The following is a 53,848-nucleotide window of genomic DNA, read 5'->3' as shown; positions in this document are numbered from 1 at the left end:
TATAAGGAGAAACAATATTAATATTACAGCAACAATATGCAATTAATTTTAAATGTCACAAAAAGCTTGCACTATCAGGAATTTACTAAAACCAGTAGGTACCTCATTAACTAGAAGTTCACCTCTATAGTTCATTCCCCAATAAACCTTTTCATCTTTCCAAACCCTTTCTTCACCAACAAAATTTTTGCTTCCTAAAAAGCTATCTTGGTAATAGTAGTTATATTTCTTATAAGAATAGTCTGTAGAGTTTGGTCTTAGTGGTTTATCCTTTTTAGCATTAGAAGCATAAGTGTTTCTTTTAGCCTCAACAATGAAATCAATAAAATTAATTAAGTCTCCCATAATAATCCCCCCATAAAGTACAGTACAATAATTATAAAGGAAAAATATGGAATATTCAATAAGCGTTATAGAAATACAATTAATTTTAAAGTGAGTTACTATAGATTATGGAAATTTATAAATGTATAATATAGTTATAATTTAACATAGGGGGCAAAATATATGAATAACTTAAAAAATCTTAGAGAAGTTATGAAAAAAGAAAATATAGATTATTATATTATTCCAAGTAGTGATTCTCATCAAAGTGAATATGTTGCAGAATATTTTAAAGGAAGAGAATTTATATCTGGATTTACAGGATCAGCAGGAACTCTTTTAGTTGGACTAGATAAAGCATATCTTTGGACTGATGGAAGATATTTTATTCAAGCTGAGAATGAATTGAAAAATAGTGGAATATCTCTTATGAAAATAAATACACCAGGATATCCAACTATGGAAGAATGGATAAGAGATAATTTAAAAGAAAATGATGTTCTAGGCTTTGATGGAAGACTATTTTCAGTAAATCAATATGAAAGCTATTTAAATATAGCTAATGAAAAGAAATTTAGCATTAACATGGAAAAAGATTTGTTAGAAGACATATGGAATAAAAGAAGTGAATTACCTAAAAATAAGATTTTTTTACATGATGAAAAGTATGCAGGAAAATCAGCTGGTGAAAAGCTAAATGAAGTTAGAAATAATATGGATAAAAAATGTGCTGATAGCTTTATATTATCTTCTTTAGATGATATAGCTTGGTTATGTAATATAAGAGGTAATGATGTTAAGTTTAATCCTGTTGCTCTTTCTTATGTAATAGTAGGAAAAGATTATGCAACTCTTTATATAGATAAAGATAAGGTTGATAATGAAACTAAGGATAAACTAAAATCTGAAGGATTTGAAATCAAGGGCTATGATGATATTGAAGCTGATGTAAAACTTTTATCTGGAACAGTAGTACTTGATCCAAATAAATTAAATGCTAAAATCTTTACTGCTTTAAATAGAGAAATAAAAGTAATAAGAGAAGTTAATGTAACAACTAATTTAAAAGCTATAAAAAATGAAACTGAAATAGCTAACTGGGAATTATCTCAAGTAAGAGATGGAGTAGCTATGGTTAAATTTATAAAATGGCTTAAAGAAAATATAGGTAAAGAAAAGATTAGTGAAATATCAGCTAGTGAAAAATTAACTGGGTTTAGAGCAATGGGGGAAAATTACAAAGGGGATAGTTTTGGAACTATAGCCGGTTATAAGGATCATGCAGCTATGATGCACTATTCCGCTACAGAAGCTAGTGAATATGAATTAAAAGCAGAAGGTATGTTTTTAGTAGATTCAGGAGCTCAATATTTAGATGGAACTACTGATATTACAAGAACATTTATATTAGGACCTATAACAGAAGAAGAAAAAATAGATTATACGTTAGTCTTAAAAGGACATATAGGATTAGCATCTGCTAAATTCTTAAGAGGAAGTACAGGAGTTAATTTAGATATTCTTGCAAGAAGACCTCTTTGGAATTATGGAATAGACTATAAATGTGGAACAGGTCATGGAGTAGGATTTTTCTTAAATGTTCATGAAGGGCCACAAGGAATAAGACCAAGTGGAAATAATGTAGTTTTAGAGCCAGGAATGATATTAACTAATGAACCAGGTGTTTATAAAGAAGGAAAACACGGAATAAGAACAGAAAATACTTTAATAGTAGAAAAAGATTTTGTGTCAGAGGAGTTTGGGGAATTCTATAAATTTAGAACTATATCATATTGTCCAATAGATTTAGATGGAGTTAACGTAGAAATGCTTTCTTCTGAAGAAAAAGAGTGGTTAAACAACTATCACGAAATGGTATTTGGAAAACTAAGCCCATACTTAAGCGAAGAAGAAAAAGAATTCTTAAAACGCGAAACTAGAACTATATAGAATGAATAATTAAGAATGTATAATGTAAAAATAATGTAAAATGAAGGTTGAAATTCAGCCTAAGCTGAATTTCTTCCACAATTTTTAATTCTTAATTCTACATTTTACATTTAAACAAGGCTTAGGCCTTTTTTTGTTTTGGTGGTGCTATAAATCTATTAATTAATAGAGCTATAAATATCCCAAAAAGAGTTTCTATAGTTCTATTAAGTGCATAGTAAATTGGATCAGTAAATGCATGAACGGTAGTCACTCCAAGAAATGCAATACAAGATACATTTATAGCACCAGGCTTATTTATTAAATTACATGAATAAATAACAACTATGATTCCTATTGAAATAGTTAAATATACTAAAAGCTTTCTAATAAAGTAAGGTTCAATATTATAGGTTAAAAATCTACATATTATTAGAAATAAAAGTCCTGTTGTAGCACCTAAAACTGTTCCTAAGCCTCTATTTATTGCCATCTTAATAGAATTGGATACAGTATCTTGAACACAAAAGACAACAGTTAGGCAAGCGAAAAAAGGTTCGCTTGGAAAAAGTAATAGACATAAAAATACTGCAAGTGCAGTTTTTATTGTTCTTAAACCAATTTTAGGAAAGTTTAAATTCATATAATGACTCCTTATTTTTTGTTAGTTTCATCGATAGTATTATTCTCTTTAGGTGGATGTATATACTTATTTATTAAAATTGCAACAATTACCCCAAAAGCTGTTTCAATTGTTCTTTGCAAAGAATAGCTTAGTGGATTATTATAGCTTTGAGATACTAGTATGCTCATTAATGTAATAGATGAAATAGAACAAGCGTGAGGTTTTTTTATTATATTACAGATATATATAATTAATGAAACGCCAAAGGCTACTACTAATGGTAAAACTTTGTGCAAATTAAGTCCATTAGCTATATATAGAAATATAACTCCTAATAAACCACCAAGAAGTGTTCCAATCAATCTGTTCACACCTAGGTTAACAGAATTTTCTACAGTGTCTTGAACACAGATTACAGCTGCAATTGCTGCAAAAAGAGAATTTGGCCAAAGTATAAGACATACTAAAACAGATAAAGCTGTTTTAATATTTCTGGATCCTATATGAGGCAATTCGAAAGTTTTCACAGTATCAACCCCAATCGTTTTAATATAATTATAGCATATAAGGTGTAAAAAAATTAGTACCAAAATATTTGTTAATAATACAAAAGAATGTAAATATTATTGCGAAAGTATAAATAGTTATTATAGAATTATAATTGATAATACTTAGAGAATATTCTAGAAAGAAGGTTAGTATGAATTTTTGGTTTTATTTATTAATTATTGAAATTATACCAATAGGTTTATTTATATTTGGGGGATTATATGAGTCTAACTCAACAAAATTTGATGAAAATAAGTTTGGATATAAAAATCAATATGCAATTAAGAATAAGTTAGCTTGGGAATACTCAAATAAAGTAGCTGCTAAAATTTTTGGCTCTATAGGGACTTTATTATTTATAGTAAATACTTTACTATTGTTTATGTTTGGTGAAGGTGTATTAACCTTTATTCTATTATTCAGTTTATTTATGGTTGTTTTCTCAAGAATGATGATAGATAGGCTTATTAAAAAGAAATTTAATAAATAACTATAAATTAAAAGTAATTGACAGTAATTTTAATATAGCATATCATAAGAGTAATAATAAAATAAATGCTATGAAAAGAAGAGTAGTAAAGAGAGAATGTCTAAAGAGAACTAGGGTAGGTGAAAGCTAGTGGCATAAAACTTTATGAAGATGGCCTTGGAGCATGTTTTCTGAGCTTAATTGCTAGGGAAATACGGGAGCAACCGTTATATTGCAAGGTGATAATGGTCACCTGTTGAGGTATTTATTGCGAAATAAATATGAATTAGAGTGGTAACACGTATAATGCGTCTCTATGTAGGTTTTAATAATCTATGTAGAGACTTTTTTATTATTTATGAGTATTTTTTATTAAATTAAGTAATTATTGTTAGGAGGAAAATGGTATGTGTAAAAAGACATATTATATTACTACACCAATTTATTATCCATCAACTAAACTTCATATTGGAAATACTTATACTACAGTAGCAGCAGATGCTCTTGCTAGATATAAGAGATTAACTGGATATGATGTAATGTTCTTAACAGGAACAGATGAGCATGGACAAAAGATTCAAAGAATAGCAGAAGAAAAAGGTATAACACCTAAGGAGCATGTAGATGAAATAGTAGCAGGAATTAAGGATTTATGGCAGTTAATGAATATTAGCTATGATAAATTTATAAGAACTACTGATGATTATCACATAAAAGCTGTTCAAGATATATTTAAGAAATTATATGATAATGGAGATATATATAAGTCATCATATGAAGGATTATATTGTACACCATGTGAATCCTTCTGGACTGAAACTCAACTAGTTAATGGAAACTGTCCTGATTGTGGAAGACCAGTAGAAAAATCAAAAGAAGAAGCTTATTTCTTTAAGATGAGTAAATATGCTGATAAATTAATGGATTATATAGAAGCTCATCCAGATTTTATTCAACCAGAATCAAGAAAGAATGAAATGGTTAATAACTTCTTAAAACCAGGATTACAAGATCTTTGCGTTTCAAGAACAAGCTTTAATTGGGGAGTTCCAGTTACTTTTGATGAAGGACACGTTGTTTATGTTTGGATAGATGCTCTTTCAAACTATATAACAGCTTTAGGATATGGAAGTGACAATAAAGAGCTTTATGAAAAATTCTGGCCAGCAGATGTTCACCTAATTGGTAAAGATATATTAAGATTCCATACTATTTATTGGCCAATTATGTTAATGGCTTTAGATTTACCATTACCAAAGCAAGTATTCGGACATGGATGGTTACTTGTTGATGGAGGAAAGATGTCTAAATCTAAGGGAAATGTAGTTGACCCAGTTGCTTTAGTTGAAAACTTTGGAGTAGATGCTGTTAGATACTACTTATTAAGAGAAATTCCATTTGGAGCAGATGGATTATTTAATAATGAAATATTTATAAAGAAAATAAATTCAGATCTTTGCAATGACTTAGGAAACTTATTATCTAGAACTGTAGCTATGATAGAAAAATATTTTGATGGAGTAATTCCAAACAATAATGTTAAAGAAGCTATAGATGATGAATTAATAAACTTAGCTTTAGAAACTCCTAAGAAGGTAAATGCAGCAATAGATAAGCTTAGAATACCAGAAGCTTTAGAATATATATTTGATTTAATTGGAAGAGCAAATAAGTATATAGATGAAACTACACCTTGGATATTAGCTAAGGATGAAGAAAAGAAAGAAAGACTAGGAACAGTTTTATATAACTTAGTTGAAAGCTTAAGATTCTCTTCAGTATTATTATCAGCATTCTTACCAGATACAAGCAAGAAGATAAATGAACAAATAAATGCAAGAAATATTACATTTGAATCATTAAATAGCTTTGATGGAACAGTAGTTGGAACTAAGGTTCAAAAGGGAGAAGCTCTATTCCCAAGAATAGATGTAGATAAAAAGTTAGCAGAATTAGAAGCTTTAAGAGAAGCACAATTAGCAGCTAATAAAAAGGATGAAAAGAGAGAAATAACTCCAATAAAAGAAGAAATTACTATAGAAGACTTCGAAAAAATAGACTTAAGAGTAGTAAAAGTATTAGCTTGTGAACCAATAAAGAAAGCTAAAAAGTTACTAAAGCTAAAAGTAGATTTAAATGGAGAAGAAAGACAAGTGGTTTCAGGAATAGCTCAATACTATAAACCAGAAGAATTAGTTGGTAAATACGTAGTATTAGTAGCAAACTTAAAACCAGTAACACTAAGAGGGGAATTATCACAAGGAATGATACTAGCAGCAGCTACAGATGATGATAGCTTATTAAAACTAGTAAATCCAGGAGAGCTACCAACAGGAAGCAGTGTAAGATAAATTAAAAATTAAGAATGAAGAATGTAAAATTGAGGGAATAATTTAGCGCCAGCTAAATTATAAAAATACAAAACTCAGCTTAAGCTGAGTTTTCTCCTTAATTCTACATTTTTAATTTTACATTCTTAATTCAAACAAGGGGGTTTTTTATGAATATTATAGTTGGAAATGCATGGCCTTATGCAAATGGTCCATTGCATTTAGGAAGAATAGCTGTTTGGCTACCAGGGGATATAATTGCGAGGTATCATAGGCTTATGGGGGATGATGTTATATTTTTATCTGGTACTGACTGTCATGGTACTCCTGTAACTATGAAGGCTAAGGAGGAGGGAATAACTCCTTTAGAGGCAGCTAATAAATATCATGATGAATTTAAAAAGTGTTTTAGTAGTCTTGGATTTTCCTTTGATGTATTTGAGAAAACACATTCTGATTATCATGAGAATAAGGTAAAGGAATTTATTCTTGATTTATATAATAAGGGATATATTTACGAAAAGGAAATAGAGCAAACCTATTGCGAAGCTTGTAATGAGTTTTTATCGGATAGATATGTAGAGGGGAAATGTCCTCATTGTGGAGAAATAGTTTTAGAGGAGCAATGTGAAAATTGTTCTGAAATAGTAGAGTATGAGGATCTTTTAGATAAGAGATGTAAGCTTTGTGGCAATGAAACCATAGTAAAACAAACAAAGCATTTATTTTTCTCTCTTTCTAAATTTGAAAAAGATGTTAGAAGGCTTTTAATTAGACAAAAGGGTTGGAGAGAAAATGCTCAAAAGATAGTTAAAAGATATTTAGATGAAGGATTAAGAGATAAAGCTGTTACTAGAGATTTTAATTGGGGTGTAGATGTTCCTTTGGATGGATATGAAGATAAAAAAATATATGTTTGGATAGAAGCTGTTATGGGATATTTAACAGCAAGTATGAAGGTTTTAGAAGGAACAGATATAGATTGGAGAGAGTATTGGCAAGGGGAAGATTCTAGAGTTTACTTTGTTCATGGAAAAGACAATATTCCTTTCCATACTGTAATATTCCCTGCAATCTTAGCAGGACTTGGAATAAAAAATCCTAATTTAAGAGTTATATCAAGTGAATATTTAAAGTTAGAAGGAAAAAACTTTTCATCAGTTAAGAACTGGGCAATATGGGCTGATTATATAGTTGAAAATTATAATGTAGATGAATTTAGATACTATTTATCTATAAATTCTCCAGAAAATAAAGATACAGACTTTACTTGGAGAGATTTTATAAACGTAATTAATAGAGATCTAGCTAGTAATATTGGCGATTTTATAAATAAAGTTATAGGAGATATAAATAATAAGAGTAATTCTATAGTTCCAAATGGAACAATATCAAAAGAATTTAAAAACCAAATATTTGATTTATACTTTGATGTTGGGGATTATATAGAAGAAGGAAAATTCAAAAGTGCCCTTTTAAGTATTTTAGATTTTGTTAGACAAGCTAATAAGGACTATGAAAATGGAGATATAAGTCTTTATGAGGCATTACAACTAGTTGTAAATATATCAAATTTATTAGAACCTTTTATGCCGAAGACATGTGAGAAAATACGTATTTCACTAGATATAAAAGAACCAATATGGAGTTATACAGAAAAAAACTCTGGTACGATTTCAGATATAGATGTTCTATTTGATAGAATTGATAGAAAGAAAGCTATTGATGAAGTGAAAAGATTAAAAGAAGAAAAGAATTAGATGTAAAAAGGAAAAACCCTAGATTAAACATTTTGGGGAAAATTTAATCTAGGGACCATTAGATGGTTTTAGGGGTAAATAATAATGCTTTAACTACTTTACAGTTATCATGATAACTTAGCAATATGACAGAATTGTGTCAAAAAAATAAATAAAATATTAAGATTAGGAAATCCATTTAAATAATTGCAAAAAAATAATATTTACAATTCATGTTAATAGTTGTATATTAAATTTGTTAACTAAATGTTAATTAAAATTTAATAAAAAGTATTAAATTAAAAGGAGAAATATTTAATGGATAGTTTTTCTATTTTAAGCGGTCTAATAGGTGGACTAGGTATGTTTTTATACGGCATGAAGCTAATGGGTGATGGATTAGAAAATGCCGCAGGAGAAGGATTAAAAACAATACTTGAAAAATTAACTAGTAACAAATACATAGCAGTTTTAGTAGGTGCAGCGGTTACAGCTATAATTCAAAGCTCTAGTGCTACAACAGTAATGGTAGTTAGTTTTGTAAATGCTGGATTAATGTCATTAATACAAGCTGCAGGAGTAATAATGGGGGCTAATATTGGGACAACCATAACTGCCCAAATGGTATCATTTAATTTAGATGCTATTGCTCCAATATTTATAGGGGTAGGAGCTATAATATTACTTGTAGCAAAGAAAAAGAAAGTTAGAGATATAGCAAGTATTGCATTAGGCTTTGGGATTTTATTTTTAGGAATGAGTGCAATGTCAACAGCTATGAAACCTATAGCAGAAGCAAGTTGGTTTAAGGAGTTTGTTATTATAGTAGCAGACAATAGTATATTAGGTTTACTAGCGGGTCTTGGAATGACTGCTGTTGTACAAAGTTCATCAGCAACAACTGGTATATTAGTAGCTTTAGCAACAACAGGTTCAATAGATATGTACTTAGCATTCCCAGTAATATTAGGATGTAATATTGGAACGTGTGTTACAGCTATATTAGCATCTTTAGGAGCTAATAGAACTGCTAAAAAGGCAGCTTTAATACATTTATTCTTTAATACAATTGGAGCGATAATTTTCTTCCCATTTATAACTCCATTTATAAAATTAGTGCAGTCTACAGATCCAAGTGTAGCAAGACAAGTAGCAAATGCACATACTATATTTAATTTAACTGTAACTATTATACTATTACCATTATCAGGCTATTTGGTTAAGTTAGTAAATTTAATACTTCCAGGAGATTCTGAAATAGAAAAAGAAGGCGCTATATATTTAGATAAGAATTTATTAGAAACTCCAGTAGTAGCTAATGGACAAGTATTAAAGGAAACATTAAGAATGGCAGAAAAGGCTAAGAAGAACTTAATTCTAGCAATGGAAGCATTTAATGACAATAATGGTGAAGCAGTAGAAAAAGTATATAAAAATGAGAAGATTATAAATGCGTTAGAAAAAGATATAACGGATTATTTAGTTGAATTATCTCAATTAGAATTACCAGAAGCTGATATTAAATTATTTAGTTCTACATATCATGTAATAAATGATATTGAAAGAATAGGAGATCATGCTGAAAATATTGCTGACCTAGCAGTTGAAAAAATGAATAAAGGTGTTCATCTTGGAGATAGTGCTAAGGAAGAGTTAAAAATGATGTATGAAAAAACCATTAAGGCAATGGAAGTTTCAATTGATAATTATAGCAAGAAAAGTGGAGTAATTCCTAAGGAAATAGAAGTAATAGAAGAAGAAATAGATAATTTAGAAAAGACTTTTAGAGAAAATAATATAAAAAGATTAAATGAAAAGAAGTGTTCAGCAGCATCAAGTGTTATATTCTTAGATTTAATAAGTAATCTAGAAAGAATAGGAGATCATGCTAACAACATTGGACGAGCTGGGAAAAAAGATTAGAGTTTAGTGAAATGTAGGTAGAAATTTATTGAAGTGAATTTACTTTGGAGATTTCCACCTATTTTACTGCTTTTATATAATACAAATACATTTTTAGTTAGGTTATAATTATGCTATAATCTATGAAAGTGCAATAATATTGAAGGGAGGGATTAGGATAGCTACAATAAGAGATGTAAGTAAGTTAGCTGGAGTTTCAGTTGCAACTGTGTCTAGAGTAATTAATAAAAAGGGATATGTAAGTAAGGAAACGGAAGAAGCTATTCTTAATGCAATGAAGATGTTAAATTATACTCCTAATGATGTTGCTAGAAGATTAGCTGGTAAAAAGTCTAACACAATAGGACTTATTATACCCAATATTTTAAATCCGTTCTTTCCGGAAATTGCTAGAGCGGCAGAAGATACAGCTAATAAACTTGGTTTTAATTTAATTCTTTGCAATTCTGATAATAATAGAGAAAAAGAAAATCAATACTATGAAATGCTTATAAGTAAGCAAGTAGATGGAATAATCATTGCTTCATATACTGCAAAGCCTGAAGATTTAATAGCAATTATGGAAAAAAATATACCTGTAGTGGTACTAGATAGAAAGTACGACAAATTTAATATTCCTTCAATAAAGGTAGATGATGTATTTGGAGGAGAGCTTGCAGCTAAACATTTAATAGAATGTGGATGTAAGAAAATTGCTCATATAACAGGCTCTATGTATATTGAATCATTTCAAGAAAGACTGGAAGGTTTTGAAAAAGTATTGAAGGAAAATGATATATATAATCCACAACTAATAAAAACTACTGATGTATCATTAAAGGGTGGATATGAAGCAACTAAAAAATTATTTGAAGAAAAAAGAGAAATAGATGGGATATTTGCAGGAAATGATATTTTAGCTATTGGTTGTTATAAAGCATTAAATGATTTAGGATACAATATTTATAGTGATGTAAAACTTATAGGCTATGATGGGCTTGAATCTAATATAAATTATTTAGAAATATCTTCAATAGCACAACCTATGTATAACTTAGGAAAGTATGCCGTAGAGTTATTAGTAAAAAAAATAAAGAATGAAGAAGATATATTTAAAGAAAAAATTAAGTTAGATTTAGAAGTTGTAAAGAGAAAATCAACAATTGGAAAATAAACTAATTTTAAAATAACCATTTTAAAAGGTGGTTATTTTTTTTATATTAATTTAGGGGATTAAGTCTAAGAAATATTTTACAAATAATGAAATTAATATAAAAGTTTTCGTGTTTAAATTTAATTATTCATTAAATTCAGAAAAATATAAATAAAATATGAAAACATTTTCTAAAACTGTTGACATAAATAAAATATAGTGATAATTTTAATATATAACCGGTTACATATTTTAAGAATTTATAATTTATAAATTAGTTAAAGTATTGCAAATAAAGGCTTTATAGAAGATTAATTAATAGTGGAAGCGGTTAAAGTGGAGGTAGTTATGAAAAAAGTAGTAGTAGTTGGTAGCCTTAATATGGATTTAGTTATAGAAGTTGATAGAATTCCTAAAATTGGTGAAACCATTAAGGGCGATGAAATGAGTTATCTAATAGGAGGAAAAGGATCAAATCAAGCAGTTTCAGCTTGTAGGCTTGGAAATGATGTTAGTATGATTGGTTGTGTTGGTAATGATACATTTGGAGATAAAATTTTAAAGCACTTAAAAGAAGAAGGCGTAAATATAGATGGAATAAAATGTGATGAAGCTACTTTTACTGGAATAGCAACTATATTTAAAACAAAGGAAGATAATTCTATAGTAGTAATTCCAGGAGCAAATGATTTTTGTAATACAGATTTAATAGATGAAAACATAGAAACGATAAAATCGGCAGATATATTAATTGTTCAATTAGAAATTCCAATGGAAACTGTTGAATATGCATTAAAAATAGCTAAGGAAAATGGAGTTAAGACAATATTGAATCCAGCACCAGCAAGAAAGCTTAGCAAAGAAATATTAAAAAATGCAGACTTTATTACACCTAATGAAACAGAATTTGAAATAATAGCAAATAAGAATTTTAAAGATGAAAATGAGCTTGAAGAATCTATGATAGCTTGGCAAGCAGAAAATCCATTAACTAGATTAGTAGTTACTAGAGGCAAAGATGGTTCTTCATATGTAGAAGGTGATGAAGTTGAAACTATAAAAACTATAAAAGTAGACGTATTGGATACAACAGGAGCAGGGGATACCTTTAATGGATCTTTAGCTCATGGAGTAAGCCATAATTTATTAATTAGCGAAGCAGTAGCTTTTGCTGGAACAGCAGCATCGTTATCAGTAACTAAGTTTGGGGCCCAAACAGGAATGCCAAAACTTGAGGAAGTTAATAAAATTTATAACAAGAAAAAATGATTAATAAGAGATAAATCTTATATTCATTAGTAAAGAGAATATTTTAAAGTTTATTATTATTTAAAAGTTAAATATCAATTGGTAATTACAAAATAAAAAGTTGAAGGGACTGATTTTCTTGAATTTTACAAAAAAAATATCATTATTATCAATTTCATTTGTTCTAACTACAGCCTATGCGATTTCACCGGGTATTCCACTTATGATGAGAGATTTTCCAAATCAATCAGAAATGTCAATTCAAATGTTAACTACTATACCAGCTCTTTCTGTTATGATTATGGTTCTAATTAGTAGTTTAATTTCAAAGCATATAGGAAGCAAAACAACTGTTATTATAGGTCTTATTTTTATTTCTATATTTGGACCATTACCGGTTATTTTAAATAGTTTTCCAGTGATTCTGTTATGTAGATTGCTTTTGGGTGTAGGATTTGGTTTAGTAAATCCACTTGCTGTTAGTTTAATTAGTAAGTTTTTCAATGGTGATGAAAAAGCTACATTGCTAGGGTTTAGAGGAGCTGTTGAGAGTCTTGGACAATCAGCATTAACTTTAGTTGCTGGATACCTATTAACATTTGGATGGAGGTATTCATTTCTTGTATATTTAGTTGCAATTCCTATACTAATATTCTTTATGATTTTCATTCCAGATATAAGTAAAGAAGAAAAAGAAGTAAAACAAAAAGCCGAGATAAAAAATGAAAATGGTGTTAGAAAAAATACACTTAATTTAAACGTTTTAATGTTTGCGAGTGTTTTATTCTTTATAATTCTTACATATGTTGGCGTTAAGGTTAAATTATCTACATTAATTGTGAATAAAGGGTATGGAACTGTCGTAGATGCTGGACAAATTTTAAGTTTATTGACATTTATTGGAATGTTCGCTGCTATGTGTTTTGGTAAGTTTTATAAAATCCTTAAAAATAATTTATTAACTTTAGCTATAATAGTTATAGGTTTAGGGCAAATAATTGTAGGTTATTCAAATAGTCTAATAATGACATATATAGGATCGATATTAATAGGATTTTTCTATCCTCTAGTAGTTGCATTTATATTTAATATTTGTTCTACAATATCTAATGAGAATCAAGTTACTTTAACTACTTCAATTATGTTAGTTGGATGTAACACAGGAGCATTTTTAGCACCATATGGATTAAAATTGGTAAATTTAATAATTAGACAAGATAATCCAACATTAGTATTTACTATATATGGTTGTGTACTATTTGTAATAGCTATAGTTATTTATTATGTATTAAAAAATGTGCAAAAGAAGTACAAAGGTAGCATGGAGTAAAAAATAAATTTATTAATAGCATTTAATATAATTAAAATATTTTAAATAAGAAAGGATTGATTAAGTATGAAGAGGAAAGAAAAAATAATTATTGATACAGATCCTGGAATTGATGATGCAGCAGCTATTATTATTGCGTTAAATCATCCAGAATTAGATGTTAGATTAATTACAACGGTTATGGGTAATGTAAATGTTGATTATACAACAAATAATGCTTTAAAACTTGTTGAGTTTTGTGGAAAAGATGTTCCGATAGCACGTGGTGCTGATTCACCACTTATTAGGGAGTATGAAGATGCTAGCTATGCTCATGGTGAAACAGGAATGGATGGGTATAATTTTCCAGAGCCCAAAAAGAATATATTAAATGTACATGCTGTTGAAGCATTAAGAAATACAATAGAAATAGAAAAAGATCCAATAACTTTGGTAGCAATAGGAGCTTATACAAACATAGCTCTTCTAATAAAGCTATATCCTGAGGTCGCAAAGAAAGTTAAGAGAATAGTAATTATGGGAGGATCACTTTCTATTGGTAATACAACAAGTAGTGCAGAATTTAATGTTTATGCAGATCCACATGCAGCAGAAATAATGTTTAAATCTGGAATTCCAATAGTGATGGTTGGTTTAGATGTTACAACAAAGGCATTATTGTCATTTGATTCAGTAGTTAGCATAAAAGATTCTGGTCGTACTGGAGCCATGTTGCATGATATTTTTAAACATTATCGCTCAGCAACAATGACAAACGGATTAAGAATGCATGATGCTTGTGCTATATTATATTTAGTTCATCCTGAATTATTTGAAACAAAAGAAATGTTTATAGAGATATGTACAGAAGGACCAGCTATGGGAGCGACTGTTGGTGATATTCGAAATGCATACCATGATGGAAAAACAAATACAACTGTATGTACAGATCTTGATATTGATAGTTTTAATAATTGGTTTGTTGATTTCATTAAAAATATAGATAACTAAAAACAATATAAGGATGCAATAAGCGTAATTGTTAGTAATCTTACATCTCTTTATTCTTAGAAAGTTTATAATATATTTGAAAGTATAGAAAATCAGGAATAGGAGTATGTATTACTTCAATATCTTCAGTTGATAGTAGATAATCTTATAGAAAATACTTAACTGATATATATATTTCGTAGAAGATTAGAAAAATATCAATAAATAATAAACTAGGCTGTTGTCAATGAAGACTACAGTCTAGTTTATTATTTAGGGGAGAGAGTATATTAATATAAAAGTAAAAAATATGGTTAGTATCTATATTTTTGTACTATAATGATAAATATAAATAAAAAGTTAGTTTGGAGGTATAAAAAATGGAAAATAAGTATATAATATTTGATACACACGCCCATTATGATGATAACTCATTTGATGAAGATAGAGAGGCAGTTTTAAGCCAAATTAAAGAAAATGGTGTTGTAGGAATACTAAATTGCGCATCAAGTTATGAAAGTATAGAAAAAACATATAAATTAACTATAGAGAATGATTTTATTTTTGGAGCACTAGGTATACATCCAGAAAATGCAGATGAATTTAATAATGCTGTAGAGAAAGAAATTATAGAGTTAATAAATGAAAATAAAAAGATACTTGCTATAGGTGAAATAGGACTTGATTACTATTGGGAAGAAAATCCTCCTAAGGAAGTTCAAAAAGATGTTTTTAGAAAACAAATGAAACTAGCAGAAAAGTTAAATCTTCCAGTTATAATACATGATAGAGATGCTCATCAAGATACCTTAGAAATAATGAAAGAATTTCCTAATGTTAAAGGAATTGTTCATTGTTTTTCAGGAAGTGTAGAATTTGCTTTAGAATGTATAAAGCTTGGTTATTATATAGGAATTGGAGGAGTAGTAACTTTTAAAAATGCTAAAAAGGTAGTTGAAGTAGTTAAAAAAATACCATTAGATAAAATATTAGTAGAAACAGATGCTCCTTATATGGCACCTACGCCAAATAGAGGAAAAAGAAATAAGTCTGATTATATAGCATATATAATAGAACAAATTGCTCAAATAAAAGATTTAGAGCCTAAAGAGGTAAATATAGCTGTAAATGACAATTTTAAAAGGTTGATAGAAAGAGAGATATAAAGTAAAATTAAACAGTATATTAGAAAATTTTAACATATTTATTCACCGATGATAAAGTTACAAATAACATCTACTTTCAATTAAGAACTGTAAATTGCTATTATATTTATAATTTATATTTTAAGTATGCACAGTGCTGCATTTTGTACACAGTTTTATATTGCAAGAGGTCAAGTTTGACAAAAATGCTTATTTCAATTATAATGCAAAAGACGCTCTTGCCCAGGGGAGGAAGTAGAGATGGTAGAAAATTTTAAGAAATACCTGAAAAATAACTTTTCTAACGGTCCGAAGGCAAAAATACTGATAGGTGTAATAACAATTGCTATTTTATTATCAGTGACGTTGGTAAATATGAGAAAAACTATAACTATGAAGATAGACGGAAAAGAAGAGACATTTGTCACATATAAGAGGACTGTTAAAGATGTGTTGGATACTAAAGGGATTATAATTAATCTCAAGGATAAAGTTCAACCAGCTTTAAATAGTAATGTATCTGAAGGTGATACAATATCTATTAAAAGAGCTGTTTCAGTAGAGTTAACTATAGGAGATAAAAAAGTAAATATAGAAACTGCTGAAAACACTATAGAAGAAATGCTAAATGTAGAAAAAGAAGAACTTAAAAATCAAGGAATTGAATACAATTATGGAGTTGATGAAGTAACTCCAGCATTAAGTACTAAGATTGAATCTAATCTACAAATCAACTTAGTTAAAGTTGAAATTAAAAATGAATTAGCAAAAGAAGCTATTGATTATGATGTTATCGTAGAAGAGGATTCAGATCTTGATAGCGGTCTAGAAGAAATTAGACAAGAAGGAACAGCAGGAGAAAAAGAAGTTCTTTACGAAGTAGTTTATAAAAATGGTAAAGAAGTTTCTAAAGCTGTAAAAAGTTCAAAAGTAGTAGCTGAACCAGTAAATAAAATTGTTGCGCAAGGAACAAGAAGAGTCTTTGCAAGTAGAGATGGGCAACTATTAAATTATAAGAGCGTGCTTTACTGTGAATCTACTGCTTATAGTGGTGGCGGGGTAACAGCAACAGGAACTGTACCTGTAAGAAATCCAAATGGTATAAGTACTATAGCGGTGGATCCAAGAGTTATCCCTCTAGGATCACTAGTATATGTTGAGGGATATGGAAAAGCAGTAGCTGCAGACACTGGTGGAGCTATACAAGGAAATATCGTTGATGTATATATGAATTCTCAAGAAGAAGCATATAGTAGTTGGGGAAGAAAATATAATGTTCCTGTATATATTATAGCTTACCCAGGCGAATGGTAAAATAAGAGGATGCTCTAAAAGAGCATCCTTTTGTTTTAGTTATAATTGACATAATAAATATATAGAGATAAATTATTCTTAGGCGCATTTAGAAAGGAAGTTAATATTTTGATAAAAGAAGTTATTGTAGTTGAAGGAAGAGATGATATTACAGCTGTTAAACAAGCTGTAGATGCTGAAGTTATAGCAGTAGGTGGATTTGGAATAAATGCTAGAGTTATAGAAAGAATAAAAGAAGCACAAAAAAGAAAAGGTGTAATAGTATTAACAGATCCAGATTTTGCAGGAGAAAAAATAAGAAGTATAATTTCAAAAAGAGTAAAAGGCATAAAACATGCTTACATTGCTCAGGAAGATGGAATTAAAGGCGATGATATTGGTGTTGAAAATGCCACTCCAGAAGTTATTATAGAAGCTTTAAATAGAGCTAAGGTATCAGAAGAAGTAATTGAAGAAATATTCACATCTGAAGATATGTTTTATTTTAAACTTACAGGAGATATAAGTTCTAAAAAAAGAAGAATAATGTTAGGTAAAGAATTAGGAATAGGCTACGGAAATGCTAATCAAATGTTAATTAGACTAAATAAATATTCCATAAGTAAAGAAGAATTTATCAAGGCAATAGAAAAAATAGAAAAGAATATAGGAGGTATAGATAGTGGAAATTAAGGATGTTAAAACTGCTGAGTTAGTTAAAAAATATAATTTTAAGTTTTCAAAAAGTTTAGGACAAAATTTCCTAGTAGATGATTCAGTGCCAAGAGATATAGTTTCAGGTGCTGAAGTAGATGAAAATGATCTTATTATTGAAATAGGACCTGGGGTAGGTACTTTAACAGCTCAACTATTAAATAAGGCTAAGAAAGTAGTTGCTATAGAATTAGATAATGATTTAATTCCTATTTTAACTCAGGAAATTGGAGATAATCCAAAATTTGAATTAATACATAATGATGCATTAAAGGTAGATTTTAATGAAGTAATTGGTGATGAAAAGAGTGTTAAGCTAGTTGCTAATTTACCTTACTATGTAACTACGCCAATTATAGTTAAACTTTTAAAGGAAAATTATAATTTTAAATCTTTAACTATAATGATTCAAAAAGAAGTTGCTGAAAGAATGAATGCAGAACCAGGAAATAAAGATTATGGTTCACTTTCTTTATTAGTTCAGTATTATTGTGATACTAAAATAATAAGAAGAGTTCCACCACAATGCTTTATTCCAAGACCAAAGGTTGATTCTATCGTAATTAGATTAGATAGATTAAGTGAACCTAAGGTTAAGGTTGAAAATGAAAAACTATTCTTTGAAATAATAAGAAGCTCATTTAATATGAGAAGAAAAACTTTATGGAATGGTGTAAAGAATATAGGCTTAGCTAAGGAAAATTTAGAATTAGCTTTTGAGGAAGCAAGTATAGATCCAAAAAGAAGAGGAGAAACTTTAACTATAGAAGAATTTGCTACTCTTTCTGATAAAATAAATAAATATTTAAAAATGAAATAAAGAATAACTCGTGAGAATTTTGGCATAAAATACAATAATCTCACGAGTTTTATTTTTAACATATTTAGATATGAAAAGCATATAATGTAATGAATTAATGTAAAATGGAGGTTCTAGAGGTTTGTCACAAGTAAACAAGTTATATAGAAATTTTATTATTTTACAAGAAGATGAAAGAGGTTATACAAATTCTAATGACAAAACCTTATCTGGATATTCTAAGATAGAAGCTAAGGGGGATGTATGTAAAATATCTTTTTATGCTCAAAATCTAAGGAAGGATGATGAGGAATATTGTATTTTTGCTATTTGTAATAAGAAGGATACAAAAAAAATAATTAATCTAGGAAAAATAAATATTTCAGATAGTGGTAAAGCAGAAATAACAAAAGAGTATCCTTTAGATAATGTAGGGGGCTTAGGAGTATCTTATGATAAGATATCTGGAGCAGCAATAGGAAAAATGAAAAATAATGTTCCTATAATAATTATGTGTGGATTTATTAATGGAGAACAACCAGGAGATAGTTGGAAAAATTATAAGGTTGAAAAATGTGCTCCAGGTAAGTCTAAGGATAAAATGGAGTATATTAAAAAGGAAGAGAAAAAGAAGAAACATAGAGGAGAAGAAATAGATAATATAGTAGTATCTGTAAATTTAGAAGAGGAAATAACGGAACCGATAGTAGAAGAAGTAATTGAAGAGAGAAATGTTGATTTAAATGAAGAAGAGGAAAGCGTAGAAGTAGAGGAAATAAAAGATAATAAAGAAGATTTAGTAATAGATGAAAATGAAACAAGAGATTCTAAAGAGGAAGAAGAAATAATAGATGAAGATAATCCTTTTAAGGATAAAGAGTGTAATGAAAATCCATTTGATGTAAAAATTAAAGATAATCTATATGGAATTGAGGATTTAAATAGAGGTTATTTAAAAAATAAATTTGATAAGTATGAGGAAGAATTAGAAAACACTAATGAATTTAAAATAAAAGGAAGTGTTGGAGAATACTTTGAAGGTTTAGTAAGTGGATTTGAACAGTGTAGAGATAAGTATGAAGAAATTAAATATTGTAAGTGGTACAAGGTTCCTGTAAATGACTTACATGAAATGTGCAACATGTCTAACTACAATAGATATGCAGTAGCATTTTATCCTATGCTTAACTATTATCCATATATAAGAAAATATAAACACTTTATGCTAGGATATAAATGTGATAAAGAAGGAAATTTAAGATATATTGTATATGGAATTCCAGGAATGAAGAATAAGGATGAACAACCTTATGAAGGAAAGACAGGATTTGTAACATGGGTTAATGAGGAAGATAGGGATGGAGTAGGATGTTGGTTGATGTTCTATGATTTTAAAAATTCAACTGTTGTTGTACCTATGGAATAATGACAAGGGATAAATGTACTTATAAATCCCAATGAGTATATTTAAGAATAAGAAGTTATATACCATCACCCTACTGGTAGTCCTTATGTTTACAATAATCCTGATGAGTCAGTTTTTTGTTAAGGATATTAAACAATATGCGTTATCAAATAATAATGCTGAAAGGTTTAATATGCATATATTGAGAGAGGGAAAATATAGTTTTTTATTACCAGAAGGATGGACTATAGAAGATGTAAATAATGATGATAGTGATATTTTTGTTAGTTTTAATAAAGAAGATAGGATACATGGGAGTGTGACTATTATAGAAGAGAACTTAAAAAAATCTTTCAATGATATCACTAATGAAGAAAATAATATTAAAGTATTTGATGAAGATTATAAATGGTATGTTATAACATTAAAGAAAGATAGTTATACAAATAAATACTATCTTAGAGATTACTCAGAGGGAAAAGTTCTTATATTACAATTTTCTTATAAAGATATTAGGGAAAAAGAAAGTATAAAGATAGTTTTTAATGAGATTGCAATGAGTTTTAACTGATGGAACAATATAAGATTTGCCATTAGAAGGCTAAAGTATTATAATTTATTTATAATTGGGAGAAGTAATTACTTCTCCTAATTAGCTATTAAGGATTGTAGGAAGACCTTTATAGAGGGGAAGGATATTATTGAAAAGGACAATTAAAGTTTTAGTTTCTATGTTATTAGTAATACTATCACTAAATTTAACATCTTGCGGAGTAATAGATAGTATAAAAAGTAAGTTTAAAAGAGGAAATGATTATTTTAATAATGTAAATCAAGTAGATCAAATAAGTATTCAGAGTATTAGGGATAAATCATTTAAATTTCTTGTAACAGATGATCAATCTATTGAGGAGATGTATAATCTTTTATCTAAAGCAAAAGAAAGTGATAAAAAATCTGATTTAGATCCAGATTATATATTTGAGATAAAGATGGGGGAAGAAGTTAAAAAGTTTAATTATGTAGTTGGTGCACATGAAGGTAATTTCTATGATGATGAAATGAGTTTTACTGTTTCAAAAAGACTAGATGAAGGATTACTTCAAAACCTATCTATAATAAGAAAGCCTAGAGAATTTGAATACATATATTATGAGCCTATACTTGATGTAATTAAAAACTTAAGTGAAACTTTAGATTATAATAATAGCAAGATAGGAGTAGATATTAAAGATGATGTAGATTGTTTAAAATATATATTTTCTACAGACTTAGAGAGCTTTTTAAAGAAAGCAGAAAAAATTGCTCCTAATATACAAATAATAGATAATAATGAAAGTGATTTCGATATTATAATAAGGATTAAAAATAGAGGGCATAGCACAACTCAATATAAGAGTAATATAACAGTTGAGGTTAAGGATGACAGTCAACATTATTACTATTATGTAGTTGGAGAAAATGAATATAAAGAATGGAATATTAACATCTATACGGAAGATGATCTTCCTAAGGATGTAGAGAAAAATTGGTAGGAGGGTTTTTTATGTCAAGTTGTTCGACTTGTCCAAGTCAAGAAAAATGTAGTTCAAAGTTAACTCTTGGACCACAAGGTTGTGGAAAATTACAACCAAAGTATGGAGTAATTAAAAATGTTATAGGAGTAATAAGTGGTAAAGGTGGAGTTGGTAAATCTACAGTTACTGGGATATTAGCTAGTACATTAAGAAAAAAAGGATATAAAGTTGGAGTATTAGATGCGGATATTACAGGACCATCTATGCCGAGATTTTTTGGAATTAATGATAAAAGAGCTAATATAGAACCTTTAGATGAAAATAATTTTAAATATTATCCAGTATTATCAAAAGGCGGAGTTAAGGTTTTATCTATGAATTTACTTATTCCAAAAGAGGATGATCCAGTAGTTTGGAGAGGGCCTATAGTAACTAGTGTTTTAACACAATTATTTACTGATACTGTTTGGGAAGAATTAGATTACTTATTAATAGATATGCCACCTGGAACTTCAGATATAACTTTAACAGTTATGCAAAGTTTCCCTATAACTGAACTTATAATAGTATCTACTCCACAAGATATGGTATCGATGATAGTTAAAAAGGTTATAGCTATGGCTAATAAGATGCCAGTTCCTATAAGAGGTGTTGTAGAAAATATGTCTTATATAAACTGTCCTGGATGTGATACTAAAATAAAGGTATTCAGTAAAAAATCTGCAGAAGAGCATGCTGAATACTTAGGAGTACCGTTAATAGGTGAATTACCTATTAATACTGATTTAACTGAAGCTTTAGAAGAGGGAAATGCTGAAGAATATGTAGTTAATAATGATTTATACTCATTAATTTTTGAGGGATTATATTAATATTGCACATAAAAGCCAGTCTTAAGGGAACAATATAATTGAATTAATTATAAAGGGGAGGAATAGCTATGAAAGCTCATGTAGATAAAGATACATGCATCGGTTGTGGATTATGTCCATCTATCTGTGAAGCAGTATTTGAAATGGACGACGACGGAAAAGCTGTTGCTAAAAATCCTGATGTTCCTAGTGATAATGAAGATGAAGCTAAGGACGCAGAAGCAAGTTGCCCAGTAAGTGCAATTAGTGTATCAGAGTAATAAAAAAAGATGCTTATGAAGCATCTTTTTTTATTTAGAAGAAATCCACTAATTTATCTTGAATAATTTTAGGTCTATTATTTGGAGCATAACTAATATTATTTGAATCTATATCAATAGTATCTCCAATATTTAAATAGCTTGAAACTTGATTTAAAGGAAGCTTTATTATAGTATCATCCTCTAATGCAACAAAAGCTTCAAAAAAGTTATAATCAATTATCTTTCCCTTCAAAACAACACCACCTATAAATTTATAGTGTTATTTTGTGCTTAAGATAGAAATTTAATTCAGTATTATAGATATTTATATAAATCCTTATATATAATTTTAAAAACTTTTAAAGATTCTTCTATTTTAGGTTTTAATAAGGATTTTCTAATTTTATACTCTTCAATTCCTTTAGGTGTAAGGGAATATATTTTTTGAAATTTTTTCTTAGGATCATCCCATTCACCAATTATATATTCTTCTTTTTCTAGTTTTTTTAATATAGGATAAATTCCTCCGGTACTAGGGATCCAAAGTCCATTAGTTCTTTCGCCTATTTTAGTAGCAATATCATTTCCATTAGATGGTTTAATACTAAGAATATGAAGAACATATATTGGTAATAATCCTTTGGTAAAAACTTGCCCAACATATTCTTTTTCTTTTTGAATTTTTTTTAGTTCAGCAAGCTTTTCCTTATACTCTTGATGCAGTCTTTTTTCTTCTTCTTTTATATCTTCTATACTGCTTAAGTGAAGGTTAAACTCATCCATATTACATTACCTTTTGTATTGCTAGCCCAAGTAAACCAGGTCCGCCATGAACTCCTAATGCAGGACTAATTTGAGATATATCAAGGCTTACAATATTATCTAAACCTTTTAATGATTCTAAAAATGTTTTAGCTTCATCTAAAACTCCTCCATGAAGAACCCAAACTTTACAAGGAGATTCAGCAAGAGCTTCTTTTAACAGGCTTGTAAGTTTTGAGATAGACTGCTTTCTTCCTCTAGCTTTACAAACAGTATAATAAACTCCATCATTATCAACAGTAACTATAGGTTTTAAGTTTAATATATCACCAATAGTTCCAGCAACTTTACCTATTCTACCACCCTTTATTAAATATTCAAGTGTGTTAATAGTAAAATATCCTATTATATTTTTTCTTATTGTTGGAAGTAATTCAACTATTTCATTAAAACTCTTACCTTCTTGGATTAAGTTTGCAACTTCTAATGCTACTATTCCTTCAGGCATAGCTAGAATCTTTGTATCAAAAACATGAGATATTAATTTAGGATGATCTTCTAATGTTAATCTTATAGAATTAAATGTTCCAGATAAACCACTAGAAATAGTTACAGCAATAACATGAGTATATCCTTCTTCTTCTAAAGAAACTAATATTTTTTCTAAATCCTCTGTGCTAGGAAGAGAAGTTTTAGGAACCTCTTTTTCTAAATTGTTGTAAATTTCATCAGCAGTTATATCTATTTTATCCTTATATTCTCCATGAGAATAAGAAACTCTCAGTGGAAGTAATTTTATGTTTTTTTCTTTTATGGTTTCAAGAGATAGATCGCAAGCGCTATCAACTATTAATGCTATTTTATCCATAATATCCTCCTAATGTATAGAAATAATTATAAGTCAATTATATCATAACTAATAACTATATCAATATTGATATAGTTATTAGTTATGATATAGTTCTATTTTAGTACATGGATTATGAATTTATTCAGCAAAAACTTTAAATCAAAAAAAGTAATAATTTTATATTACAGAGAAGGTTAAATTATCTTTAGTATAAAATGAATTTTGTCAAAAGTTAAATAATAAGAAAAATACCTTTAGTTAGAAATATATACCATAAAACTTCGACATATCTATAGCATTCTTAGTTTTTATAAATTGAAAAGAATATTTTAAAGTAATATAATGAATACTAGTGTTATACAATATATAGTACTTGGGAGGTATAAAATATGCTATATGTAGTAAAAAGAGATGGAAGAGAAGTTCTCTTTGATTCTATAAAGATATCTAATGCTATTAAGAAGGCTGGATATGAAATTGGGGAAAAGTTAAAGGAAAGTGAAGTATTAGAAATTGTACAAAAAACAATAGCTTATATTGAAGAGGAAAAAAAAGAAAAAATAACAGTAGAAGAAATTCAAAATATAGTAGAGAAGGCTTTAACTAATAAGGGGTATGAAAATATAAAGTTTGCCTACTATAATTATAGAAGAGAAAGAACAAAAGTTAGAGAAATAAAATCAGATTTAATGAAAGCTATTGAAAAAATAGGAGTAGAAACAGATAGGGATAATGCTAATGTTGGAAATAATTTTAGTTCTAAGTTATTAAGAATAGCATCAGAATCTAATAAGTGGCACAATTTATCTATAATGCCAAAGAAACTTGCAAAGGCTCATGAAAATGGAGATTTATATTTTCATGATTTAGATAGTTATAATTTAACTATTAATTGTTTGCATATACCAACTAAAGAAATTTTGGAAAAGGGATTTAATACTGGATATGGCACTATAAAGGCTCCAAAAAGAATAGAAACTGCAGCAGAGCTTTCTTGCATTTTACTTCAATCATCTCAAAATGATATGTTTGGTGGACAATCACATCCGGATTTTGATAATGACTTAGCTATATTTATTGAACCTACAAGAGAAGAAATAAGAAAAGAACTTATAGAGTTAGAAATTAATGAAGATAAAATTGAAGATTTAGTTGAAAGAAGATTAAGAAAAAGGGTTCATCAAGCTATGCAAGGTGTTGTGTACAATCTAAACACAATGCATTCAAGAGCAGGTTCTCAAGTTCCCTTTAGTTCTATTAATTTAGGAATACCTAATTCAGATGATGCAGCATTAATTTGTGAAATTTTCTTAAAGGAATACGAAAAGGGGTTAGGGAAGGGCGAGCAACCTATATTTCCAAATATAATTTTTAGAGTTAAAGAAGGTGTAAATAGAGAGCCACAAGATAAATATTATTATTTATACCAATTAGCTTGTGAAGTTGCGGCTAAAAGAATGAATCCAACTTTTATGAATATAGATGCAGATTTTAATAAGGAATATTATGATATGGGATATATGCCAGCAACTATGGGATGTAGAACATATTTAATGAAAAATGTTAATGGTGAGCCTGGTTGCAAGGGAAGAGGAAATATAGCTCCAGTAACAATTAACTTACCTAGAATAGGTATGCAGGCAAAAGGTAATTTAGAAGAGTTTTTTAATATATTAGATGAAAGATTAAGTTTAGCAAAAGAATCCTTACTTCATAGATATAATGTATTAAAGAATCTTAAGGTGAAAGATTTACCTTTTGTAGCAGGGCAAGGATTATTAAAAGGTTCAGAAGGTTTGTCTGAGAATGATTCAATTGAAGCAATAATTAAGCAAGGTACTTGGGGGATCGGATTTATTGGATTAGCAGAAACTTTAATTGCTTTAACTGGTCATCATCATGGAGAAACGTCAGAAGCAAGAGATTTAGGATTAAAAATAATCACTCATATAAGAGAATTTGTAGATAGAGCTACAGAGGAAACTAGTTTAAATTGGAGTTGTTATGCTACTCCAGCAGAAGGTCTTTCAGGTAAATTTATAAAGCAAGATAAAAAGATATTTGGTTTAATAGAAGGAATAACTAATAAGGACTATTACACTAATAGCTTCCATATTCCAGTTAAGTTTCCTATATCAATAAAAGATAAGATAGAAATAGAAGCACCTTATCATAAGCTTTGTAATGCAGGACATATAAGTTATATTGAAGTTGATGATAGACCTTCAGGTGAAGTTATAATGGATATATTAAATTATGCTTATAAGAATACCAATATAAGTTATTTAGGAGTTAATTTTCACATAAGGTATTGTAAAAGTTGTGGAGAGTATTTAAATAGTAATGAAAGAAGTTGCCCTAAATGTAATAGTGAAGATATTCAAGGAGTTTCTAGGGTTACTGGATATTTAAGTTTAGATGAGAGGTTTGGACCTGGAAAATACGAAGAAAGGGCAGATAGAATTTCTCATTCAGGAAACAAAAAGAACTATAATATAGTTTAATATATGGATAGAAATAGCAAGCTTTTATTTAAGAAGATAATAGCTTGCTATTTTGTTATATGCAGGAATAAATATTTTTATTGCAGAAAATTGTAAAAAATTCATGTAAAAAATTATTTAGAAAGAAAAAAGTGAAATAAAAATTATATATCTTGCAATTTTTATAAAAATCAGATGGTTTCAACTTGTTTCGAATTACTATATATGGTAAAATTATTTTAATATTTTCAAATAAAGTTAATTTTTGTTGGGGCAAGCTATTTAGCAAAAAGTAATAAATGTATTAAAGGGGGAAGCTTATGTCAATTATAAATTTAAAGGATGGCAAAGAAATCTTTATTGTAGATACTACATTAAGAGATGGAGAACAAACAGCAGGAGTTGTTTTTGCTAATGATGAGAAGGTAGCAATAGCTAGTATGTTAAGTGATCTTGGAGTTGATCAGCTAGAAGTTGGAATTCCAACTATGGGTGGAGATGAAAAGGAAGCTATAAAGAGAATTGCAAAAAGAAATTTAAAATCTAGTATTATGGCTTGGAATAGAGCTGTAATTAAGGATATAGAACAATCAATAGATTGTGGAGTAGATGCAGTAGCTATTTCTATTTCTGTATCAGATATTCATATTCAACACAAACTTAAAACATCTAGAGAATGGGTGTTAGAAAATATGGTTAAATCAGTTGAATATGCTAAGAAAAATGGATTATATGTATCTGTAAATGGAGAAGATGCTTCAAGAGCAGATAGAGAGTTTTTAATTAAATTTATTGAAACTGCAAAGGAAGCAGGGGCAGATAGATTTAGATATTGTGATACTGTTGGAATAATGGAACCTTTTAAAATATGTAGAGATATAGAGTATCTTTATGAAAAAACTAATTTTGATATAGAAATGCATACTCATAATGATTTTGGAATGGCAACAGCAAATGCCATAGCTGGAATTAGAGGTGGAGCTTCTCATGTGGGTGTAACAGTTAATGGACTTGGGGAAAGAGCTGGTAATGCTGCACTAGAGGAAGTTTTGATGGCATTAATGTTTGTATATAATTATGATGGAAAAATAGATACTACCATGTTTAGGGAAGTTTCTGAATATGTATCAAGAGCATCGGGAAGAATTCTTCCAGCATGGAAGGCAATAGTTGGGGATAATATGTTTGCTCATGAATCAGGAATTCATGCAGATGGTGCAATAAAAAATCCTAAGAATTATGAAGCTTTTGATCCTGGAATAGTTGGACTTGAAAGACAAATAGTTATAGGGAAGCATTCAGGAAAAGCTGGAATAATAAATAAGTTTAAGGAATATGGAATTGACTTAGATGATTATTCAGCTCAAGGAGTTCTTGATTTAGTTAGATCAACTTCAGTAAATCTTAAAAGAAGTTTATTTGATAAGGAGCTTGTACAAATATATAAGGAATTTCTAAGATTAAAATCAGCAAATATTAATTAACAAGGGGGCTATTAGGAATGGGAGATAATTTAGTTTACAAAATACTAAAAAACCATTTAGTTGAAGGAACAATTGAAACAGGAAAAGAAATAGGAATTAAAATAGATAGAACCTTAACTCAAGATTCAACAGGTACTATGGCATATTTACAGTTAGAAGCTATGGGAATAGACAAAGTTAAAACAAAAAAATCTGTAGCCTTTATAGATCATAATATGCTACAACAAGGTTTTGAAAATGCTGATGACCATAAATTTATTCAAACTGTAGCTTCCAAATATGGAGTTTACTTTTCAAAACCAGGTAATGGTATATGTCATCAAGTATTTTTAGAAAGATTTTCAGTGCCAGGAGATACGCTTATAGGTTCTGATAGCCACACTCCTACTTCAGGCGGAGTAGGTATGCTTGCTATGGGAGCAGGTGGATTAGATGTTGCATTAGCTATGGGAGGAGGAGCTTACTATATAAATACACCTAAGGTGTGCAAAATAAATTTAATTGGTAAGTTACAACCTATGGTTGCTGCAAAGGATATTATATTAGAAGTTTTAAGAAGATTAACAGTTAAAGGTGGAGTTTCTAGAGTTTTTGAATATGCTGGTGAAGGAGTAAAGACACTTTCAGTACCAGAGAGAGCTACCATTACTAATATGGGAGCTGAACTTGGTGCAACTACTTCAATTTTCCCAAGTGATGAAAAAACATTAGAATATTTTAAAGCTCAAGGAAGAGAAGAAGATTGGATTGAATTTAAGCCTGATGAAGATGCAGTTTATGATGAGGAAGTTACTATAGATTTAAATGAACTTAAACCTTTAGCAGCAAAACCACATAGTCCTGATAATGTGGAAGAAGTAGAGAGTATAGGAAAAATTAAAGTGGATCAAGTAGCTATAGGAAGTTGTACTAATTCTTCTTATGAAGACTTAATGAAGGTAGCAAAAATATTAAAGGGTAAAAAAGTTCATAGTGATGTTAGTTTAGTAATAGCTCCTGGATCAAGACAAGTTATGGAGATGATTGCTAGAAATGGTGCTTTAGGCGACATTATAAGTGCTGGAGCAAGAATATTAGAAAACTCATGTGGACCATGTATTGGAATGGGGCAAGCACCAGGAACAGATGGAGTATCACTAAGAACCTTTAATAGAAACTTCTATGGAAGAAGCGGAACATTAACAGCAAAAGTTTATTTAGTAAGTCCAGAAACAGCAGCTGTTTCTGCTATAAATGGATATTTAACAGATCCAAGAGAATGTAATATAGATATTAAGATAGAAATGCCAAAGGAATTTTTAATAGATGATTCTATGATAATAAAACCTGCTGAAGAGGGAGAAGATGTAGAAGTAGTAAGAGGGCCTAATATTAAGCCGTTCCCAGTAAATAAACCATTAGGTGAAGAAGTATCAGGAAAAGTATTAATAAAGGTAGAAGATAATATTACTACAGACCATATTATGCCTTCAAATTCAAAGTTATTACCTTTTAGATCTAATATACCTTATTTAGCTGAATATTGTTTTAATACAGTAGATGAGGAATTTCCTAAACGTGCAAAGGAAAACAATGGTGGAATAATAGTTGCAGGAAATAATTATGGACAAGGATCTAGTAGAGAGCATGCAGCACTTGCACCATTATATTTAGGTGTTAGAGCTGTAATTGCAAAATCCTTTGCTAGAATTCATAAAGCAAATCTTATTAATAATGGTATTATACCAATGGAATTTGAAGCAGAAGTAGATTACGATAAGGTTGGACTTTTAGATGAACTTGTAATAACTAATATACAGTCAGCTTTAGTTAATGGTAAAGCTATGATTAAGAATGTAACAAATGGAACTTTCTTTAATGCATATATTAACTTATCAGAAAAGGAAATAGAAGTAATAAAAGCTGGTGGAAGATTAAATTACGTAAAAGTAGCAATATAGTTTTTATATAAACAGTATGTAGAAGGATAATTTTACATACTGTTTATTTTTGGTTAATATGTATATGTATTATAAATTTAGTTGGAAAGGAATAATTATGAGAAAAAGATTAAGTGTTGTATTGGTTATTTTTGTGTTATTTGGAATAGGGTTATTTTCAATTAATAAGTTAAAAAACTTAAAAGAGAATAGTGATAAGACTACATTAAGTGATGCAGTGGAAGAAGAAAATACAGATAAAGAAGAGAATATAAATAGTATAGAAATAGCTGCTATAGGAGATATTCTAATTCATGTAGAAATATTAGAAACACAATATGATAAAGAAAGTTATAGCTATGATTTTAAAAATACTCTTCAATATGTAAAAGATTATTTAAGTAATGTTGATTTAACTATAGCAAATTTGGAGGGAACATTAGCAGGAGAAGATAATTATGGTTTTTCAGGATATCCAAGCTTTAATGCACCTGATGAATTAGCAGATGCTATGAAATGGGCAGGAATAGATGTTGTTAATAATATGAATAATCATTCCTTAGATAGAGATGTTAAAGGATTTTATAGAACTAGAGAAGTATTAGAAGATAAGGAATTTGATGTAATTGGAACTAGAGGTTCAGAAGATCAAGACAGATATATAATAAAGGATGTTAAGGGGATAAAGGTAGGGATTACATCCTATAGTTATACTATGACTTGTGAAGGAGGAGTTAAAGGATTAAATGGAATTCCAATTTCAAGTGAAGTTTTTCCTTTAATGAACACATTTAGAGATGATACTCTAGAAGAAGATTTTCAAAATATGAAGGAACAAATAGATAAAATGAAGGCTGAAGGTGCAGAAACTATAATATTTTATATGCACTGGGGAGAAGAGTATGAGTTAGAGCCAAATGAAACTCAAATAGAAATAGCTAAGTTTTTAGCCAATAATGGAGTGGATATAATTTTTGCAACACATCCTCACTCATTACAGCCTATAGATATTATAAAAACAGAGGATGGATTAAAAGAAGTTCCTGTTATTTATTCAATGGGAAACTTTTTATCAAGTCAAAGAACTGAAAGAATAGAAAATCCTTATACAGAAGATGGAGTAATAGTTTTTGTAAAAATAAATAAAAATGAAGATACTGGAGAAATAAAAGTAGAATATCCAACATATATGCCAACTTGGGTAAATTGGTATGGAAAAGATGACAAGCTATTTTATGAAGTTGTACCAGCAACTATAAATGATGCAGAATACTTAACAGAAGAGGGAAAAAGTAGAGTTGTAGAATCTTTAAATAGAAGTAAGGAAATAATTGAATCCTTTAGTGATAAAATAAAGATAAAAGAGTAATTAATTTATTAGTATAAAGTTAGTTTTGAAAAAGAATCTATACGTAGAAATTTGGATTAAGATTAAAAGGGGATGGAATAATTGAAAAAAACAATTAGATTAGCGGGAATAGCATATGAGAGTTTAGTGAACGGACCAGGAGTGAGAAGAGTATTCTTCTCCCAAGGTTGTAATCATAATTGCAAAGGGTGTTTTAATACTGAAACACATAGCTTTGAACTAGGTGAAGAAAAAGATATGGATGAATTAATAGAAGGAGTTACAAATAATCCATTTGTAAAGGGAGTAACCTTTAGTGGAGGAGATCCACTAGAACAAGCAGATAAATTTTCATATATAGCTAAAGAATTAAATAATAAAATTAAAGATAGAGATTTTAATATATGGTGTTATACAGGATATAAGTTTGAATATATTATAGAAAATTTAGATAAAAGAATAGGCTGGAGAGAACTTATAAATAATATTGATGTTCTTGTAGATGGTAAATTTGAAGAAGATAAAAAAGAAGAAGGATTAAAGTTTAGAGGTTCAAGCAACCAAAGAATTATAAATGTTAAAGAGAGTTTAGAATCTGAAAGTATAATACTTTTAGATTTATAGAGAGTGGAACAGATATTTTGAGAATATAAATAATTATATAATTTGAAATATATTAGTTTTAGTAAGCTCACAAGGGGGAATAATGATGTGGTCTGAAAATAGGGGCATTGAGAGTTATATATTTTTCGCTATATTTCCAATAGTAATAAATATTTCAACTAATGCTATATATTTTATAAGTGGAAAGTCGTATGAAGTAATAGAAATAATTAATGAGTTTAATGGGTTTACTTTATTTACACTACTTTTTTGTTGTATAGTTAATTTTTTTACTAAGGATAGGAAGCTATCAGATGATGAAATAAAAGTTATTAATAAGAAAATGTATGGTATGAAGCTATTAAATATAGTTTTTATTGGATATATAATATTTACAATTTTTATTGTGAGAAACGTTAGTATAATGGTTTCAGCATTAATTATGTATATTGGATATATAAATTTCTATATGTTCAAAAGGAGAATAAAAATAGGGAGTATACTTTCTAAGACTCAAAAAAATTGGAGAGAATTTCATAATAAACCTTCTTATGAGGATATTAGCTTATTGTGGAGAATTAAACCAATGATAACACCTCATGTCTCAGTAAGATTTACTGAGAGAATTAAACATATTAACTTAATTGGATTAATATTTATATTACCATTATTTGGTGATATTGATTTAATAGCGATACCTATTATGATTATTATTTGTATGTTTTCTATTTCAGATTTCTTATATCTTATAGATGCTATTTTAGGATTATATACAGAGACTGAAGGAATATGCACAGGTATTGTAATGAAAGAATCAAGTAGACCAAGAAGGACATCTTACGAAGTATATGCTACTGATTTTTTTAATGAAAGAGAAGTTAAATTTAGAGTGTATGATTATTGTAAGTATAATGAAAATGATGTTATTAAGATTATCCATGGAGGACTATCTAAGAAAGTTATAGAAGCAAAGATAGTAAGTAAGAATTTTATGTAATATGAAAACCCTAATAACTAAAGGGGGTAAATGTACAACTAACGTAGTTATCATACTAAAGAAACTCAAAATAATAAAATTGACAATTTTAAATATAATATGTATAATTTTAGTAATAAATTTTAGGAGGAAGTTATGAATATGCTTGGTATTATTAAAATAAATTTAATACATCATCATTACTAGAGACTTGGTCTGTTTAAATGCAGATACAAGTCTATTGATGTTAGGCTTGTATCTCTGGTAATGATAAATTAAGTGTAATCATAATTTATTTTAGCCATGTAGGATATTAGCCTACATGGCTTTTGTTGTTTTAAAAAGAATTATAGGAGGATTGAAATGAAAAGGAATGTAATAAAACCAACTATTTTACCAGGATTTATGGAACTATTACCAAAGGAACAAAGAATATTTAATGATATAGTATCAAAAATAACTAAGGTATATGAGGATAATGGATGTTTAGCAATAGATACTCCAATTATAGAAAAGGCGGAGGTATTACTAGCAAAAACAGGAGGTGAAACAGAAAAGCAAGTATATAGTTTTGAGAAAGGCAAAAATAACTTAGCACTAAGATTTGATTTAACAGTTCCTTTTGCTAGATATGTTGCTCAATATTATAATGATATGACTTTTCCATTTAAAAGATATCAGATAGGTAAGGTATATAGAGGAGAAAGAAATCAGAGAGGCAGATATAGAGAGTTTTATCAATGTGATGTAGATATTATTGGAAAGGATAAGTTGAGTATAAATAATGATGCATTAGTTATAAGTTTAGCTTCAAAAGCCTTTAAATCAATAGGGTTAAAGGATTATAGGTTTCAAATAAGCAATAGAAAGATATTAAAAGGAATATTAAATGAATTACAGATAGCCAATGTTAATAAGGTTATGATATTAATAGATAAATATGAAAAGATAGGGAAAGAATTATTTTTATGTGAATTAGAAAAAATTATTGGTGCTGAAAAAAGTAAGTATTTAAATAGAGTATTAGATATAAAAGGTACGAATAAGCAAATAATGGAGAATATTATAAAGCTTAATTTAAAAGATAAGTATTTTATTGAAGGAATTGAAGAATTAAATAAGATATATTCTACATTATTAATGCTAGGGGTAGAGGAACAAGAGTTTGAAATAAACTTAAAGATTATAAGAGGATTAGATTATTATACAGGAACTGTTTTTGAAACTATATTATCAGGAAATGAAAGTTATGGATCCATTTGTTCAGGAGGAAGATATGATAATTTAGCTGAAAACTATACAACTAATATATTACCTGGTGTTGGGATATCAATAGGATTAACTAGATTGTTTTTTGTTTTAAAGGAAATTGGATTTATAGAAAAATATAAAATTGATAAAAGATTAGATTATTTAATAATACCAATAGGAGATACAATGGAATATAGTTGTGAGGTAATGAGAGCATTAGAGAATAAAGGTTTAAGTTGCACTATATATTTTGAAGAAAATTCTTTAAAGAAAAAATTAAGTTATGCTAATAAAATAGATGTTAGGAATGTTATCTTAATTGGAGAAGAGGAGGTTAAGAGTAAAAAAGTTAAAATAAAAAATATGCTTTCAGGGGATGAGATAATTATAGATAGTATAGAAATATTATAAGAAAAGCTCGGTATAAGTAAGCATTAAGGAATCCTTAAAATAAAATCGGATATCAAAATATATGAGTTTGATATCTGCTTTCTAAGAGCGTTTATTTAGTTTTAGAGCTATTGGATTTAAACTAATATGTTACAAAAGAAAAAATCAATAAAACTTATATAGAATTTTACTAAGGAGAATTAAATGAATAATTTTAATAAAATAGAAAATGATAAAGAAATAATTGAGATATATAATAAAATATCTGAATTTGAGGATTTAGATAAAGGATGGGCACATCATAACCTAGCGCATGTTAAGAATGTTGCGAAATTAGTTGAATCTTTGTTAAAGCAATTAGGTTATGAAGATAGTTTTATAGAAGAAGCAAAGATAGCTGCAATTTTACATGATACTGGAGCAATTGAAGGTAAGAAGAATCATGCAAATAGAAGTTATAATTTTGCTAAGAAGTATATTTCAGATAATAATATTATATTAGAAAATGAAGATTTAGTCTTAGAGGCAATAAAGATTCATAGTGATGGATTTGATAGTGATAATATTATTGCATTAACATTAATTTTAAGTGATAAATTAGATATAAAATACACTAGAGTAGCAAAAGAAGGATATAATGTAAAGGGAATGAGAGAGTTACAATATATTAAAGATATATTAGTAGAGATTAATAATAAAAATTTAAAAATACAATTTATTTGTGATGAGAAGATTAATAAAAGCGAATTAGAAGACTTCTATTTCATTAAAAAAGTATTTAAAGCTATAATAGCTTTTTCTAGTAAGATGAAGTTAAATACACAAGTATTATTTAATGATGATGAATGGAACTTATTTTTATAAATCTTTTATATTAAAGGCGATCTAGTAATCCTTTTAACATAGAAGCGTGTCTTGCTTCATCTCTAGCTGCATGATCTATAAATGTATATAATTCTTCAATATTAGCAGCCTTAGCTTTAGCAGCTAATTCAGCCTTTAATCTATTAGATCCAAGCTCACCATTAATCATTTTTGTAATATTAGTTTTTGTACAATCAGAAATTTTACCTGTTAATTCAGCATATTGTGCTGCATGTTCTGCTTCTTCCCATGATATTACCTTTAATACTTCAGCAACTTCAGGATATCCAGCACGTTGAGCTACTCTAGCCATAGCAAGGTAAAGTCCCACTTCAGCAGTTTCACCATTGAACTGTCCATCTAAACTACTTTTTAATTCTTCATTATTTTTTGCAATACCTAATTCATTTACTAAAGAAAAATTTAAATCATTCATAAAATATCCTCCTAAAAAGTTTGCTCTTAAAGTAGTGTAACCAATAATAAAAGATAAATTGATAAAATAATTTTAAATTTAATAACTTGTAATATTTAGCCATAAATATTATAATTATCAAAAAGAATATTATAGTATTCGTATATGCTTGAAAATAAGGTTCAAGTGTCTCTACTAGGAAACCGTAAATATCCTAACTACGAAGAAAAGTATTGCCATGATGTTTTTCTTGGCTTTATTGCTAAACAAGCAGGACAAGCGGTTAGAATACTATATTACTAAGTAGTAAAGGAGAAAGCACATGGAATTATTAAAAGATATGATAATGAACAATGGAAAAGTTAGAGAAGGAAATATTTTAAAGGTTGATTCTTTTTTAAATCATCAAATGGATGTTAAATTTTTAAATGAAGTAGGAAAAGAATTTAGAAGAAGATTTGAAGGCGAAAAAATAGATAAGATACTAACAATAGAAGCTTCAGGTATTGGAATAGCTGCTGTTGCTTCACAATATTTTGATTATGTACCAGTTGTTTTTGCAAAAAAGACAGAGAGCTTAAATTTAGATAAAGAAGTATATGAAGCAGATGTTCATTCATTTACTAAGAATAAAACATATAAAGTTAGAGTTGGTAAACAATTTTTAAATGAAGGTGAAAATATATTAGTAATAGATGATTTCTTAGCTAAGGGTTGTGCAACTAAAGGATTAATTGATATATTAAATCAAGCAAAGGCTAATTTAGTTGGAATTGGAATAGTAATAGAAAAGGGCTTCCAAGAAGGAAGAAGTATTCTTGAAGAAATGGGAGTTAGAGTTGAATCTTTAGCAATTATAGAAAAGTTTGAAGATGGAAAAGCTGTAATAAAGTAAAAAGTATACATAGAAAAAAGGAATTCAGTAAGATGCTGAATTCCTTTTTTAATTAATAATTCCGAGGAATGAGGAATTATTACCTTCAGTGTGTAAAATACATAAACATTGTATGACAGTGACTTGAAGCGTATGGGACGGAACAAGGAATATAATGATTATCTATTTAGGTAATATTCCATAACATTTTTAACTTTAGGGATAGTAACGTGACTACCGCCCCTTCCTTTTACATCTTCAATTATCATAGCAATTGATATTTTAGAAGAGTCTGGATCAACAGAAGCAAACCATCCATTTTCAGTTCCATTTGTATCATCTTGAGATGCTTTTATTTCAGCGGAACCAGATTTTCCAGCAACTCTATGTCCAGGAACAGCCCCATCTGCAAGAGTCGCTCCAGCATCATTAATTAAAGCAGTAAATGTATCAATTAAAATTGGTAAATTATCTTTTGATATTAAGTTTTCTTTCCATACAGATGCAGTAGAATTTTCACTAACAACTAAGCGAGGTTGCATTATATTACCTTGATTTGCTAATGTACTATAAAATAAAGCTACATGAAGTGGAGTAACCATAATTTCTCCTTGTCCATATCCTGTATCTGCAAGTAAAATGTCTCTATTTAATTCTCCATCATTTGAAATTTGAGTAGTTTCCATAGGATATTCAAATTTTAATTCTTCACCTATACCAAAGCTTTTTAAACCGTTAATAAGTTTTTCACTTCCAAGGTCTAAAGCAACTTGAGCATAATAAATATTGTCTGAGTAATTGGCAGCATCTTTTAAAGTTACAGATTTACCAGGATCGATAACTCTAGTTATTTTATAATCTCCCCATGTACTATCTTTTTGCCAAGCTAAACCTTCAATATCTTTAGCCTCATTTGGATCTATAACACCATTTTCAAGTCCTATAACAGATGTTAAGAATTTTAAAGTAGATCCAGGAGAATAAGTTTTGTTAAATCTATTTATTTCATCTGTATGATTATTTTCCTCCCATTTAGCTTGTTGAGTTTTACTTATATAAGTAGTAAATGTGTTTGAATCATATGAAGGAGCACTTACCATTGCAAGAACTTCACCAGTTTTAGGGTTAATAGCTGTAGCAGCTCCTTTTTCTCCGTTCATTTCGATATAAATCTTTTTTTGTAAATCTGAATCTATAGATAAAGTTATATCACTACCATCTTTAACTTCTTTACTAGCTATAGTTATCTTTTCCATTCCACGTTCTAGATATATTTCAGCAGCATCCTCACCTCTTAAAGTATCTTCATATACTTGTTCTAAGCCAGCTTTTCCTATAAGGCTAGTATCGTTATATCCTTTATCTTTAAAGGTTTCTAATTCTTCAGCAGTAATATTACCTATATATCCTATTAATCTTCCAAAAGCTTCTCCACCAGTATATATTCTTCCCATTTTAGATTTTATTAAAATTCCGTCTGAATCTCTATTTTTAAGTGAATCTAACTTTGGATCAGTATTTAAAATATCTACTAAGGGAATGAAATGTTCAGGATTTGTATTAGCATTAAGTTTAGAAGTAATATTATCTTCACTTATATCTAAAACATTAGCAATTTCAGTGATTTTAGCTTCTATATTAGACTCATTAAAATTAGCAGGATAAATACCAACTGTACTTATTTCACCATCACTAGCTAATACTTGTCCATCTTTATCTAAAATACTTCCTCTTTTAGCTTGAGTTGTTGTAACTCTAACCTTATCATCCTTAATCATATTAGGGAAAATTAAGCTTTCATCCCATTTTATCTTATAATCCTTATCTTCTTTAATTAATGATAATTTATAATCTGTAAGATTAAGGTCACCAGTAATTGAATTCATATTAAGAGTAAATGGTATAGTTATAGTATCATCTTCTTTAACTTTTTCACCATTAACCTCAAAGGAAAGATTATTAGCGTTTATTGCAGAAAATATATTTGTATATCTAGATATAAAATCTTCTTCTGATATATATTCTTTAGATTCATTAGTTAGCATGGAGTACATACCAGAATAATCGCCAGTAGCCCATTTTTCAATAAAAGTATTAAAAGTTTTTTCAACTTTATTCATACTTGAGCAGCCTTTAGATATAAGCATGAATGTTAAGGGTAAAACTAATAATAGAGTTAGCTTCAAGTATTTTTTTAATTTCATAAATTTACATCATCTCCTTAAATAAATATTTAATATTTTAAATTATACCATTAATATAGATATTTTACATAATTTTCTAAAATAAAAAAGTGTTAAAGTATCATATCCAGGTTCCGCCTTACAGCTCCAAGTCACCTTGCTATGATACTTTAACACTTCCAAACTGAAGGAAGGAAATTATAAAAGCCATATTTCTTACACTACGAATTTTACTACTCTAATAAAATTATCCATAACTTGTCCATAGATATAATTTTCTAAAATAAAAAAGCGCCGAAGCGCTTTATAAATAAATGGGGGATGGGACCTGTATAAACAGGTTTTGTATCTACATTAAATAGTATTTACAGTTTTAAGTTTTTTATACAAATAAAAATAAAAAATTTTCTAAGTATTTTAAATAATAATAATTATCCATTGAATAGATTTTCTAATAGTGGTATCATAAGTAAAAAGATGTTTATAAAGAGGTGGTTAAATGAGCATAAATTATAGAAATTTAACTTGTTCAACAGCAGATGCTCTAGTTATATATTTATTAGAAGATAATTTAGCAGTATCAAATGAAGAGTTAAACAAAAACATAAAATTTGCGGAAGAAAGAGAATTATTTAAAGGAAAGAACGGGGAAATATATAGATTCACAAGAGCTTTAGATAATACTATTCAAACAGTAGTTTTAGTTGGACTAGGAAAAGAAGAAAATCTAACTTTAGATAATGTTAGAGAAGCAACTGGAAAGGGAGTTAAGAAGGTTAAGGCTTTAGGTCTTAAAAACATATTCTTAAGAGTTCCTCATACAGAAAAAATAAATCTTGAAGAGTTAATTAAGACTATGGCAACATCAGCAGAATTAGCTAGTTATACATTCAATAAGTATAAGACTTCTGAAATGGAAGAAAAGGAATTAAATATTTCAATTTCTAGATGTGGAATAAAAGAAGCTACAAAGGAAATAGAAGAAGCTATAAATGAAGGTGTTGAAGTAGCTAAGGGAATAATTATAGCAAGAAACTTAGTTAATGAGCCATCAAATGTTATTTATCCAGAAACTTTAGCAGAAGAAGCGATTAAAGTGGGGAAAGAAAGTGGATTTGAAGTAGAAGTTCATGGTGTTGATAAAATAAAAGCTTTAAAAATGGAAGCATTTTATAATGTTGCAAAGGGATCTTCAAAAGAACCTAAGCTTATAGTTATGAGATACTTTGGGGACAAGGATAACAAAGATAATGTTCTTGGACTAGTAGGTAAGGGATTAACTTATGATTCAGGTGGATATTCAATTAAACCAACTGACAGTATGTTAGATATGAAATCAGATATGGGTGGAGCAGCTTCAGTTATAGGAGCAATGTCTATAATTGCTAAAAGAGGATTAAAGCTTAATGTAATTGCAGTTGTTGCAGCTTGTGAAAACTTAATTTCTGGAGAAGCATATAAGCCAGGTGAAGTAATAGGAACTATGGCGGGTAAAACTATAGAAGTTGTTAATACAGATGCTGAAGGTAGATTAACTTTAGTAGATGCTGTTCACTATATTATAACAGAAGAAAAAGTTAATGAAGTTATAGATTTAGCAACATTAACAGGAGCAGCATTAGTTGCACTAGGTGAAACAACTACAGCAGTAGTTACAAATAATCAAAACTTCTTTGAAGAATTAAAATCAGCTTCAGAATATACTGGAGATAAGATGTGGCAATTACCTGCTTTTGATGATTATAAAAAGTTAATTAAATCTGATATAGCAGATTTAAAGAATAGTGGTGGAAGATTTGCAGGAACAATAACTGCTGGATTATTCATAGAAGCTTTCGTTCAAGATAAACCATGGTTACACTTAGACATAGCTGGAACAGCTTGGACTTCTAAAAATAGCGATTTAGGAGTTAAGGGTGGAACAGGAGCTCCAGTTCACACACTATATGAACTAGCAAAGAGAAGAAGCAAATAATAATGTAAAATGAATAACTAATAATGTGGAATTAAGGTGAAAACTACTTTGAGTAGTTTGGAGAATTATAGGTTTTTAATAAGGAGTTATAGCTAACGAATTTTTATTCGTTATGCAATAACTCCTTTTATAATTTATCAGGAATTTCATTAAAAAAGTTATATATACATTTATTAATTCCACCATATAAGTTAGATTTACTATCTAATTTGTTTGGAAGAATGGTAATTGATTTTGAAAATATGGTATCTATTTTATTATTAATTAATTTTAAGTAATCAGGCATATAATTAGTTATTTCACTATGAATAAATATATTATCAGCTGCAAATAAATTAAATATATTTGATATTCCTATTGACATAAATTCTATATTTTTTGTTAATGAGTCAATAGCATTTTTATTATTAGAATTGTATAAATCGCAAAGTTCTTTTATTGTACGAATTTTTAAATCGGATTTACTATTAAAATCATCTAATAAAGCAGGAATTGAACAGTATTGTTCAAAGCACCCTTTATTTCCACAGGGACAATCTTTTCCGTTTGGAATAAGTACTATATGCCCTATTTCCCCTGCTCTTCCTTCAAAACCAGTATATAATTTACCATTAATTATTATACCAGATCCTATACCAGAATGAATATTTATAACTACTGCATTATTTAGTGGATTTATTGAATTTTCAAATTCTCCAATAGCTGCTAGGTTAGATTCGTTTTCTAAATAAAAATTAACATCTAGAATAAATGAAGATAATTGTTTTATTAAGTCTATTTCATCTAGGTCATAATAGGGAGTAAATTGGATTTTATTATTAAAAACTCTACCATGAACTGCTAATGTAGCACCTATTAATCCATATTCATAGTCTTTAAAGATACTTTCTAGTGAAGTTATTACTTTTACAATAATTTCAACCACATTATTTTTGTTGATTATTTCTTCATAGTAATCATAAAATAATACATTTTTATTTAAATCAGTAAGTAAAAAACTAACATAATCAATACCTAAATCAATACCTAAACTACAACCGGCTTTTTCATTAATTTTAAGTAAAATAGGCTTTCTTCCACCGCTAGTTCCACTTACTCCGGTACCAATTTCACTAACTAAATTTTTTTCTATTAAAAGAGCTATTATTTCAGAGACGCTAGCTTTATTAAGATTTATTAGTTTAGAAATATCTATTCTAGAAATATTAGGTTTCTTAAAAAGAAGAGTTAATATTTGAACTATATTAAATTTTCTTATATTAAATTTGTTATTATCCATTTTAAACTCCTTGTTTATGTATTATTAGAATAATATATCATAGCATAGAAAAAAGTTCAAAAAATAAAATAAAATTTAGAATAAAAATGAGTTTTTAAAATTTTTAAAAAATTTCAAATGTAAACATTGACATTGGAAAAAGTAGGGTGTATTATTGAGTTAGATAGGAAAACTAACTAATTAAAAGAGGTGTATATATGGAATACTTTAGTAACATACAAAAAATAAAATATGAGGGACCAAACAGTAATAATATGTTTGCCTTCCATCATTACAATCCAGAAGAAATAGTAATGGGAAAACCTATGAAGGAACATCTTAAATTTGCAGTTGCTTATTGGCATACATTTAATCAAGATGGATCAGATCCTTTTGGAAAGGCAACAAATATTAGAAATTGGAATACAGAAGATCCTATGAAAACTGCTATGAATAAGGTAGATGCAGCTTTTGAGTTTTTTGAAAAATTAGGTGTTGAATATTTTTGTTTCCATGATATGGATATAGCTCCTTTTGGAAATAGCTTAGAAGAATTTTTCAGCAATTTAGATGTTGTAACTGATTATATTAAAGAAAAGATGGACAAGACAGGAATTAAGCTTTTATGGAATACAGCAGATAGACATTCTAATCCAATATATGTTAACGGAGCAGCTTCAAGCCCTAACTTAGATGTTTATGCAATTTCAGCAGCTCAAGTTAAAAAAGGAATAGATATAAGTAAAAAACTTGGTGGTAAGAACTTTGTATTTTGGGGTGGAAGAGAAGGTTATGAAAGTTTCTTAAATACAGATATTAAGTTTGAAGAAGAAAATATAGCAAGACTATATAAAATGGCAGTAGCTTATACTAAGAAGATTAATCATAAATTAACTTTCTTAATAGAACCTAAGCCAAAAGAGCCAATGACACATCAATATGATTTTGACTCTGCAACAACATTAGCATTTCTTCAAAGATATGATTTAATGGAAGATTTTAAATTAAATATAGAAGCAAATCATGCAATGTTAGCTGGACATACTTTTGAACATGAGTTAAATATAGCAAGAAACTATAATGCGTTAGGTTCAATAGATGCAAACCAAGGAGATTCACTACTAGGATGGGATACTGATGAATTCCCAACTAATCTTTATGATACTACATTAGTTATGATAGAAATCTTAAAAAATGGTGGATTACATGATGGAGGTATAAACTTTGATGCTAAGGTTAGAAGAAGTTCTTTTGAACAAGAAGATCTGTTTATATCCCATATAGCAGGAATGGATACTTATGCAAGAGGATTAAAGGCAGCAGCAAGAATAATTGAAAGTGAATATTTAGATAACATCAAAAAGGAAAGATATTCATCTTATAAGAGCGATTTAGGAAATAATTTATTAAATAATGAAGCAGACTTAGAGTCACTAACTAGCTATGCATTATCAATAAAAGAAGTTAACAACCAATCATCACATATTGAATATGTAAAATCTAAGCTTAATGACTATATTTATTAAGGGGGGGGGATTTAATGTTCTACACTACCGATAATAAGCTTTTTCGCAAATATGATAATGAAATATTGTGTATAGAGCCATGGGGAAAAAATAGTTTTAGGGTTAGATCAACACCTTATGGAGATATTCCTCAATATGAAAATGCATTAACAGAAAAGGTCGAAAATACTAAAGCAAATATAAAAATATTTGAAGATTTAAATGAAGCAGAAATTATTAATGGAAACATCAAAGCATATGTAACTAATAGAAATAGAATAGTATTTAAAAATGCTAAGGATGAAATATTATTAGAAGAGTATATTAGAGAAAGAGCTGTTGCTAATGATATGGGTAACGAAGATGTTAGTGTAAAAAGTATTACTGGGTTTTCATGTACTTTAAAGCTAAGAGCTAGAGAGTTCATCCCTTCCTTAAATGGAGATTATAAGCTGACTCAAAGATTTGAGTCAGCTCCAAATGAAAAAATATTTGGAATGGGTCAATATCAACAATCATTCTTAGATTTAAAGTATTGTAAATTAGAATTGGCCCATAGAAATAGCCAGCTAACAGTTCCGTTTTATATATCAAACAAAAATTATGGATTCTTATGGAATAATCCTGGTATTGGAGAAGTAAATTTTGCAAAAAATATAACAGAATGGACTATGAAATCTACTGATTATTTAGATTACTGGATAACATCAGAAGATACTCCCAAAAAGATAATAGAAAACTATACAAGTGTTGTTGGTAGAGCCCCTGAAATGCCAGAAAATCTATTAGGATTATGGCAAAGTAAGATGAGATATCAAACACAAGAAGAAGTTTTAGAAGTAGCTAAAAAATATAAAGAGCTAGGTATTACACCATCAGTTTTAGTAATAGATTTCTTCCATTGGACAGAGCAAGGACATTATGATTTTGATAAGAGATATTGGCCGGATCCACAAAAGATGGTAGATGAGTTAAAAGAAATGGGTATAGAAACAATGATTTCTGTATGGCCAACAATATCACAAAATGCTAAGAATTATAATGAAGCTATTGAAAAGGGGTTATTAGTTAAAGTTAATAGGGGAGTAAGGATTACAATGCAGCAATTAAGTAACACTGTATTTATAGATCCAACTAACCCTGAAACAAGAGATTATGTTTGGGAAAGATTGAAGAAGAGTTACTATGATAATGGAATATCTATGTTCTGGCTTGATGTAGCTGAGCCTGGCTATGCATTATATGATTTTGATAACTATAGATATCACTTAGGAACTGACTTAAAAGTAGGTAACTTATATCCTAATGAGTTTTCTAAAATTGTATATGACGGATTAGTAAAAGAAAATAAAACTCCTGTAACATTAATTAGAGGTTGTTGGGCTGGAAGCCAAAAATATGGAACTTTAGTATGGTCTGGAGATATAGATTCTAGCTTTGGAGCATTTAGAAATCAAGTTAATACAGGATTAAATATGAGTATTGCAGGAAATCCATGGTGGACAACTGATATAGGAGGATTCCATGGTGGAAATATAAATGATCCAGAATTCAGAGAGTTAATGATAAGATGGTTCCAATATTCAACATTTTCTCCAATTCTTAGAATGCATGGAGATAGACAACCTCATAAAAAACCTCTTGGAAAAGATGGCGGAGGTCAATGTGAAAGTGGTGCAGATAACGAAATTTGGTCATATGGTGAGGAAGCTCAAAAGATATTTGTTAAGTATATAAATATAAGAGAAAAATTAAAGGGCTATATATCAGGGCTATTTAATGAAACTCATAAATCAGGAGAACCAATAATGAGACCTACATTCTTTGATTATCCGGAAGATGAAACAGCTTGGACAGTAGATAATCAATATATGTTTGGTTCAGAACTACTTGTAGCTCCAATTATGTACTATAGAGATAGACAAAGAAAGGTTTATTTACCAAATGGAAATAATTGGATTGATATTAATACAGAAAAGATATATGAAGGCGGTCAATTCATTACTATTGACGCACCATTAGATAATATTCCTGTATTTTGTAAGGAAGGATCATATATTAAAAATTTATTAGTATAGTAGGTGAGATAAAAATGTATAAAATAGTTTTAGCATCACATGGAAATTTCGCTAATGGAATTTTAGATACAATTCATTTTTTCACAAAAGATACTGAAAATGTGTATCCAATAATATTAGATGAAAGTGGAATTGATAATTTTGAGAAAAAAGTAATTTCAGTATTCAATGATATTAAGGATTCTAATGTTCTTATATTAGTAGATTTATTTCATGGAACACCATTTAATGTTTGCACAAAAAATATAGGTCTAATAAAAGGAGAAGTTGATATATTAGCTGGAGCAAATGTACCAATTTTTCTAGATGCCTTATTAAATAGTTTAAGTATTTCAGTTTCGGAGGAAGTTGAGAATATTAAAAATATGAAAGTTGTAAATATTTTATCAGAAGAATTAAAAAATCAAACGAGTAACAATGAGGATGAATAAAAGGAGATGTGAGGATGGAAGTTCAAGCTTGGCAATTAATATTAATTGTTTTATATGGTTTTTTTATCAACTATGAAAAAAATAGTACTATGTTCGGTACATATCAACCTGTTACAGCAGGATTTATTGTTGGATTAATAATGGGTGATGTTAAGACGGGATTATTTATAGGTGGAACATTACAATTAATGTCCCTAGGTATAAGTAATTTTGGAGGGGCATCAATACCTGATTATCAAACAGCAAGTGTTGTTGCTACATTTATAACAGTTTCTACAGGACAAGATCCTAATGTTGGAATAACTATAGGTATCCCTGTTGCATTATTAATGGTTCAATTAGATGTATTAAGAAATACTATTGGTGTATGGCTAGCTCACAAAGCTGAAAGTTATGCAGATAAGAGACAATATAATGGTATTGCTAGAATGCAAATGCTAGGAGTAGCTTTAACTTGTGCCACTACAGGAGTTCCAATATTATTAGCAACTATATTTGGTCCAGATTTAGTAAATGCATTAATAAACAAAAGTCCAGAATGGTTATTAGGTGGACTTCAAGTAGCTGGGGGAATTTTACCAGCCGTTGGTATAGCTTTACTACTAAAAAATCTTCCTACAAAAGATTATTTTTCATATCTTTTAATAGGATTTGTAGTTACTACATATTTACAACTTCCCTTATTAGGAGTTGCACTTATAGCAGCAGCTATAGCATTAATTGAATTTAAGAGAGATAATGATAGAGAGGCTACAGTTATTTCTTCAGTAGGAGGTATGGATGAAGATGAGTAATAATGAACTTACACCAAAAAAAATACGTAGTAAAGTTTTATTAAGATGGATATTTACAAGCAGTGTATCATCTAACTATGAAAAAATGCAAGCTTTAGCTTATTGTTATGCAATATTGCCATTTTTAAAGTTTACATATAGAAATGATCCAGATGAATTACAAAATGCAGTTAAAAGACATTTACAATTCTTTAACACAAATCCATGGGTTGCGCCATATGTATTTGGTTTAAATATAGCTATTGAGGAGAAAGAAAAAAACAATGCTGCAGATGCAGTAAGCTCGATAAAGAGTGGTTTAATGGGACCTTTAGCAGGGTTAGGAGATAGCTTATGTGTTGTTATTCCTTGGACTATATTTGGAGCAATAGCTGCCAATATGGCTATAGAAGGAAATCCAGCAGGTATATTTTTGTGGATAGCTGTAAGTGTTGCTATAAAAATGCTTAGTTTCCCTTTATTTAAAGCAGGTTATTTTTCAGGAACTAAGTTAGTAAATGTTTTAGAAAGTAAAATGAAATCAATTACTAAAGCAACTTCTATTTTAGGATTAATGGTTGTAGGCGGACTTATGTCTACAGTTATAAGAGCAACTGTAGGTTTCAGCTTTATTCAAGGTGAAATTGAAATGACTGGACAAAGTATATTAGATCAAATAATGCCAGGCTTAATTCCAGCGGCTATAGTTGGACTAATGTACTACTTATTAGGTAAAAAAGTTAAACCAACATATTTAATATTATTAGTAATAGTAATGTCAATAATTTTACACACACTAGGAGTACTTGTTTAGGAGGAATAATGAGATGAAAGGTATAATTCATATAAGAATAGATGATAGATTAATACACGGTCAAGTTGCTACAATGTGGACAAACAACTTAGGAGCAACAAGAATTATGGTTATTAATGATGAGGTAGCTAATAATGATTTACAAAAATCGGTATTAAGAATGGCAGCTCCATCAAATGTAAGCACATCAATTATAACTAGAGAAACAGCATTAAAAAATATTTCTTCAGGGAAATATGAAGGACAAAAAGTGTTTATAGTTGTAAAATCACCATTAGATTTACTTTATCTTGTGAAAAATGGATTAGATATTAAGAAGATTAATGTAGGAAACATGTCTTCTAAATCAAACACAGAAGTTATAAGACCATCTATAAGTGTTACACCAGAAGAGAAGGAAGCATTTAAAGAATTAATAGATAGAGGAGTAGAAATTACAGCAATAATGACTCCTACAGATCCATTAGTTTATTTAAAAGAATATCTTTAAGAGGTAAGGGAGGCAATAAAGTCTCCCTAATTTATTAATTAATTAGGAGGATATTTTATGGAATATGTAATAGGTTTAGATTTAGGAACAGGCTCTATAAAGGGAATAGCTTTAGATAAGAATGGAGAAGTAGTATTAAAACATTCAGAAAGTTATCCTTTATACAATAATAGGGATGGACATTCCGAGCAAGACCCAGAGGATTGGTATAATGCTTCAGTTAAAGTTTTAGAAAAGATAACTAATAATTTAGGTGGAGATGGATTAAGAGCTATAAGTATATCAGGTCAAATGCATAGCTTAGTGTTATTAGATAATGAAAAGAAACCTATAAGAAGAAGTATTCTATGGAACGATACAAGAACAACTAAGCAATGCCAATATATAATGAATAACTTTGGAGAAAGAGTTATTGAGATTACTGGAAATAAAAGTCTTGAAGGATTTACATTACCAAAGGTTTTATGGATAAAAGAAAATGAACCCGAAAATTGGGAAAAGACTAAAAAGTTCTGTTTGCCTAAAGATTATTTAGTATTTAAATATACAGGAAATATTTGCACAGATATTTCAGATGCAGCAGGAACACAAATGTTAGACATTAAGTCAGGAAAATGGTCTAAGGAAATAGCAGAATTATTGGATTTAGATTTAGATAAATATCCAAAGATATATAATTCAACTGATTGTGTTGGAGAATTAAATAATGAATTAAAAGAAAAATTAAATGCTAAGGGTAGTATTAAAATATTCCCAGCTGGTTCTGATAATCCTTGTTCAGCTTTAGGATCAGGAATAATAAATAAAAATAGAGATTTATTAAGCATAGGAACTTCAGGTGTATATTTAAAATATGAAGAAGAGTATAAGAATTATGGTGGAAAACTTCATATGTTTAATAATGTTTTACCAAATAGCTGTTATTCAATGGGGGTAACTCTTTCAGCTGGAGATTCTTTAAGTTGGTTTAGAAATACCTTTGCAAAGGATAAAGATTTTAATGAATTGTTAAGTGGTATTTCAAGGGTTAAAGAAGGGGCTAATGGGTTATTATTTGCTCCATATATAGTTGGAGAAAGAACTCCTTATTCAGACAGTAAAATAAGAGGAACATTTATAGGTATAGATAAGAGTCATGATTTAGATCATTTTGCAAGAGCAGTAATTGAAGGAATAACATTCTCATTAAAGGATTGCTTTAGTATTTATGAAGATGATAGTGATAGAGAAATAATTTCAGTAGGTGGAGGAGCTAAATCTAAGGAGTGGCTTCAAATCCAAGCTAATATATTTAATAAGAAGGTAATATCTTTAAAAATAGAAGAAGGTCCTTCTCTTGGAGCTGCAATTATAGCTTCAGTTTCTTTAAATTGGTTTGATTCTTTCGAAGATGCTATAAAAGTAATAGTAAAAGAAAAAGAATGTTATTATCCAAATGAAGAAGTAGTAGAAAATTATAATGAGATTTATGCACGTTATAGAAGAGTGTATGAAAGTATAAAGAATATATAATATAAAGCTGAGGGAACTCAGCTTTTTTTTATAACATTATATATTGATAAACGATAAAAATATATTGATAAATATTAGTATAAGTGCTAGTATTGGTATAAGGGGTGAGAATTATGAAAAATAATAAAATGAAAATTGTATTAATAACTTATGATTTGTTCCTAGCATTAGGTGCAATATACCAAGGGCTTAGAATGGTACTTGGGAGATATGGAGAGTATCCACCAGAATGGTTAGATAGGGTTCCTTTTACAAGCTGGATTACTCCAGGAATTATTGCAATAATTTTTTATGGATTAGGTAATTTATTGGCAGGAGTTTTTACTTTTATTAAGGGAAATAGAGGAATAGAAATTTCATTTATTATGGGAGTAATATTTTTAGTAAGTTTGCTAATATCAATAAGAGTATTAGGTGATATATATTTAGCGACAGGTGAATTTATTATTCTTAGCATTATTCAAATAGTATTATCAATAATAACATTTATAGTATATAGGTTTAGAGAAAATAGTTCAGTATAGAAATTTTAAATAAACACTTGATTATATTATAAGTAGACGAGTAAATTGATTTTTATAAATTTTAGTATTATAATATTTAAATAAGATATAAAGAATTTTTGGGAATGAAGTTCTCCCGTGAGAAATCTAAACCGTCAAGTAAGACTAATGACTTCTATGATTTTAATCGTAGAGCCATAGTCTTTTTTTATTAGAAAGGTGGATTAAGATGAGAAATTTTAAATTAATAATTTGTACTTTTATAGTTTCAATTATAATGGGAATTATATCAGCAATATTTTTAAAATCATTAGAATTGGTTACAACACTAAGAGACAGTTTTCCTTATTTAATTTTTTTAATTCCTATAGTTGGAGTATTAACAGCATATACATATTCAAAATATGGAAAAGTATCTAATAGAGGAAATAACTTAATTATTGAAAGCGTACAAAAGGAGGTTAAAGTTCCTTTTAGAATGGCTATATTAACATTTATTTTTACTGTTTTAACTCATTTATCTGGAGGATCAGCAGGGAGAGAAGGTACAGCAGTTCAAATAGGCGGAGCATTAACTAATAAAATAGGTGATATTTTTAAGTTAGAACATAAAGAAAAGAGAATTTTAGTTATGGCAGGAATAAGTTCTGCTTTTGGCTCAGTATTTGGAACTCCACTTGCCGGAACCTTTTTTGGTATGGAGGTATGTTTTATAGGAAACCTTAGTTATGAAGCAATGATATATTGTTTTATTGGATCTTATGCAGCTAATTTTGTTACAGAATCAATAGGTATAAATCATGTAGGGCATATAATAAAATCAGTGCCAAATATTTCTTTATATACATTATTAATAGTAATAATATCTTCTATTTTATTTGGAATTTTTGGAAGACTATTTGCAAAAGGTATTCATTTAGTTAAAGGCTTTTACGGTAAAAATATAAAAAATAATATAAATAGAGCAATAATATCATCAAGTGTAGTTTTATTAGTTATTATAATATTTAAGTTATATGAATTTGAGGGACTAAGTACATGGCTTATTGATAGTGGTTTTTCAGGTGATGTAAATATGTTAGATCCAATAAAAAAATTAATATTAACTGTATTAACTTTAGGAGCTGGATTTCAAGGTGGAGAAGTTACTCCTTTATTTGATATAGGAGCTTCTTTAGGTGGTGCTATAGGTAACTTAACAAATATAGAACCATCATTATTAGCTGCTATTGGAATGATATGCGTTTTTGGAAGTGCAACTAATACACCAATTACAACTATTATGTTAGGAATTAATTTGTTTGGATCAGAAGCTGTTCCTTATTATATAATTGGAGCTTTTATTAGTTACTATGTAATAGGTCATAATGGAATTTATGGAGCACAAATTATTAATACTCCTAAGTTAAAAAATTTAGAAAAGCATAAAGGGATATCTTTAGAAAATATAGATAGATAATGTATAAGGAAGTGTTATACACTTCCTTATACATTATTAAAATTCTGATTGTCCTGTAGTTCTTGGGAATGGAATTACGTCTCTGATATTTGACATACCTGTAATATACATAATAAGTCTTTCAAATCCTAATCCAAATCCAGCATGCTTAGTTTCTCCGTATTTTCTAAGCTCTAAATACCACCAGTAATCTTCTTCCTTAAGTCCCATTTCAGCCATTCTCTTAGTTAGAATATCAATTCTTTCTTCTCTTTGGCTTCCTCCTATAAGTTCTCCGATTCCTGGAACTAGAAGGTCAGTTGCAGCAACTGTCTTTCCATCATCATTTAATCTCATATAGAAGGCTTTAATATCTTTTGGATAATCAGTTACGAAAACTGGTTTCTTAAAGTGTTCTTCAGTAAGATATCTTTCATGTTCTGTTTGAAGGTCAATTCCCCATTCAACTGGATATTCAAATTTCTTATCAGCTTTCTTTAATATTTCAACTGCTTCAGTATAAGTTACCTTTCCAAAGTCAGATGAAACTACATGGTTTAATCTATCTAGGATTCCCTTATCAATAAATTGATTAAAGAATTGCATTTCTTCTGGACATTCAGCTAAAACATATTCTAAAACATATTTAAGCATATCTTCAGCTAATTCCATATCATCTTGTAAATCAGCAAAAGCAATTTCAGGTTCTATCATCCAGAATTCTGCTGCGTGTCTTGCTGTGTTTGAGTTTTCAGCTCTGAAAGTAGGTCCAAAAGTATAAACGTTTCTAAATGCTAAAGCGTAACATTCAGCATTTAATTGTCCGGATACTGTAAGGTTACTTTCTTTTCCGAAGAAATCTTCTTTAAAGTCAATTGCTCCTTCTTCAGTTTTTGGAACATTGTGTAGGTCTAAAGTAGTTACTCTAAACATTTCTCCGGCACCTTCACAGTCACTTCCAGTTATTAATGGAGTATGAGTATAAACAAATCCTCTTTCTTGGAAGAACTTGTGTATAGCATATGCAGCTACTGAACGTACTCTAAATACAGCTGAAAATGCGTTACTTCTTGGTCTTAAGTGAGCTATAGTTCTTAAATATTCAAAAGTGTGTCTTTTCTTTTGAAGAGGGTAGTCTGAGCTAGACATTCCTTCAATTATAACTTCCTTAGCTTGAATTTCAAAAGGTTGCTTAGCTTCTGGAGTAGCAACTAAAGTACCAACAACAGTAATTGATGAACTAATAGGTAATTTTGAAACTTCTTTAAAGTTTTCAATTGTATTATCAAAAACAACTTGCACATTCTTAAAGAAAGTACCATCATTTACTTCAATAAATCCAAAAGCATTAGATGCTCTTAATGTTCTTATCCAACCAGAAACTTTAACTTCTTTAGATAAGTATTCTTCTTGATTTCTGTAAAGAGACTTTACATAAACAACTTTACTCATTTTCTTTCCTCCTAATTAATTTTGTATAATAAAAAAACCTCTCATCCCTAAAAAAGGGACGAAAGGATAATTTCGCGGTACCACCCAAATTGCTATAAAAATAGCCACTCATCTGACACTAATTAATGTCATTCAAAGTATAACGGTTTGAATCCGTCTAAGTCTACTTAAGTGAAAATTATAGTCACTTGTTCGGTTAGAAACTCAGAGATGTTCTTCACTAAAGGCTTCGTATAAGGCTCACACCATTCCTTACTCGCTAAAACTACTTCCATAAAGCTACTCTTCTCGTCATAGTAATAATAATATATGCATTTTATTAAGATTTTACATCAATTTACTAACATTTGCAACTTTAATTCATAAGATAATTTAAGGAAATAAATTAGGGGGAATAAAATGAGCAATAAAGATTTCTTAGAAGAAAAATTTATAGAATTAAATAAACTAAAAAGCATGATATTAACATATCCAGAAGAATATAAAGAAAATTTAGTAGATGTTATGGAGAAGGTATGCGACCAAATAGATGAATACCTTAGAAAAAATATTTAGAAAGATATATAAGTATAATATGTAGAATAAATTATAATTTAAATAATCCTCTACAAAGTTAATATGAAAATATAGAGGATTATTTAAGTATCAATTAAATATAATAAG

The 53,848-nt window shown here is 28.7% G+C and carries 48 protein-coding genes, 2 riboswitches and 2 other annotated features; of the genes, 38 read left to right on the top strand and 10 right to left on the bottom strand.

Features of this window, described 5'->3' with window-relative positions; all coding sequences use genetic code 11:
- Positions 1-48: 48 nt before the first annotated feature.
- On the bottom strand, positions 49-345 hold the full coding sequence (locus tag H9660_RS06990; protein WP_191749652.1) for a DUF5680 domain-containing protein: 297 nt from the start codon (positions 343-345) through the stop codon (positions 49-51).
- Between the two features lie 162 nt (positions 346-507).
- On the opposite strand from H9660_RS06990, the gene H9660_RS06985 reads away from it, so the two are divergent.
- Positions 508-2,274, top strand: a complete 1,767-nt coding sequence (locus tag H9660_RS06985) for an aminopeptidase P family protein (protein WP_191749651.1) — start codon at positions 508-510, stop codon at positions 2,272-2,274.
- A 121-nt stretch (positions 2,275-2,395) separates the two neighbouring features.
- On the opposite strand, the gene H9660_RS06980 is transcribed toward H9660_RS06985, so the two are convergent.
- A complete protein-coding gene (locus tag H9660_RS06980) occupies positions 2,396-2,896 on the bottom strand; it encodes an FUSC family protein (RefSeq protein ID WP_191749650.1) in 501 nt (166 codons plus the stop codon).
- Positions 2,897-2,907: 11 nt separating this feature from the next.
- Positions 2,908-3,405, bottom strand: coding sequence for an aromatic acid exporter family protein (locus tag H9660_RS06975; RefSeq protein ID WP_191749649.1), 498 nt, complete (start codon positions 3,403-3,405; stop codon positions 2,908-2,910).
- 173 nt (positions 3,406-3,578) lie between these two features.
- Between H9660_RS06975 and H9660_RS06970 the strand changes: the two genes are divergently transcribed.
- From H9660_RS06970 to H9660_RS06890, 17 genes are all read left to right on the top strand, one after another.
- On the top strand, positions 3,579-3,917 hold the full coding sequence (locus tag H9660_RS06970; RefSeq protein ID WP_191749648.1) for an SdpI family protein: 339 nt from the start codon (positions 3,579-3,581) through the stop codon (positions 3,915-3,917).
- A gap of 61 nt (positions 3,918-3,978) precedes the next feature.
- Positions 3,979-4,215 (top strand) — a binding site (T-box leader).
- Between the two features lie 88 nt (positions 4,216-4,303).
- Positions 4,304-6,247, top strand: coding sequence for a methionine--tRNA ligase (metG, locus tag H9660_RS06965; RefSeq protein ID WP_191749647.1), 1,944 nt, complete (start codon positions 4,304-4,306; stop codon positions 6,245-6,247).
- Between the two features lie 149 nt (positions 6,248-6,396).
- Positions 6,397-7,986, top strand: a complete 1,590-nt coding sequence (metG, locus tag H9660_RS06960) for a methionine--tRNA ligase (RefSeq protein ID WP_191749646.1) — start codon at positions 6,397-6,399, stop codon at positions 7,984-7,986.
- Positions 7,987-8,283: 297 nt separating this feature from the next.
- The gene (locus H9660_RS06955) at positions 8,284-9,888 is read left to right on the top strand and encodes a Na/Pi cotransporter family protein (RefSeq protein ID WP_191749645.1); all 1,605 of its coding nucleotides are present in this window, start codon (positions 8,284-8,286) and stop codon (positions 9,886-9,888) included.
- 139 nt (positions 9,889-10,027) lie between these two features.
- Complete coding sequence (locus tag H9660_RS06950; protein WP_191749644.1) at positions 10,028-11,041, top strand: LacI family DNA-binding transcriptional regulator; 1,014 nt, start codon at positions 10,028-10,030, stop codon at positions 11,039-11,041.
- 327 nt (positions 11,042-11,368) lie between these two features.
- Positions 11,369-12,289: a ribokinase gene (gene rbsK / locus H9660_RS06945; RefSeq protein ID WP_191749643.1), complete on the top strand. Its 921-nt coding sequence runs from the start codon at positions 11,369-11,371 to the stop codon at positions 12,287-12,289.
- Positions 12,290-12,407: 118 nt separating this feature from the next.
- A complete protein-coding gene (locus tag H9660_RS06940) occupies positions 12,408-13,598 on the top strand; it encodes an MFS transporter (RefSeq protein WP_191749642.1) in 1,191 nt (396 codons plus the stop codon).
- A gap of 66 nt (positions 13,599-13,664) precedes the next feature.
- Complete coding sequence (rihC, locus tag H9660_RS06935) at positions 13,665-14,588, top strand: ribonucleoside hydrolase RihC (protein ID WP_191749641.1); 924 nt, start codon at positions 13,665-13,667, stop codon at positions 14,586-14,588.
- A gap of 359 nt (positions 14,589-14,947) precedes the next feature.
- Positions 14,948-15,733 carry a TatD family hydrolase gene (locus H9660_RS06930; protein ID WP_191749640.1) on the top strand — a complete coding sequence of 262 codons (786 nt, stop codon included), beginning with the start codon at positions 14,948-14,950 and terminating at the stop codon, positions 15,731-15,733.
- Between the two features lie 240 nt (positions 15,734-15,973).
- Positions 15,974-17,026: a G5 and 3D domain-containing protein gene (locus tag H9660_RS06925; protein WP_191749639.1), complete on the top strand. Its 1,053-nt coding sequence runs from the start codon at positions 15,974-15,976 to the stop codon at positions 17,024-17,026.
- A gap of 108 nt (positions 17,027-17,134) precedes the next feature.
- Entirely contained in the window at positions 17,135-17,698 is a 564-nt protein-coding gene (gene rnmV / locus H9660_RS06920) for a ribonuclease M5 (RefSeq protein WP_191749638.1), read from the top strand.
- Positions 17,688-18,539, top strand: a complete 852-nt coding sequence (gene rsmA, locus H9660_RS06915; RefSeq protein WP_191749637.1) for a 16S rRNA (adenine(1518)-N(6)/adenine(1519)-N(6))-dimethyltransferase RsmA — start codon at positions 17,688-17,690, stop codon at positions 18,537-18,539. The genes rnmV and rsmA overlap by 11 nt, the downstream gene beginning before the upstream one ends.
- A 121-nt stretch (positions 18,540-18,660) precedes the next feature.
- Positions 18,661-19,944 (top strand): DUF7922 domain-containing protein, encoded by a 1,284-nt coding sequence (locus H9660_RS06910; RefSeq protein ID WP_191749636.1) that lies wholly within the window; start codon positions 18,661-18,663, stop codon positions 19,942-19,944.
- A gap of 85 nt (positions 19,945-20,029) precedes the next feature.
- The gene (locus H9660_RS06905) at positions 20,030-20,494 is read left to right on the top strand and encodes a hypothetical protein (protein ID WP_207729433.1); all 465 of its coding nucleotides are present in this window, start codon (positions 20,030-20,032) and stop codon (positions 20,492-20,494) included.
- 130 nt (positions 20,495-20,624) lie between these two features.
- Positions 20,625-21,458, top strand: coding sequence for a YhfM domain-containing protein (locus H9660_RS06900; RefSeq protein WP_191749634.1), 834 nt, complete (start codon positions 20,625-20,627; stop codon positions 21,456-21,458).
- Positions 21,459-21,469: 11 nt separating this feature from the next.
- Positions 21,470-22,312, top strand: coding sequence for an Mrp/NBP35 family ATP-binding protein (locus tag H9660_RS06895; RefSeq protein ID WP_191749633.1), 843 nt, complete (start codon positions 21,470-21,472; stop codon positions 22,310-22,312).
- A gap of 68 nt (positions 22,313-22,380) precedes the next feature.
- Positions 22,381-22,572, top strand: coding sequence for a ferredoxin (locus H9660_RS06890; protein WP_191749632.1), 192 nt, complete (start codon positions 22,381-22,383; stop codon positions 22,570-22,572).
- 34 nt (positions 22,573-22,606) lie between these two features.
- Here H9660_RS06890 and H9660_RS06885 read toward each other — a convergent pair whose 3' ends face one another.
- The 3 genes from H9660_RS06885 to H9660_RS06875 form a co-directional block, all read right to left on the bottom strand.
- On the bottom strand, positions 22,607-22,807 hold the full coding sequence (locus tag H9660_RS06885) for a hypothetical protein (protein ID WP_191749631.1): 201 nt from the start codon (positions 22,805-22,807) through the stop codon (positions 22,607-22,609).
- A gap of 62 nt (positions 22,808-22,869) precedes the next feature.
- A complete protein-coding gene (locus tag H9660_RS06880; protein WP_191749630.1) occupies positions 22,870-23,337 on the bottom strand; it encodes a PadR family transcriptional regulator in 468 nt (155 codons plus the stop codon).
- 1 nt (position 23,338) lies between these two features.
- Complete coding sequence (locus H9660_RS06875) at positions 23,339-24,184, bottom strand: DegV family protein (protein ID WP_191749629.1); 846 nt, start codon at positions 24,182-24,184, stop codon at positions 23,339-23,341.
- Positions 24,185-24,555: 371 nt separating this feature from the next.
- Here H9660_RS06875 and H9660_RS06870 point away from each other — a divergent pair, with 371 nt between their 5' ends.
- The 8 genes from H9660_RS06870 to H9660_RS06835 all read left to right on the top strand — a co-directional run bounded on the left by H9660_RS06870 (position 24,556) and on the right by H9660_RS06835 (position 35,484).
- Positions 24,556-26,670: an anaerobic ribonucleoside triphosphate reductase gene (locus H9660_RS06870; RefSeq protein ID WP_191749628.1), complete on the top strand. Its 2,115-nt coding sequence runs from the start codon at positions 24,556-24,558 to the stop codon at positions 26,668-26,670.
- Between the two features lie 299 nt (positions 26,671-26,969).
- Positions 26,970-28,133 (top strand): homocitrate synthase, encoded by a 1,164-nt coding sequence (gene nifV / locus H9660_RS06865; RefSeq protein WP_191749627.1) that lies wholly within the window; start codon positions 26,970-26,972, stop codon positions 28,131-28,133.
- Between the two features lie 17 nt (positions 28,134-28,150).
- Positions 28,151-30,073 (top strand): aconitate hydratase, encoded by a 1,923-nt coding sequence (locus H9660_RS06860; protein ID WP_191749626.1) that lies wholly within the window; start codon positions 28,151-28,153, stop codon positions 30,071-30,073.
- 97 nt (positions 30,074-30,170) lie between these two features.
- Positions 30,171-31,421 carry a CapA family protein gene (locus H9660_RS06855; protein WP_191749625.1) on the top strand — a complete coding sequence of 417 codons (1,251 nt, stop codon included), beginning with the start codon at positions 30,171-30,173 and terminating at the stop codon, positions 31,419-31,421.
- Positions 31,422-31,502: 81 nt separating this feature from the next.
- On the top strand, positions 31,503-32,024 hold the full coding sequence (gene nrdG, locus H9660_RS06850; protein WP_191749624.1) for an anaerobic ribonucleoside-triphosphate reductase activating protein: 522 nt from the start codon (positions 31,503-31,505) through the stop codon (positions 32,022-32,024).
- An 82-nt stretch (positions 32,025-32,106) separates the two neighbouring features.
- Entirely contained in the window at positions 32,107-33,000 is an 894-nt protein-coding gene (locus tag H9660_RS06845) for a hypothetical protein (RefSeq protein WP_191749623.1), read from the top strand.
- Between the two features lie 342 nt (positions 33,001-33,342).
- On the top strand, positions 33,343-34,641 hold the full coding sequence (gene hisS, locus H9660_RS06840; protein WP_191749622.1) for a histidine--tRNA ligase: 1,299 nt from the start codon (positions 33,343-33,345) through the stop codon (positions 34,639-34,641).
- A 183-nt stretch (positions 34,642-34,824) separates the two neighbouring features.
- The gene (locus H9660_RS06835) at positions 34,825-35,484 is read left to right on the top strand and encodes an HD domain-containing protein (protein ID WP_191749621.1); all 660 of its coding nucleotides are present in this window, start codon (positions 34,825-34,827) and stop codon (positions 35,482-35,484) included.
- A gap of 10 nt (positions 35,485-35,494) precedes the next feature.
- Here the strand turns inward: H9660_RS06835 and H9660_RS06830 are convergent, their stop codons facing one another.
- Entirely contained in the window at positions 35,495-35,920 is a 426-nt protein-coding gene (locus H9660_RS06830; protein ID WP_191749620.1) for a ferritin-like domain-containing protein, read from the bottom strand.
- 118 nt (positions 35,921-36,038) lie between these two features.
- A riboswitch (purine riboswitch) is annotated at positions 36,039-36,140 on the top strand.
- Between the two features lie 81 nt (positions 36,141-36,221).
- Here H9660_RS06830 and H9660_RS06825 point away from each other — a divergent pair.
- Complete coding sequence (locus H9660_RS06825; protein WP_191749619.1) at positions 36,222-36,794, top strand: xanthine phosphoribosyltransferase; 573 nt, start codon at positions 36,222-36,224, stop codon at positions 36,792-36,794.
- A gap of 158 nt (positions 36,795-36,952) precedes the next feature.
- Here H9660_RS06825 and H9660_RS06820 read toward each other — a convergent pair whose 3' ends face one another.
- Positions 36,953-38,893 (bottom strand): penicillin-binding transpeptidase domain-containing protein, encoded by a 1,941-nt coding sequence (locus H9660_RS06820; RefSeq protein ID WP_243190615.1) that lies wholly within the window; start codon positions 38,891-38,893, stop codon positions 36,953-36,955.
- A gap of 562 nt (positions 38,894-39,455) precedes the next feature.
- Between H9660_RS06820 and H9660_RS06815 the strand changes: the two genes are divergently transcribed.
- Complete coding sequence (locus tag H9660_RS06815) at positions 39,456-40,931, top strand: leucyl aminopeptidase (RefSeq protein WP_191749617.1); 1,476 nt, start codon at positions 39,456-39,458, stop codon at positions 40,929-40,931.
- Between the two features lie 127 nt (positions 40,932-41,058).
- Here the strand turns inward: H9660_RS06815 and H9660_RS06810 are convergent, their stop codons facing one another.
- Entirely contained in the window at positions 41,059-42,210 is a 1,152-nt protein-coding gene (locus H9660_RS06810) for an ROK family protein (protein ID WP_191749616.1), read from the bottom strand.
- Positions 42,211-42,407: 197 nt separating this feature from the next.
- Here H9660_RS06810 and xylA point away from each other — a divergent pair, with 197 nt between their 5' ends.
- The 9 genes from xylA to H9660_RS06765 all read left to right on the top strand — a co-directional run bounded on the left by xylA (position 42,408) and on the right by H9660_RS06765 (position 51,754).
- Positions 42,408-43,715: a xylose isomerase gene (gene xylA / locus H9660_RS06805; protein WP_191749615.1), complete on the top strand. Its 1,308-nt coding sequence runs from the start codon at positions 42,408-42,410 to the stop codon at positions 43,713-43,715.
- Positions 43,716-43,729: 14 nt separating this feature from the next.
- A complete protein-coding gene (locus H9660_RS06800; protein ID WP_191749614.1) occupies positions 43,730-45,772 on the top strand; it encodes a glycoside hydrolase family 31 protein in 2,043 nt (680 codons plus the stop codon).
- Between the two features lie 14 nt (positions 45,773-45,786).
- Entirely contained in the window at positions 45,787-46,203 is a 417-nt protein-coding gene (locus H9660_RS06795; protein WP_191749613.1) for a PTS sugar transporter subunit IIA, read from the top strand.
- Between the two features lie 14 nt (positions 46,204-46,217).
- Positions 46,218-46,997, top strand: a complete 780-nt coding sequence (locus H9660_RS06790; protein WP_191749612.1) for a PTS mannose/fructose/sorbose/N-acetylgalactosamine transporter subunit IIC — start codon at positions 46,218-46,220, stop codon at positions 46,995-46,997.
- Positions 46,984-47,790: a PTS system mannose/fructose/sorbose family transporter subunit IID gene (locus H9660_RS06785; RefSeq protein WP_243190614.1), complete on the top strand. Its 807-nt coding sequence runs from the start codon at positions 46,984-46,986 to the stop codon at positions 47,788-47,790. The genes H9660_RS06790 and H9660_RS06785 overlap by 14 nt, the downstream gene beginning before the upstream one ends.
- Positions 47,791-47,803: 13 nt before the next feature.
- Positions 47,804-48,280: a PTS sugar transporter subunit IIB gene (locus tag H9660_RS06780; protein ID WP_066889660.1), complete on the top strand. Its 477-nt coding sequence runs from the start codon at positions 47,804-47,806 to the stop codon at positions 48,278-48,280.
- Between the two features lie 57 nt (positions 48,281-48,337).
- Positions 48,338-49,792, top strand: a complete 1,455-nt coding sequence (gene xylB, locus H9660_RS06775; protein ID WP_191749611.1) for a xylulokinase — start codon at positions 48,338-48,340, stop codon at positions 49,790-49,792.
- 113 nt (positions 49,793-49,905) lie between these two features.
- Positions 49,906-50,316 (top strand): hypothetical protein, encoded by a 411-nt coding sequence (locus H9660_RS06770; protein WP_191749610.1) that lies wholly within the window; start codon positions 49,906-49,908, stop codon positions 50,314-50,316.
- Between the two features lie 91 nt (positions 50,317-50,407).
- Positions 50,408-50,480, top strand: a riboswitch (Fluoride riboswitch).
- 44 nt (positions 50,481-50,524) lie between these two features.
- The gene (locus H9660_RS06765; protein ID WP_191749609.1) at positions 50,525-51,754 is read left to right on the top strand and encodes a chloride channel protein; all 1,230 of its coding nucleotides are present in this window, start codon (positions 50,525-50,527) and stop codon (positions 51,752-51,754) included.
- 36 nt (positions 51,755-51,790) lie between these two features.
- Here the strand turns inward: H9660_RS06765 and asnS are convergent, their stop codons facing one another.
- Positions 51,791-53,185 (bottom strand): asparagine--tRNA ligase, encoded by a 1,395-nt coding sequence (gene asnS, locus H9660_RS06760; protein ID WP_191749608.1) that lies wholly within the window; start codon positions 53,183-53,185, stop codon positions 51,791-51,793.
- A gap of 51 nt (positions 53,186-53,236) precedes the next feature.
- Positions 53,237-53,489: a binding site (T-box leader), on the bottom strand.
- A 95-nt stretch (positions 53,490-53,584) separates the two neighbouring features.
- On the opposite strand from asnS, the gene H9660_RS06755 reads away from it, so the two are divergent.
- A complete protein-coding gene (locus H9660_RS06755) occupies positions 53,585-53,740 on the top strand; it encodes a hypothetical protein (RefSeq protein ID WP_191749607.1) in 156 nt (51 codons plus the stop codon).
- Positions 53,741-53,848: the final 108 nt, after the last annotated feature.

The organism is Clostridium gallinarum (genome assembly GCF_014836325.1).
In the GTDB taxonomy this organism is placed as follows: Bacteria; Bacillota; Clostridia; order Clostridiales; family Clostridiaceae; genus Clostridium; species Clostridium gallinarum.
This window is presented reverse-complemented; position numbering and strand designations above follow the sequence as displayed.

Excerpts from the sequence above, each read along its gene's own strand:
- H9660_RS06875 (WP_191749629.1), bottom strand. The coding sequence starts at position 24,184 with ATGGATAAAATAGCATTAATAGTTGATAGCGCTTGCGATCTATCTCTT.
- H9660_RS06925 (WP_191749639.1), top strand. The coding sequence starts at position 15,974 with ATGGTAGAAAATTTTAAGAAATACCTGAAAAATAACTTTTCTAACGGT.
- H9660_RS06845 (WP_191749623.1), top strand. The coding sequence starts at position 32,107 with ATGATGTGGTCTGAAAATAGGGGCATTGAGAGTTATATATTTTTCGCT.
- xylA (WP_191749615.1), top strand. The coding sequence starts at position 42,408 with ATGGAATACTTTAGTAACATACAAAAAATAAAATATGAGGGACCAAAC.
- H9660_RS06770 (WP_191749610.1), top strand. The coding sequence starts at position 49,906 with ATGAAAAATAATAAAATGAAAATTGTATTAATAACTTATGATTTGTTC.
- H9660_RS06830 (WP_191749620.1), bottom strand. The coding sequence starts at position 35,920 with ATGAATGATTTAAATTTTTCTTTAGTAAATGAATTAGGTATTGCAAAA.
- H9660_RS06800 (WP_191749614.1), top strand. The coding sequence starts at position 43,730 with ATGTTCTACACTACCGATAATAAGCTTTTTCGCAAATATGATAATGAA.
- nifV (WP_191749627.1), top strand. The coding sequence starts at position 26,970 with ATGTCAATTATAAATTTAAAGGATGGCAAAGAAATCTTTATTGTAGAT.
- H9660_RS06860 (WP_191749626.1), top strand. The coding sequence starts at position 28,151 with ATGGGAGATAATTTAGTTTACAAAATACTAAAAAACCATTTAGTTGAA.
- H9660_RS06810 (WP_191749616.1), bottom strand. The coding sequence starts at position 42,210 with ATGGATAATAACAAATTTAATATAAGAAAATTTAATATAGTTCAAATA.
- H9660_RS06990 (WP_191749652.1), bottom strand. The coding sequence starts at position 345 with ATGGGAGACTTAATTAATTTTATTGATTTCATTGTTGAGGCTAAAAGA.
- H9660_RS06930 (WP_191749640.1), top strand. The coding sequence starts at position 14,948 with ATGGAAAATAAGTATATAATATTTGATACACACGCCCATTATGATGAT.
- H9660_RS06870 (WP_191749628.1), top strand. The coding sequence starts at position 24,556 with ATGCTATATGTAGTAAAAAGAGATGGAAGAGAAGTTCTCTTTGATTCT.
- H9660_RS06890 (WP_191749632.1), top strand. The coding sequence starts at position 22,381 with ATGAAAGCTCATGTAGATAAAGATACATGCATCGGTTGTGGATTATGT.
- rbsK (WP_191749643.1), top strand. The coding sequence starts at position 11,369 with ATGAAAAAAGTAGTAGTAGTTGGTAGCCTTAATATGGATTTAGTTATA.
- metG (WP_191749647.1), top strand. The coding sequence starts at position 4,304 with ATGTGTAAAAAGACATATTATATTACTACACCAATTTATTATCCATCA.
- H9660_RS06955 (WP_191749645.1), top strand. The coding sequence starts at position 8,284 with ATGGATAGTTTTTCTATTTTAAGCGGTCTAATAGGTGGACTAGGTATG.
- H9660_RS06825 (WP_191749619.1), top strand. The coding sequence starts at position 36,222 with ATGGAATTATTAAAAGATATGATAATGAACAATGGAAAAGTTAGAGAA.
- H9660_RS06970 (WP_191749648.1), top strand. The coding sequence starts at position 3,579 with ATGAATTTTTGGTTTTATTTATTAATTATTGAAATTATACCAATAGGT.
- H9660_RS06835 (WP_191749621.1), top strand. The coding sequence starts at position 34,825 with ATGAATAATTTTAATAAAATAGAAAATGATAAAGAAATAATTGAGATA.
- H9660_RS06795 (WP_191749613.1), top strand. The coding sequence starts at position 45,787 with ATGTATAAAATAGTTTTAGCATCACATGGAAATTTCGCTAATGGAATT.
- H9660_RS06815 (WP_191749617.1), top strand. The coding sequence starts at position 39,456 with ATGAGCATAAATTATAGAAATTTAACTTGTTCAACAGCAGATGCTCTA.
- H9660_RS06905 (WP_207729433.1), top strand. The coding sequence starts at position 20,030 with ATGTTTACAATAATCCTGATGAGTCAGTTTTTTGTTAAGGATATTAAA.
- hisS (WP_191749622.1), top strand. The coding sequence starts at position 33,343 with ATGAAAAGGAATGTAATAAAACCAACTATTTTACCAGGATTTATGGAA.
- asnS (WP_191749608.1), bottom strand. The coding sequence starts at position 53,185 with ATGAGTAAAGTTGTTTATGTAAAGTCTCTTTACAGAAATCAAGAAGAA.
- H9660_RS06765 (WP_191749609.1), top strand. The coding sequence starts at position 50,525 with ATGAGAAATTTTAAATTAATAATTTGTACTTTTATAGTTTCAATTATA.
- H9660_RS06785 (WP_243190614.1), top strand. The coding sequence starts at position 46,984 with ATGAAGATGAGTAATAATGAACTTACACCAAAAAAAATACGTAGTAAA.
- H9660_RS06880 (WP_191749630.1), bottom strand. The coding sequence starts at position 23,337 with ATGGATGAGTTTAACCTTCACTTAAGCAGTATAGAAGATATAAAAGAA.
- H9660_RS06895 (WP_191749633.1), top strand. The coding sequence starts at position 21,470 with ATGTCAAGTTGTTCGACTTGTCCAAGTCAAGAAAAATGTAGTTCAAAG.
- H9660_RS06820 (WP_243190615.1), bottom strand. The coding sequence starts at position 38,893 with ATGAATAAAGTTGAAAAAACTTTTAATACTTTTATTGAAAAATGGGCT.
- H9660_RS06790 (WP_191749612.1), top strand. The coding sequence starts at position 46,218 with ATGGAAGTTCAAGCTTGGCAATTAATATTAATTGTTTTATATGGTTTT.
- H9660_RS06755 (WP_191749607.1), top strand. The coding sequence starts at position 53,585 with ATGAGCAATAAAGATTTCTTAGAAGAAAAATTTATAGAATTAAATAAA.
- H9660_RS06780 (WP_066889660.1), top strand. The coding sequence starts at position 47,804 with ATGAAAGGTATAATTCATATAAGAATAGATGATAGATTAATACACGGT.
- H9660_RS06855 (WP_191749625.1), top strand. The coding sequence starts at position 30,171 with ATGAGAAAAAGATTAAGTGTTGTATTGGTTATTTTTGTGTTATTTGGA.
- metG (WP_191749646.1), top strand. The coding sequence starts at position 6,397 with ATGAATATTATAGTTGGAAATGCATGGCCTTATGCAAATGGTCCATTG.
- rihC (WP_191749641.1), top strand. The coding sequence starts at position 13,665 with ATGAAGAGGAAAGAAAAAATAATTATTGATACAGATCCTGGAATTGAT.
- H9660_RS06985 (WP_191749651.1), top strand. The coding sequence starts at position 508 with ATGAATAACTTAAAAAATCTTAGAGAAGTTATGAAAAAAGAAAATATA.
- xylB (WP_191749611.1), top strand. The coding sequence starts at position 48,338 with ATGGAATATGTAATAGGTTTAGATTTAGGAACAGGCTCTATAAAGGGA.
- H9660_RS06980 (WP_191749650.1), bottom strand. The coding sequence starts at position 2,896 with ATGAATTTAAACTTTCCTAAAATTGGTTTAAGAACAATAAAAACTGCA.